General features: G+C 72.6%; 43 protein-coding genes (1 of these 43 running past the window's edge). 14 read left to right on the top strand and 29 right to left on the bottom strand.

The features are described from left to right. Window positions 1–148: 148 nt before the first annotated feature. The 4 genes from ACIHAA_RS13460 to ACIHAA_RS13445 form a co-directional block, all read right to left on the bottom strand. A complete protein-coding gene (locus ACIHAA_RS13460) occupies window positions 149–904 on the bottom strand; it encodes an AIM24 family protein (RefSeq protein ID WP_399816411.1) in 756 nt (251 codons plus the stop codon). 16 nt (window positions 905–920) lie between these two features. Continuing rightward, window positions 921–1,601, bottom strand: a complete 681-nt coding sequence (locus ACIHAA_RS13455) for an AIM24 family protein (RefSeq protein WP_399816409.1) — start codon at window positions 1,599–1,601, stop codon at window positions 921–923. A gap of 11 nt (window positions 1,602–1,612) precedes the next feature. Further along, the gene (locus tag ACIHAA_RS13450) at window positions 1,613–3,334 is read right to left on the bottom strand and encodes a TerD family protein (RefSeq protein ID WP_399816407.1); all 1,722 of its coding nucleotides are present in this window, start codon (window positions 3,332–3,334) and stop codon (window positions 1,613–1,615) included. A gap of 173 nt (window positions 3,335–3,507) precedes the next feature. Continuing rightward, window positions 3,508–4,104: a M48 family metallopeptidase gene (locus ACIHAA_RS13445; protein ID WP_399816405.1), complete on the bottom strand. Its 597-nt coding sequence runs from the start codon at window positions 4,102–4,104 to the stop codon at window positions 3,508–3,510. Between the two features lie 219 nt (window positions 4,105–4,323). Between ACIHAA_RS13445 and ACIHAA_RS13440 the strand changes: the two genes are divergently transcribed. Together ACIHAA_RS13440 and ACIHAA_RS13435 are read left to right on the top strand one after the other, a co-directional pair. Beyond that, window positions 4,324–5,562 (top strand): TOMM precursor leader peptide-binding protein, encoded by a 1,239-nt coding sequence (locus ACIHAA_RS13440; RefSeq protein ID WP_399816404.1) that lies wholly within the window; start codon window positions 4,324–4,326, stop codon window positions 5,560–5,562. Then, entirely contained in the window at window positions 5,555–6,982 is a 1,428-nt protein-coding gene (locus ACIHAA_RS13435) for an ABC1 kinase family protein (protein WP_399816402.1), read from the top strand. The genes ACIHAA_RS13440 and ACIHAA_RS13435 overlap by 8 nt, the downstream gene beginning before the upstream one ends. 220 nt (window positions 6,983–7,202) lie before the next feature. Here the strand turns inward: ACIHAA_RS13435 and ACIHAA_RS13430 are convergent, their stop codons facing one another. Then, entirely contained in the window at window positions 7,203–8,168 is a 966-nt protein-coding gene (locus tag ACIHAA_RS13430) for an alpha/beta hydrolase family protein (protein ID WP_399816400.1), read from the bottom strand. Between the two features lie 167 nt (window positions 8,169–8,335). Here ACIHAA_RS13430 and ACIHAA_RS13425 point away from each other — a divergent pair, with 167 nt between their 5' ends. Both ACIHAA_RS13425 and gcvH read left to right on the top strand, forming a co-directional pair. Next, window positions 8,336–8,932: a TetR/AcrR family transcriptional regulator gene (locus tag ACIHAA_RS13425; protein WP_399816398.1), complete on the top strand. Its 597-nt coding sequence runs from the start codon at window positions 8,336–8,338 to the stop codon at window positions 8,930–8,932. A gap of 196 nt (window positions 8,933–9,128) precedes the next feature. Further along, a complete protein-coding gene (gcvH, locus tag ACIHAA_RS13420; RefSeq protein WP_399816396.1) occupies window positions 9,129–9,509 on the top strand; it encodes a glycine cleavage system protein GcvH in 381 nt (126 codons plus the stop codon). A gap of 157 nt (window positions 9,510–9,666) precedes the next feature. Here gcvH and ACIHAA_RS13415 read toward each other — a convergent pair whose 3' ends face one another. From ACIHAA_RS13415 to ACIHAA_RS13400, 4 genes are all read right to left on the bottom strand, one after another. Beyond that, a complete protein-coding gene (locus tag ACIHAA_RS13415) occupies window positions 9,667–9,990 on the bottom strand; it encodes a hypothetical protein (protein WP_399816394.1) in 324 nt (107 codons plus the stop codon). After that, on the bottom strand, window positions 9,987–10,355 hold the full coding sequence (locus ACIHAA_RS13410) for a WhiB family transcriptional regulator (protein ID WP_399816392.1): 369 nt from the start codon (window positions 10,353–10,355) through the stop codon (window positions 9,987–9,989). The genes ACIHAA_RS13415 and ACIHAA_RS13410 overlap by 4 nt, the downstream gene beginning before the upstream one ends. 177 nt (window positions 10,356–10,532) lie before the next feature. Beyond that, window positions 10,533–10,853, bottom strand: coding sequence for a hypothetical protein (locus ACIHAA_RS13405; RefSeq protein WP_399816391.1), 321 nt, complete (start codon window positions 10,851–10,853; stop codon window positions 10,533–10,535). Between the two features lie 167 nt (window positions 10,854–11,020). Continuing rightward, window positions 11,021–13,225, bottom strand: coding sequence for an ATP-dependent DNA helicase UvrD2 (locus ACIHAA_RS13400; RefSeq protein WP_399816389.1), 2,205 nt, complete (start codon window positions 13,223–13,225; stop codon window positions 11,021–11,023). Between the two features lie 236 nt (window positions 13,226–13,461). On the opposite strand from ACIHAA_RS13400, the gene ACIHAA_RS13395 reads away from it, so the two are divergent. After that, window positions 13,462–13,704: a mycoredoxin gene (locus tag ACIHAA_RS13395; RefSeq protein WP_399816387.1), complete on the top strand. Its 243-nt coding sequence runs from the start codon at window positions 13,462–13,464 to the stop codon at window positions 13,702–13,704. A 128-nt stretch (window positions 13,705–13,832) separates the two neighbouring features. Here ACIHAA_RS13395 and nudC read toward each other — a convergent pair whose 3' ends face one another. From nudC to ACIHAA_RS13365, 6 genes are all read right to left on the bottom strand, one after another. After that, a complete protein-coding gene (nudC, locus tag ACIHAA_RS13390) occupies window positions 13,833–14,774 on the bottom strand; it encodes an NAD(+) diphosphatase (protein WP_399816385.1) in 942 nt (313 codons plus the stop codon). Window positions 14,775–14,957: 183 nt separating this feature from the next. After that, window positions 14,958–16,361, bottom strand: coding sequence for a dipeptidase (locus tag ACIHAA_RS13385; RefSeq protein ID WP_399816383.1), 1,404 nt, complete (start codon window positions 16,359–16,361; stop codon window positions 14,958–14,960). Window positions 16,362–16,371: 10 nt separating this feature from the next. After that, complete coding sequence (locus tag ACIHAA_RS13380) at window positions 16,372–19,890, bottom strand: UvrD-helicase domain-containing protein (protein WP_399816382.1); 3,519 nt, start codon at window positions 19,888–19,890, stop codon at window positions 16,372–16,374. 130 nt (window positions 19,891–20,020) lie between these two features. Then, on the bottom strand, window positions 20,021–23,503 hold the full coding sequence (locus ACIHAA_RS13375) for an ATP-dependent helicase (RefSeq protein ID WP_399816380.1): 3,483 nt from the start codon (window positions 23,501–23,503) through the stop codon (window positions 20,021–20,023). Further along, window positions 23,500–23,655: a hypothetical protein gene (locus ACIHAA_RS13370; protein ID WP_399816378.1), complete on the bottom strand. Its 156-nt coding sequence runs from the start codon at window positions 23,653–23,655 to the stop codon at window positions 23,500–23,502. Before ACIHAA_RS13370 ends, ACIHAA_RS13375 begins: the two co-directional genes overlap by 4 nt. A gap of 284 nt (window positions 23,656–23,939) precedes the next feature. Then, window positions 23,940–24,305, bottom strand: coding sequence for an MGMT family protein (locus tag ACIHAA_RS13365; protein WP_399816376.1), 366 nt, complete (start codon window positions 24,303–24,305; stop codon window positions 23,940–23,942). A gap of 186 nt (window positions 24,306–24,491) precedes the next feature. Between ACIHAA_RS13365 and ACIHAA_RS13360 the strand changes: the two genes are divergently transcribed. The 3 genes from ACIHAA_RS13360 to ACIHAA_RS13350 all read left to right on the top strand — a co-directional run bounded on the left by ACIHAA_RS13360 (window position 24,492) and on the right by ACIHAA_RS13350 (window position 31,155). After that, a complete protein-coding gene (locus ACIHAA_RS13360) occupies window positions 24,492–27,458 on the top strand; it encodes a lysylphosphatidylglycerol synthase domain-containing protein (protein WP_399816374.1) in 2,967 nt (988 codons plus the stop codon). 393 nt (window positions 27,459–27,851) lie between these two features. Then, complete coding sequence (locus ACIHAA_RS13355) at window positions 27,852–29,396, top strand: alpha/beta hydrolase (protein WP_399816373.1); 1,545 nt, start codon at window positions 27,852–27,854, stop codon at window positions 29,394–29,396. 214 nt (window positions 29,397–29,610) lie between these two features. Beyond that, on the top strand, window positions 29,611–31,155 hold the full coding sequence (locus ACIHAA_RS13350; RefSeq protein ID WP_399816371.1) for an alpha/beta hydrolase: 1,545 nt from the start codon (window positions 29,611–29,613) through the stop codon (window positions 31,153–31,155). Between the two features lie 101 nt (window positions 31,156–31,256). On the opposite strand, the gene ACIHAA_RS13345 is transcribed toward ACIHAA_RS13350, so the two are convergent. The 13 genes from ACIHAA_RS13345 to ACIHAA_RS13285 form a co-directional block, all read right to left on the bottom strand. Then, window positions 31,257–32,504: a M48 family metallopeptidase gene (locus ACIHAA_RS13345; protein WP_399816369.1), complete on the bottom strand. Its 1,248-nt coding sequence runs from the start codon at window positions 32,502–32,504 to the stop codon at window positions 31,257–31,259. Window positions 32,505–32,756: 252 nt separating this feature from the next. Continuing rightward, the gene (moeZ, locus tag ACIHAA_RS13340) at window positions 32,757–33,935 is read right to left on the bottom strand and encodes an adenylyltransferase/sulfurtransferase MoeZ (RefSeq protein ID WP_399816367.1); all 1,179 of its coding nucleotides are present in this window, start codon (window positions 33,933–33,935) and stop codon (window positions 32,757–32,759) included. A gap of 63 nt (window positions 33,936–33,998) precedes the next feature. Further along, entirely contained in the window at window positions 33,999–34,748 is a 750-nt protein-coding gene (locus ACIHAA_RS13335; protein WP_399816366.1) for a spherulation-specific family 4 protein, read from the bottom strand. Next, a complete protein-coding gene (locus ACIHAA_RS13330) occupies window positions 34,736–35,695 on the bottom strand; it encodes an NAD-dependent epimerase/dehydratase family protein (RefSeq protein WP_399816364.1) in 960 nt (319 codons plus the stop codon). The genes ACIHAA_RS13335 and ACIHAA_RS13330 overlap by 13 nt, the downstream gene beginning before the upstream one ends. A 147-nt stretch (window positions 35,696–35,842) precedes the next feature. Continuing rightward, window positions 35,843–37,072 (bottom strand): hypothetical protein, encoded by a 1,230-nt coding sequence (locus tag ACIHAA_RS13325; protein WP_399816363.1) that lies wholly within the window; start codon window positions 37,070–37,072, stop codon window positions 35,843–35,845. Beyond that, window positions 37,069–38,766 (bottom strand): DUF3492 domain-containing protein, encoded by a 1,698-nt coding sequence (locus tag ACIHAA_RS13320; protein WP_399816360.1) that lies wholly within the window; start codon window positions 38,764–38,766, stop codon window positions 37,069–37,071. Before ACIHAA_RS13320 ends, ACIHAA_RS13325 begins: the two co-directional genes overlap by 4 nt. 269 nt (window positions 38,767–39,035) lie before the next feature. Then, the gene (locus ACIHAA_RS13315; protein WP_399816358.1) at window positions 39,036–40,664 is read right to left on the bottom strand and encodes a dipeptide ABC transporter ATP-binding protein; all 1,629 of its coding nucleotides are present in this window, start codon (window positions 40,662–40,664) and stop codon (window positions 39,036–39,038) included. Beyond that, window positions 40,661–41,659: an ABC transporter permease gene (locus ACIHAA_RS13310; RefSeq protein WP_399816356.1), complete on the bottom strand. Its 999-nt coding sequence runs from the start codon at window positions 41,657–41,659 to the stop codon at window positions 40,661–40,663. The genes ACIHAA_RS13315 and ACIHAA_RS13310 overlap by 4 nt, the downstream gene beginning before the upstream one ends. Next, window positions 41,656–42,867, bottom strand: a complete 1,212-nt coding sequence (locus ACIHAA_RS13305; protein WP_399816354.1) for an ABC transporter permease — start codon at window positions 42,865–42,867, stop codon at window positions 41,656–41,658. The genes ACIHAA_RS13310 and ACIHAA_RS13305 overlap by 4 nt, the downstream gene beginning before the upstream one ends. Before the next feature lie 4 nt (window positions 42,868–42,871). Further along, a complete protein-coding gene (locus ACIHAA_RS13300; RefSeq protein ID WP_399816352.1) occupies window positions 42,872–44,590 on the bottom strand; it encodes an ABC transporter substrate-binding protein in 1,719 nt (572 codons plus the stop codon). Between the two features lie 217 nt (window positions 44,591–44,807). Continuing rightward, on the bottom strand, window positions 44,808–44,900 hold the full coding sequence (locus ACIHAA_RS13295) for an Ms4533A family Cys-rich leader peptide (RefSeq protein WP_311693007.1): 93 nt from the start codon (window positions 44,898–44,900) through the stop codon (window positions 44,808–44,810). A 56-nt stretch (window positions 44,901–44,956) separates the two neighbouring features. Further along, window positions 44,957–46,444 (bottom strand): DUF3152 domain-containing protein, encoded by a 1,488-nt coding sequence (locus ACIHAA_RS13290; RefSeq protein ID WP_399816351.1) that lies wholly within the window; start codon window positions 46,442–46,444, stop codon window positions 44,957–44,959. 8 nt (window positions 46,445–46,452) lie between these two features. Continuing rightward, complete coding sequence (locus ACIHAA_RS13285) at window positions 46,453–47,508, bottom strand: alpha/beta fold hydrolase (RefSeq protein ID WP_399816350.1); 1,056 nt, start codon at window positions 47,506–47,508, stop codon at window positions 46,453–46,455. Between the two features lie 186 nt (window positions 47,509–47,694). On the opposite strand from ACIHAA_RS13285, the gene ACIHAA_RS13280 reads away from it, so the two are divergent. From ACIHAA_RS13280 to ACIHAA_RS13265, 4 genes are all read left to right on the top strand, one after another. Then, complete coding sequence (locus ACIHAA_RS13280) at window positions 47,695–47,916, top strand: hypothetical protein (RefSeq protein ID WP_399816349.1); 222 nt, start codon at window positions 47,695–47,697, stop codon at window positions 47,914–47,916. A gap of 181 nt (window positions 47,917–48,097) precedes the next feature. After that, window positions 48,098–48,742, top strand: coding sequence for a TetR/AcrR family transcriptional regulator (locus ACIHAA_RS13275; RefSeq protein WP_399816347.1), 645 nt, complete (start codon window positions 48,098–48,100; stop codon window positions 48,740–48,742). Between the two features lie 227 nt (window positions 48,743–48,969). Beyond that, window positions 48,970–49,197, top strand: a complete 228-nt coding sequence (locus tag ACIHAA_RS13270; protein WP_399816345.1) for a DUF3107 domain-containing protein — start codon at window positions 48,970–48,972, stop codon at window positions 49,195–49,197. 220 nt (window positions 49,198–49,417) lie between these two features. Further along, a complete protein-coding gene (locus ACIHAA_RS13265; protein WP_399816344.1) occupies window positions 49,418–49,687 on the top strand; it encodes a hypothetical protein in 270 nt (89 codons plus the stop codon). Window positions 49,688–49,858: 171 nt separating this feature from the next. Here the strand turns inward: ACIHAA_RS13265 and ACIHAA_RS13260 are convergent, their stop codons facing one another. Next, complete coding sequence (locus ACIHAA_RS13260; RefSeq protein WP_399816342.1) at window positions 49,859–50,596, bottom strand: ferritin-like fold-containing protein; 738 nt, start codon at window positions 50,594–50,596, stop codon at window positions 49,859–49,861. A 474-nt stretch (window positions 50,597–51,070) separates the two neighbouring features. Here ACIHAA_RS13260 and ACIHAA_RS13255 point away from each other — a divergent pair, with 474 nt between their 5' ends. Beyond that, the gene (locus ACIHAA_RS13255; RefSeq protein ID WP_399816340.1) at window positions 51,071–53,350 is read left to right on the top strand and encodes a DEAD/DEAH box helicase; all 2,280 of its coding nucleotides are present in this window, start codon (window positions 51,071–51,073) and stop codon (window positions 53,348–53,350) included. A gap of 165 nt (window positions 53,351–53,515) precedes the next feature. Then, a protein-coding gene (locus ACIHAA_RS13250) for an alpha/beta fold hydrolase (protein WP_399816338.1) crosses the window boundary here: on the top strand, window positions 53,516–54,296 show its 5' portion. It continues 89 nt past the right edge of the window; only the first 781 of its 870 coding nucleotides appear in the window; its start codon is at window positions 53,516–53,518; the stop codon falls past the right edge of the window.

Below are 54,296 nucleotides of genomic sequence, written 5' to 3'. Positions count from 1 at the left end.
GGCCCGGGGGGCGCCGGGGGGGGGGGGGCGCGCGCGGGGGGGGGGGCGGCGGCGCGGGGCGCGGGGGGGGGGGGGGGGGGGGGGGCCCGGGGCCCCCCCGCCCCCCCCCCCCACCCGTAGCCCTCTCAGGTACTTCCTCGCCGGGCGGTCAGCTCCAGACGTTGCCCTGGTTCTGGCCGTGGGCCCCCTGCTGGCCCATGCCGTACTGGGCGCGCAGGCCCTGCCCGACCACCGCGTTCTGCGGCGGCAGCAGCTCGCTGGGCTGCACCAGGGCGAAACCGCTGCCCATGAAGCTCAGCTCCCAGCCCTCACCGGTGCTGCCACGGCGACGCCACACCCCGCTGGCGTGCGTCTGGGCCTGCATCTGCACCCGCAGACCGGTGGACCAGGCGACGATCGCGTCGGCGTCGCAGTTGACGTACGTGTCCGGCGTGACCTGCATCAGCAGGGGCGCGCCCGACGTCATCAGCGCCACCTTGCCGTGCCCGGTGATATTGAGCTGGTACTTGCCGGAACCGGAGATGCCGTACTGGCTGTCCACGGCGATGACCTCGTGGTGCAGCGAGGAGTCCATCGCCAGCACATAGCTGCTGTCGACGGTCAGCCCGTCCCGCTCGACCTCCATGATGTGCACGTACTGGGCGAGGTTGGCCAGATAGACCGTGCCCTGCCCGTGACAGCGCATCAGGTCCAGGCCCTCGCCCGTGTGCGCCCGCGCGCGCCGTTGGCCACCGCTCTGGTACTCGGCGTCGAACTCGATCAGCCCCTGGTAGGCGACCATGGTGCCCTTGCGCGCCAGGATGTCGTCGTGCCCCTCCAGCAGGACGCGCAGCAACTGCTGGTTCTGGAGGCTGAAGCGCTCCTGGGTCTGCTGCTCGTTGTAGCCGAAAAGCGTGCTCTGCATGGTGTGCGGTTCCCCCTCAGCCCCGGATCCGGAGGCGGTCGGTGCTGTCCTCGCTGGGCTGGACGACGACGATGCCCTGCCCGGAGAACGCCATCTGGTACGCCTCGCCGCTGCCGCGCCCGATGAGCGACTGCGCCTTGAAGCTGCGCTTGCCCTTCACCTTCAGGTTCGGGGACCAGGCGACGAGGGCGTCCGGGTCGACGTAGGTCTCGTCCTCTCCGCCACCGCAGTCGACGACGATGGGCGTACCGCGGGAGGTCAGGGCGACCCAGCCCTGCCCGGAGATCCTGGTGTTCCACAGGCCTTGCCCGGCGAACTTGGCCAGCCCCTTCACCCGTTCGACACCCCACTGGAGGTGGGCGTCGAAGGCGAGGAGGTTGGTGGCGTTGACGGAGATGCCCTCGCCGCCCAGGTTGATGACGACGACGTTCGCCCCGTAGTCGGCGAGGTAGAGCAGGCCGTCCCCGGAGCACTTCATCAGGGGCGCGCCCTCACCGGTGAGCCAGTCCCGCGCGATCTGGCGCACGGCGGGCGGGTTGGGCTCGTAGGTGACGAACCCTTCGTAGGCGACCATCGACCCCACGCGGGCGAAGAGGTCGTTCCCGGTCTGCATGGCGACCTTCAGCATATGACTGCCGTGGTTCTCCATGCGGGCGGAGACGGGTGCGGGGGCGAAGCCCGCGAGCGGCTGGTTCATGACGGGCTCCCTCAGACCTCAAAGGGCTGGACGACGACGAAATTGCCGGGTGCGGCGCGGAATTGCAGGTTGACGCCCTCCCCGGTGGCTCCCGGATAGGCGTTGCGGCGCATCCGCACCTGGCTGGAGACGATCACCTGGGCGGCCGCCGACCAGGCCACCACGGCGTTGGAGTCCACGAACGTGGTCGGGGTGACGGGCAGCACCACGGGCGCGCCGTGCGTCTTCACGACGATCGTGCCGGTCCCCTGGAACTGCATGGTGAACAGCGCGCCGCCGGGAATGCCGTGCCCCTCGATGCGCCGGACCTCGTGCTGGAGGGATTCGTCGAAGGCGAGGACGTTCTCCGCGGAGACGCAGATGGCGTCGCCCTGGAGTTCGATCGGGTGCAGATGGGTGGCGTTCTCGGCGAGGAACACCTGGCCCTGGCCCGTGCAGCGCATCAGCTGCATCTCCTGGCCGGTCGCGTTGCCCACGATGCGGCCGACGAAGCCGGCGCCCTTGTAGCCGAAGTCGACCTTGCCCTGGTAGAGCACCATGCTGCCCTGCCGGGCCAGTACCGGCTGGCCGCCGATGCCGAGGTCGACCCGGACGAGCTTCTTGTTCTGCTGCGTCCACCGCTGGCCGGTGGGCGTCTCCTTGAACGCCTGGAGCGCGGCCGCCACACCGGCGGCTCCGGCAACTCCCTGCGGGGCTCCCGGGGTGGCGCCGTGCGGGGCGGGCGGCCCTGCCTGGCCGGGCACCTGGCCGTAGCCGGGCGGCGGGGTCTGGGGCTGCTGTCCATAGCCGGGCGGCGGGGTCTGGGGCTGCTGTCCATAGCCGGGCGGCGGGGTCTGGGGCTGCTGTCCATAGCCGGGCGGCAGTGTGGCGGACGGCTGGGCGCCGTACCCCGGCGGCGGTCCGGGCGGGCCGGGCGGCGGGGAGTACGGCGCGGGGCCGGGCGGCGGCACCGTGCCCGCGGGCGGGGTGTGCAGCGGCGCGACGATGGTGGGCGCGGCGTGCACGGACGGCACGGGCGCGGGTGCGGGCGGGGCGGCCGCGGGGGGCGGCACTGCGCCCTGCGGCGCGGGCGCCGACGGCTGCGGCACCGGGGCGGGAGGCGCGGCCGGGGCGCCGAACGCGGGCGGCGCGGACTGCTGGGCGGGCGGGGCGAACCCGGGAGCCCCGCCGGTCGTCTGCTGCTGCGGCACGGACGGCTGCTCCTCCTCCAGCACCTCCCCGCCGAAGTTCTTCAGCAACGCCTCCAGGCCGCCGTCGAACCCCTGACCGACCGCGGCGAACCGCCAGACGTCCTTCAGATAGAGGTCGCCCAGCATGACCGCGCGTTCGGTGGTGAACTCCGCGCCGCTGAACGGATAGCGGGCGACCTCCTCGCCGCCCGCCACAATGCGCAGATAGCCGGGGGCGATCTGCGACATCTGCCCGGCGCCGTCGAGCGTCGCCGTGAAGGACAGCTTCTGGATCCCCGGCGGGATCCGGTCGAGCGTGACCCGGAAGGACTCCGTGTCGCCCGCCTGCGACCCCAGGAGCTGAATGGCCTCCTCCGGTGACTTCGGCTGATTGAAGAAGACGAAGTACCGGTCGTCCGAGAGCCGTTCCTCGGCATCCAGACCGAAGCAGCTGATGTCGAAGGTCAGTCCGGGCCCGCCGATCTGCACACCTACGTACAGATCCGTGCCCGCGGTGAGGTCACTGACCCTGGCCTTGTGGCCGCGCTGGAATTCCCTGGCCATGCGTTACGACCGTTCCCCGTCCCGAATGGTGAGTGCGTCGCGCCAGGCTAACCGCAAACACCGACAGCGACCGCAGCCGGTACAGACCCGGTACACAACCGCTTCCCGCCCGGGATTGCCGCAACGCCGCCGCACGCTCCGCGCCCGCACCTCAGCTCGCCGGCCCGCCCCGGCTACTCGCCGCCGGACACGGGCCGATACGGCAGCCGAGCGGCCGCCACCACCCCTTCCAGATACCCGCGCGCCCGCTCGGTGCGCGGATACGCCTCCAGCAGCCGCCAGAACTGCGCCCCGTGCCCCGGCACCAGCAGATGCGCCAGCTCGTGCAGCAGGACGTAATCCACGACGTACTCGGGCATGCCCTGCAACCGGTGCGACAGCCGGATACTGGCCTCGGACGGGGTGCACGAGCCCCAGCGCGTGTTCTGATTGGTGACCCAGCGCACCGAGGCGGGCCGCGCCCGGCCCTCCAGATACTGCGCCGACAGCCGCTCCGCGCGCTCGGCCAGCTCCACATCGCCGATCACCCGCTTGCTCTCCTGAGCGGCCAGCTTGTCGAGCATGACGCGCACCCAGCGCTGCTCCTCCGCCTCGGACATCCGGGCAGGGATCAGCACGACAGTGCGATCGCCCTCGCGGTACGCGGAGACCGTACGGCGGCGACGCGCGCTCCTGCGAACCTCGATGGCGCTCGCCCCGGAGCCGCTCGGCGGCAGGCTCGTCGTGCTGCGCTGTGGCTTTCCGGCGCGGTGCAGTGGATCGGCGGGCACGCCCCGACGTTACCCGCTGCACACACGGGAAGTCCTCCCCCGGGGACGCTTCCATGCCGACACACACCCCAAGCGCTTGATTAGTACGACCGATTCCCCTCCCTGTGGACAACCTCCCGCACACCCCCGCCCACCCCAGGCATCCTGACCCCGTCGGCACACAACCGCCGACACCAGCAACCAGCAACCAGCAACAACGAGAGCTAACGGGGGCCGCTCATGCATCCGATGGTGAAACCCGCGCTACGGCGCGGCTGGCGCGACCTGAACACCGTCCAGTTCGGGATGGCACCCGCACACGCCATGGTGCTGGGCCCCATGGACACGGCGACGGGCAGCTTCCTCGCCCTGCTCGACGGCACCCGCGGACTGCCCCTGCTGCGCGAGGAGGCCCGCCGCATGGGCCTGCCCGACGGCCATGCGGACGCCCTGGTCGGCAACCTCTCCGACTCCGGTCTCCTCGACGACGCCACCGGCGGCGGCCCCCAGGCCGACGCCCTGCGCGCGAAGTCCGCCGTCCTGGACCGCCTGCGGCCCGACCTGGCCTCCCTGTCACTCACCACCCGCCTGCCGGGCGAGCCCGCCCGAAGCCTCGCCGCCCGGCGCGACCACCGCGTCCAGGTCCGCGGCGCGGGCCGCGTGGGAGCCGTCCTCGCCTCCCTGCTCGCGGGCGCGGGCATCGGCGAGGTCGACGTCCGCGACACGGGCTGCGTCGAACCGTGGGACGTCGCACCGGGCGGACTGCCACCCGACGCGATCGGCGCACGCCGCGAGGAAGCCGCCCGCCGCGCCCTGCGAGCGGCCGCCCCGGACCGGCCGCCCCGTCGACAGCGCGCCTCCCGGCGCTCGCCCCACGACGAGCCCGGGCCCGGCTTCTCCCTGGTGATCCTCGCCCCACGCGACGGCCTCGACATCCACGCCCCCGACCCGTCCACCGCCGAACCCCTGATCGCCACCGGCACACCCCATCTGTATGCGGGGGTCGTGGAAGGGACGGGCGTCGTAGGCCCGTTCGTCCTGCCGGGCGACACGGCCTGCGCCGACTGCCTCCACCGGGCCCGCGCCGACCGGGACGAGACCTGGCCCCGGCTGGTCGCCCAGTGGCGCTCCGGACGGCCACGGCAGATCCAGGCCTGCGACCTCGCCCTGGCCACCGCCGTCGCCGGACTCGCCGCCGGACATGCGCTCGCGTTCCTCGACGGGGCCACCCCCTCCAGCGTCGGAGCACGCTGGGAGGCGGCCGTGCCCCGGCTCCACTGGCATCCGCGACCGGTCTGGGCGCACCCGTCATGCCCGTGCGGCGCGGCCGAGAAAGGTAAGGCGGAGAAAGGTAAGGCAGAACACACCCCGAGGGACCGGGGGTCGCACGAGACAATGGCGGAGCATCGACTGTCGAGGAACTCGTCCCGCAGGGCACACCCGGCGCGGCTGTCCGGTACCAGGAGGGCGCATGTCTGATCTTCCCCGGAAGGCGGTCACCCGTACCGCCAAGCTCGCCGCGCTCCCGCTCGGCTTCGCCGGGCGGGCCACATGGGGGCTCGGCAAACGCATCGTCGGGGAGTCCGCCGAGATCGTCGGCCGGGAGCTCCAGCAGCGCACCGCTGAGCAGCTGTTCAAGGTGCTCGGCGAGCTGAAGGGCGGTGCCATGAAATTCGGGCAGGCCCTGTCGGTGTTCGAGTCCGCGCTCCCCGAGGAGGTCGCCGGTCCCTACCGCGCCGCCCTGACCAAGCTTCAGGAGGCGGCCCCACCGATGCCGACGCGCACGGTGCACGCCGTCCTGGAGGAACACCTCGGGCAGGACTGGCAGGAACTGTTCACGGAGTTCGAGGACAAGCCGTCGGCGGCCGCGTCCATCGGCCAGGTCCACCGAGCGGTGTGGCACGACGGCCGTGAGGTCGCGGTCAAGGTGCAGTACCCGGGCGCCGGTGAGGCGCTCCTCTCCGACCTCAACCAGCTCAGCCGGTTCGCCCGCCTGCTCGGCCCGCTGATCCCCGGCATGGACGTCAAACCACTGATCACCGAACTCCGCGACCGGGTCTCCGAGGAACTGGACTACGGCCTGGAGGCGCAGGCCCAGCAGGCACACGCGGAGGAGTTCGCCGACGACCCGGATGTGATCGTGCCGGAAGTGGTGCACCAGTGTGAGCAGGTCCTGGTGACCGAATGGATCGACGGCATACCGCTGGCGGAGATCATCTCGGACGGCACCCAGGAGCAGCGGGACCGAGCCGGCCAGTTGCTGGCGCGCTTCCTCTTCTCCGGCCCCGCCCGCACGGGCCTGCTGCACGCCGACCCGCACCCGGGCAACTTCCGCCTGGTGCCCGACCCCGTCCGCGAGGAGCACTGGCGCCTTGGTGTCCTGGACTTCGGCACGGTCGACCGCCTTCCCGGTGGTCTGCCGTCCCCGATCGGGCCCTCCCTGCGCATGGCCATCGACGGCGACGCCCAGTCGGTCCACACCCTGCTCCGCGAGGAGGGCTTCATCAGGGAAGCCATCGACCTGGACCCGGACGCGGTGCTCGACTACCTCGTGCCGATCATCGAGCCCGCCCAGGCGGACGAGTTCACCTTCACCCGCAGCTGGATGCGCGGCCAGGCGACCCGAATCGCCGACCCGCGCTCCCCCGCCTACCAACTGGGCAAACGGCTCAACCTGCCCCCGGCGTACCTGCTCATACACCGGGTGACACTCAGCACGATCGGCGTCCTGTGCCAACTGGGCGCCACGGTCCGACTGCGGGACGAACTGGAGGAATGGCTCCCGGGCTTCCTGCCGGAGAAGCCGGAGCCAGAGCAGGGGCAGGGGCAGGGGCAGGGGCAGGGGCAGGGGCAGGGGCAGGGGCGAGAGCAGGAGGAGGAACCGGCAGCCGAGGCGTGACCGGGCTCTGAAGCGAGCCCTTGGGGGGTGGGGTGGGAGGGGGTGGGGGCGGGGGGGGGAGCCCCCTCCCGGAGAAGTGGAGTGCGGTCGGCTGTCCGGGCACCCTCGCCGAGTCCGCACCGCCAGTCCTCGCCGTGCCCCCCTCCCTCCTCCCACCTCCCCGCCTCGCCCATCAGAGTGCCGTCGGAGGCCGGGGCCGGGTCCCCGGGCCATGGAGGGCCTACTTGCTCTCCACTCGTCCGACCGGGTCGGAGCCACCGGTCAGTTCCTCGCATGCGGTCCGCCATGCGGGGGTGCCGGGGTGCAGCTGGGTGTGGAGGTAGGCGGCGGTGAGGCGGGCGAGGGCGGCGACGCGTTCGGGGTTCTCGTCGGTCGTCTCGGCGGCGTCGTATCCGGCGATGCCGCCGAGTCCGTGTTCCGCGTCGAACAGGGTGAGCAGGGTCTTGGGGCCGGGGGCGAGGGTGTAGGGGTCGGCATGCCAGTCCGGTCCCATGTCGGTGAAGTGCCGGGAGTCGTCCTTGTCGCCTGCGACGACCAGTGCGGGTGTGGTCATGGTGGAGAAGTCGACGGCTCCGATGACCGACCACTGCGCGGCCATGGGTCCGTTGAGGGTTTCGCCTCCCCTGCCGGGCGCGGCGAGCAGGACGCCTGCCTTGATCCGGGGTTCGAGGAGGTACTCCGTGTTTCCGGTACTGGTGTCGTTGAGCCCGGCGCCCAGCAGGAGGGCGGCGGTGAAGCCGCCGAGTGAGTGACCGGCGAGGGTGATCTTGGTGTGGTCGATTCGTCCGGCGAGTTGCGGCACGGTGCGTTCGATTACGTCGAGCCGGTCGAGGATGTGGGTCATGTCTTCGGCGCGGGAGCGCCAGAAGTGGGGTGCGCCGGGTGCGTCGGCGACGAGGTGGGCGAGTGTGCGGGAGGTGAGGTGGGTGGGCTGGAGGACGACGAATCCGTGGGCGGCCCAGGAGTTGGCGAGGGGTGCGTAGCCGTTGAGCGAGGAGAGGTTGTTCGAGGGGCCGTGGCCGTGGGAGAGGAGGATGACGGGGAGGTTGGTTCCGGTGGCGGGTGCGGAGACGCGCACCTGGAGGTCTACGGGGCGTCCCGGCACGGGGAGGACTACGGGGCTGTAGGAGAGGACCGGGACGGGCGTGCCCTGGTCGTTGGTTCCGGGGGTGGTGGGTGTGGTCACGGTGGTGGGTTCCCTTCGGTGGCGCCTGCCGTTTGCGGTCTTCGGCGACTGGCCGCGGGCAGGGAGGGCAGAAGCACCCCGCTTCGGATAACCTGAAGCGGAGCGGCGCTCCATTTAGTATCCGGAGCATTGCTCCGCTTTGTCAATCGACCTGGAAGGATCACGTGATGGGCAGCGCGAGTCCCGCCGAGGAGCCGCCATCCCGGGGCAAGCGGGCCGATGCCCAGCGCAACCGGCAGGCGGTGCTCACCGCCGCCGCCGAAGTGTTCGTCACCGCAGGGGTCGATGCGCCGATCCGCCAGATCTCCACCCGGGCGGGCGTCGGGATGGCCACGATCTATCGCCACTTCCCGACCCGGGCGGATCTGATCACCGCGGTCTACCGCCACCAGATCGAGGCATGCGCCGAGGCGGGTCCGCGCCTCCTGGCCAGTGCCGATTCCCCGTTCGATGCACTGTGCCAGTGGATCGACCTCTTTGTAGACTTCCTGGTCACCAAGCACGGACTCGCCGACGCCCTCCAGTCCGACAACGACCGCTTCGCCGCGCTGCACGCCTACTTCCTGGACCGCCTGTCGCCCGTCTGCACCCAACTGGTCGACGCCGCGGTCGAGGCCGGTGACATCACGCCCGGCATACAGCCGTACGAGTTGATGCGCGGCATCGGCAACCTCTGCATCGGACGCGACAAGGACCCCCGCTACGACCCCCGGCGCCTCATCGCCCTCCTCCTCCAGGGACTCCGGGGGTCTCAGACGCCCTGATGCCGGTGGGTCCTCCCGCACCCCGGCCCCTCCCCGGCTGCCACGATGCGAGCAACCGCCGCCTCACTCGCACACCAGGCCAATGACGCGTGGCGCCGCCCGAATCCGGGTCCGTGCGGGCCGTGATGCAGCAGACTGCGTGGTGATCATCTGCGACCAGTGGTCTACGCAGCGTCAGACGTGAAGGGAGAGCGGCATGTCGAATGTTCCGACCGACCTCAAGTACACCGACGAGCACGAGTGGATCCGCAAGGACGGCGACGGCACGGTGACCGTCGGCCTCACCGATCACGCGCAGAGGACACTCGGGGACATCGTCTTCCTTGAGCTGCCCAAGGTCGGCAGTCGGGTGCAGACCGGGGAGGCGGTGGGCGTCGTGGAGTCCGTGAAGGCGGCGTCCGACATCTTCAGCCCGGTCTCCGGCGAGGTCGTCGCGATCAATGCGGACGTGGTCGACGAGCCCGACGAGGTGAACAGCGACGCCTATGAATCCTGGCTCTTCAAGATCAAGCTGGCGAACGGCGCCCAGATCGACGGCCTTCTGGACGCCTCGGCCTACAGCAAGCTCATCGACTGAGAATCAAGGTCGCCGGAGGTGAGCCTTCGGGCGCTGTGCCCCGGCCTTTACTGACGATATTCCGGCCGGTGTGATGTGTGGCACAGAACGCACTGCGGGGGCCGATCCCTTGGGATCGGCCCCCTCGTGGTTGTCCCCCGTCGTCGACGGACGGCTGCTACTGCATGACGGCGATGGCGAGCGCGCGCCTGGCGCGCAGCGAGGCGCGTTCGGCCTTGCGCTGCATCCGGCGGGCCGTCGCCAGGTGCAGGGCCGGGCGTTCCCGCTCGGCTTCGTGCAGCCTGTCGCGCATATGCGCGCGTGCCAGGGCTTCTGGGATGAGTTGCATCTCACGGGTCCTGTTCTGGCGCGAGGCGTTCGCGCCGGTGGGGGTGGCGTCTGGGATCGCGGAACCTGCGGGCTCGCTGGTGGACGGCTTCATCGGGGCCTGCTTCTTGGGGTCGTGCGTGAGGGGGCGGTCGATTGTTCCGGTGGTGTTCATGCCATGACCGGGTTCTTGCGCGGGCGGCCGCGCGGACGCTTCCGGGCGACGACGACGCCCTGGACGAAGAGTTCGCCGCCCCAGACGCCCCAGGGCTCACGCCGTTCCTGGGCGCCGGCGAGGCAGGCCTCGATCAGCGGGCAGGTGCGGCAGAGGGACTTGGCGTACTCCACGTCGGCCGGGGACTCGGCGAAGAAGACTTCCGGGTCGTAGGAGCGGCAGGGGACGGGTACGCCGAGGTTCTCGATGGCGTCGTCGAGCGCGGTGAGCGCGGTGAGGGGGGTCAAGGTGGAGTCCTTCGTGAGGCCGGGCGGGGGGAGTGTTTCGGAAGGCGGTACGGACGGGGCGTGCGCTTCGAGTTGCACGGGTCGTTTTCCTCGTCTGGTCGTTCCGGCCCTGTGGGGCCGGGTGGCGGCTTGGTACCGGGTTCTTTTCTTGTCCCGAGGCCCCTTCGGCCTGTTGTGCCCCGTTGAGGGCAAACAGAAGGGCCGCGGATCCCGGATGGGGTTCCGCGGCCCTGAAGGCGCCGGCCTGATCGTCGATCAGGCTGGATCACTCCAGGGTTCTGGCCCGCGGAAGGCCCACATCTGGTGGTGCTGCGTCGTCTGCTTCCGGAATCCGGCACCGGCTGCCGCAAAGGCATAGGCATCTGCCTGTGCCACTACTGCTTCCAGTGCCTTGGTCGGTCGCTCATTGCGCTCGCGGACGGGAAGAACCGCGAGGGACAGGGAGGATTCCGGGCGACCGGCACGAATGCCGGACAGACCGGTGCCCAGGTCCAGGGCGCCGAGCATGCACGTGGAGACGACCGAGAGATCGGTCATTGTGGCGGTGCAGGTGGGGCTGGTCTTAATGCTGATCACTTCAATCGCCTCCTCTCGGCGTCTCGGTGGACCGGGGGTGAGCCCGGTCCGGCGGATACACAAGTACAGCACGGTTTCGCGGCCTCCGAGAAGGCCGCCGTCCCCGTGGCTAAGAACCTATGGGGATTGCTGGGGCATGCGCAAACTATTTTTTCGACGAGTTGGCATCAGTCGTCGTGGTGCTCTTCCTGTCCATCTCCACCTGCGCAGATGGCGAGAACGTCGGTGCCGTAGCGGTGGAGCTTGCGGACTCCGACGCCGGGGATGCGGGCGAGTTCTCCCTCGTCGTCTGGGGCGGTTTCGGCGATGGCGATCAGGGTTCTGTCGGTGAAGACGCAGAACGCGGGCTGGCCGCTGCGCCGGGCCTGCTCGGTCCGCCATGCGTGAAGCCTTTCGTAGAGGCCTTCGTCCATGTCGGAGGGGCAGTCGTCGCAGCGCATCAGTTTCATCTCGCCGGGGTCGGACAGGGTGCGTCCGCAGACCCGGCAGCGGGCGGGGGTTCTGCTGGTGCGGCGAGGGGTGCCGGTGGAAGCCGGGGCGCCGGGGCCTCGTTCGATGCCGCCGGTGCCGGTTCCGCCGGACGGGGTGCGGCCGACGGTGGCGGAGGAGCCGGGGCGCAGTCCGTCGAGGAAGCGGCTGGGGCGGCGGCCGGGGCGGCCGCCGGGGGTGCGGGACAGGGACCAGGAGAGGTGGAGGTGTTCCCGGGCGCGGGTGACGCCGACGTAGAGCAGGCGGCGTTCTTCTTCGATCTGCTCGTCGGTTCGGGCGTAGGTGATCGGCATCATGCCCTCGGTGAGGCCGACGAGGAAGACGGCGTCCCATTCCAGGCCCTTGGCGGAGTGCAGGGAGGCGAGGGTGATGCCCTGCACGGTGGGGGCGTGCTGGGCGCCGGCGCGTTCGTCGAGTTCCGCGACGAGGTCGGCGAGGGTGGCGTGGGGGTGGGCCGCGGCGAAGTCCCGGGCGAGGTTGACGAGGGCGGCGAGGGATTCCCATCGTTCTCTGACGGCGCCGGAGCCCGCGGGGGGTGTGGGGGTCCAGCCTTCTCCGGAGAGGACGGCGCGGACCTGGGAGGGCAGGTCGACGACGTCGTCGAGGAGGGAGTCGTTGGCTCCGAAGCGGGCGGCGCCGCGGAGGGCGATGCCTGCCTTGCGGACCTCGGGGCGGTCGAAGAAGCGTTCGGCGCCGCGGAGCTGGTAGGGGATTCCGGCGTCGGCGAGGGCCTGTTCGTAGATCTCGGACTGGGAGTTGGTGCGGAAGAGGATCGCGATGTCCGAGGCGGGTGTGCCGGCGGCGAGGAGGTCGCGGATGCGGCGGGTGGCGCCTTCGGCTTCGGCGGGCTCGTCGGTGTATTCGGTGTGGACGGGGTGGGGTCCGGGGTCGCGCTGGGAGACGAGTTCGAGGCGGTGGTCCGCGGCGCGGCCGTGTGCCTGGGCGAGGAGGCCGTTGGCGAGGTGGACGATCTGGGGGGTGGAGCGGTAGTCGCGGACGAGTTTGACGACGGTGGCCCGGGGGTGGCGGGTGCGGAAGTCGAGGAGGTGGTCGGGGGTGGCGCCGGTGAAGGAGTAGATGGTCTGGCTGGCGTCGCCGACGACGCACAGGCTGTCGCGGTTGCCGAGCCACAGTTCGAGCAGGCGCTGCTGGAGGGGGCTGACGTCCTGGTATTCGTCGACGACGAAGTGCTGGTACTGGGCGCGGATCTCGTCGGCGATGTCGTGGCGGTCCTGGAGGATGCCGACGGTGAGGAGGAGGACGTCCTCGAAGTCGATGACGGCGCGTTCGCGTTTGAGGTCCTCGTAGGCGGCGTAGAGCTGGGCGATCTCGGCGGGGTCGCGGGGGGCTTCGCGGCCGGCTGTGGCGGCTGCGGCGGCGTAGTCGGCGGGGACGGTCTGGGTGACCTTGGACCACTCGATTTCGGCGGTCGCGTCCCGTAGTTCGTTGCGGTCGAGGCGGATGCGGCAGGCGGCGGCCGCGTCGGCGACGATCTGGATCTTCCGGTCGACGATGCGGGGGAGGCCGCCACCGACGGCTTTCGGCCAGAAGTACTGGAGCTGGCGGAGGGCGGCGGAGTGGAAGGTGCGGGCCTGGACTCCGGTGGCGCCGAGCTGGCGGAGGCGGCCGCGCATCTCGCCGGCGGCGCGGTTGGTGAAGGTGACGGCGAGCACGCTGGACGGCTGGAGGATGCCGGCGCGGACTCCGTAGGCGATGCGGTGGGTGATGGCCCGGGTCTTGCCGGTGCCGGCTCCGGCCAGGACGCACACCGGGCCGTGCAGGGCGGTGGCCACGGCCCGCTGCTCGGGGTCGAGCCCTTCGAGCACCGCGTCGGCCGAGTCCGGAACCTGCGGGAAGAGGGTGGAGTGCGTTGCTGCTGTCACCCCGCCATGCTGCCAGGTCCGGGGAGGCGGGTGCGGTGGTTGTCCACAGGGGGGCGGCTGCGGTCGTACGAATGCGGGGCGGGCGGTCCGGGTGGTACGGCTGCGGGGCGGGCTGTCCCCGGCGCTCCCCGGCGGGGTGGGGAGTGGGCGGCGGGAATGGTGGAAAGTTCACGTACGTTCTTCGGTGAGCGAGCACGCAGAGCACGCATCCCGAGCCGAGAAGGAGCGCGACAGACATGCCGGGCACTGTGACGATGTACAGCACCACGTGGTGTGGCTACTGCCGTCGGCTGAAGAGCCAGATGGACCGTGAGGGCATCACGTACGAAGAGATCAACATCGAGCAGGACCCGCAGTCCGCGGCGTTCGTGGAGAAGGCGAATGGCGGAAACCAGACGGTGCCGACCGTGCTGTTCCCGGACGGTTCGACGCTGACGAACCCGTCGCTGGCGCAGGTGAAGCAGAAGATCGGCGTCTGAGGCAGGGCACTGTCCCGCACAGGAGCAGCAGAAGCCGCGCAGTAAGAGGGGCGGCCCCGGAAGATGATTCCGGGGCCGCCCCTCTCACTGTGCGGTGCTCTTCGAGCTGGGCCCGGGTGTGTGACGGCTCACACGCTCCGGGTGGGGAGGGGCTTGCCGTACCAGAGTTCGATGAGGCGGGCGGCGATGGAGATGCCGTAGGGGGGAAGTACCTCACCGGAGTCGAAGGCGGCGCGCAGTTCCTCGCGGGAGAACCAGCGGGCCTCGTGGATCTCGTCGCCGTCGACGGTGATGCCGGTGGTGGTGGCGTGGGCGAGGAAGCCGAGCATCAGACTGGAGGGGAACGGCCAGGGCTGGCTGGCGATGTACTGGACCTCGCCGACGGTGACGCCCACTTCTTCGGAGACCTCGCGGCGCACGGACTGTTCGATGGACTCGCCGGGTTCGACGAAACCGGCGAGGGTGGAGAAGCGGCCCTCGGGCCAGTGGACCTGGCGGCCGAGGAGGATGCGGTCCTGGTCGTCGATGACGGCCATGATCACCGCGGGGTCGGTGCGCGGGTAGTGCTCGGCGCCGCAGGCGGGGCAGCGGCGGATGTGTCCGGCGGCGGCGATGACGGTGCGTTCGCCGCAGCGGGAGCAGAAGCGGTGCAGGCGCTGCCAGTTCTCCAGGGCGACGGCGTGGACCATCAGTCCGGCGTCGCGGCGGGACAGCAGCAGTCCGGCCTCGCGCAGACCGGCCGGGCGGGCCGACTGGTCCATGCGGCCGGGGAGGGCGTCCTTCTGGAGTGCGAAGTAGCTGACGCCGTCCTCGTCGGTGCCGAGGAAGTAGCGGTGGGCCTCGGTGAGGGGTGCCTCGAAGGAGGGGGTCATGACGAGTTCGGTCCGGCCGTCGGGCGTCTCGTCGATGAGGACCTGGCCGCCGGAGACCACGAAGCATCGGGTGGTGGGGTGGCTCCATGCCGCGGCGAGCCATGCTTCGTCGAGCCGGTGGTGGGCGGCCCGGTCGATGCCGCTCGGGGCGGTGAGCGAGATGGGCCGGTCGGCGGTGTGGTCGGTCCAGGTGGTCACGGTTGCTTCCAACTCCCCCGGTGGAACGGTTGTCGAGGCGGGCGGTTCATGGGGACGGTCGGCCGGGGCGGGGCCGGATCCGGCGGGGACTGGGCGCGCGGGGCGGTCCTTCCAGTGTGCCGTGCCCCACGGGGGTGCCGTGCCTCGCCGGACGTGCGGCCGGAGGGGCGGGCCGCGGGGGCGTCAGCGGGCATCTCGCCAGTTCTCCCCGAGGTCGCCCCAGAGGTGTGCGGCGGTCTCCACGCCCTTGACGAGCAGGTCCAGCTCGACCTTCTCGTTGGGGGCGTGCCAGCCGTCGGAGGGGATGGAGATGCCGAGGAACAGGACGGGTGCGCCGAGGACGTCCTGGAGGTCGGCCGCCGGTCCCGAGCCGCCCTCGCGGGTGAAGCGGACGGGCTGCCCGAAGGCGCGGCCCATGGCGCGCGCGACGGATTGCAGGGCGGGGTGGTCGAGGGGCGTGAGGCAGGGGCGGGTGCCGGCGCTGAAGGTGATCTCGTGCCGGATCCCGGCGGGCAGCCGGTCGGCGGTCCAGGCGCGGACGGCCTTCTCGATGCCGTCGAGGTCCTGTCCGGCGACGAGCCGGAAGGAGAGCTTGACCATGGCCGAGGACGGGATGATCGTCTTGCTGCCGGGGCCCTGGTAGCCGCCGCCGATGCCGTTGACCTCGGCGGTGGGGCGCGCCCAGACCCGTTCCAGGGTGGTGTAGCCCGCCTCGCCGTGGGCGGCGGTGGACCGGGCGGTGCGCAGCCACTGGTCCTCGTCGAAGGGGAGTTCGGCGAAGAGGGCGCGTTCGCGGTCGGTGAGTTCGGTGATGCCGTCGTGGAAGCCGGGTATCGCCACGCGTCCCTGCTCGTCGTGGAGGTCGGCGACCAGGCGGGCGACGGCGGTGGCGGGGTTGGGGACGGCGCCGCCGAAGGAACCGGAGTGGATGTCCTGGTCGGGCCCGTGCAGGACGATCTCGCATTCGGCGAGGCCGCGCATGCCCGTGCACACGGTGGGGGTGTCGGCGGACCACATGCCGGTGTCGGAGACGATCACGGCGTCGGCGGCGAGCCGGTCGGCGTGCTGTTCGACGAGGGCGCGGAAGTGGGGGGAGCCGGATTCCTCCTCGCCCTCGACGAGGAGTTTGAGGTGGACGGCGGGCGCGGTGCGGCCGGTGGCGGCGAGGTGGGCGCGGACGCCGAGTGTGTGGAAGAACACCTGGCCCTTGTCGTCGGCGGCGCCGCGTGCGTAGAGGCGGCCGTCGCGGATCACCGGTTCGAAGGGGTCGCTGTCCCAGCCGTCCTCGCGGGCGGCGGGCTGCACGTCGTGGTGGCCGTAGACGAGGACGGTGGGTGCCTGCGGGTCGTCGGCGGGCCATGCGGCGTAGACGGCGGGGGCGCCGTCGGTGGGCCAGACCTCGACGGTGGGGAAGCCGGTGTCGCGGAGCTTGGCGGCGAGCCATTCGGCGCTGCGGTGCACGTCCGCCGTGTGTTCGGGCTGGGCGGACACCGACGGGATGCGCAGCCATTCCGTGAGGTCGTCGAGGAAGGCGGCGCGGTGGCTGTCGATGTACGTGCGGACGGCGCTGTCCGGGGTCTCGCTCATGCTCACGAGCCTATCGGCCCGCGCGGACATCCTGGTCGGCCGGTTCCTCGTGGGAGGTGCCGCCGAGCAGCAGCCGTTCCAGTGCGGCGCGGTCCGGGAGGTTCTCGGGGCGGACGACCTCGCCGCTGCGGACGTAGAGGAACACGGCGGTGACGTCTTCCACGGGTATGTTCCGCTGTTCGGCCCAGGCGAGCCGGTACAGGGCGAGCTGGAGGGGGTCGCCGCTGCGGGTGCGGCCGGTCTTCCAGTCGACGATCTCGTACGAGGTCCGGTCGCCGTCGGTGGTGCGGTAGACGGCGTCGATACGGCCGCGGATGACGCGTCCGGCGAGGGCGAGCTGGAAGGGCACCTCGGCGCGGTGGGGCGTGCGGTGGGCGTAGGGGGTGCGTTCGAAGGCGTCCTTGAGGGCTTCCAGGTCGGCTTCGTCGGTGATCTCGGCGATCGCGGCGGGGTCGGTCTCGCTGCCGGGCAGTTCTTCGGGTTCCAGCAGGGGCAGGCGCAGTTTCTCGAAGCGTGCTTCGACCCAGGCGTGGAAGCGGATGCCTCGGCGTGCCGCGGGTTGCGGGGGGCGCGGCATGGGGCGTGCGAGTTCCTGTGCGAGCCCGTCGGGGTCGGCGGCCAGCCGCAGCACCTGGGTGGCGGTCAGGGACGGCGGCAGGGGTACGTCGGTGACGGGGGTGCGGGCGCGCAGCAGTTCCCCGGTGAGCGCGTCCAGGTCGCGGTCCCAGGAGGCGGCGGCGCGGGCCTCTTCCGGGGTGAGTGCGGAAGCCTCGTCGGTGGGGGTGGCGGGGGCCGGTGCGTCGTGGCCCGGTGTGTCGTGGCCCGGTGTGGCGTCGGCTGGGGGGCGGCGGGGGTGGGGGACGGTTTCGGGGGGGCCGTCCCGGTCCGGTCCGTAGAGGTCGTCGTCCTCCGGTGCGTAGAGGTCGTCGTCCTCCGGTGGGGGCGGCCACTCCGGGTCGTCGTGGGCGAGGGGTCCTTGGGGGGCGGAGGGCCCGTGGAGGGTGGCAGTGGGGGTGCCGAGGGGTGGGACGGCCTGGTCCAGGTGGGCCAGGACGGTGCGGGCGGCGGCCCGTCGGCGGGTGAGGGCGGCCTCGTCGAGCGGCAGGGGCCAGGCGTGGTCGGCGGCGGCCTCGGCCAGGGCAGGGTTCTCCTCGTCCTCGGCGGGCTCGTCGGCCCAGGCCTCGATCTCGCCGTGTCCGGCGGCGCAGTGGTCGTGGAGGGCCTGAAGGAAGGGGGAGGGCCCGCGGGGGCGTTTCTGCGCGGGGCCCCACCAGTGGCCGGAGCCGAGCAGCAGGGAGCGGGGGCGGGTGAAGGTGACGTAGCCGAGGCGCAGCTCCTCGGTGTGCTGGTGCTCCTTCATGGCCTCGTGGAAGGCCTTGAGGCCCCGGGAGTCCCAGGAGGCGACGTCGGGCAGGGTGTCGGCGTCGCCGCGCAGGGCGTGGGGCAGGACCTTGCCCTGGGCGGTCCACTTCTCGCGGCCCTGGCCGCTGGGGAAGGTGCCGGTGACCAGTCCGGGGACGGCGACCACGTCCCACTCCAGGCCCTTGGACTTGTGTGCGGTGAGGACCTTGACGGTGTTCTCGCCGCCGGGCAGGGCGTTGTCGAGGCCTTTCTCGTACTGGGCGGCGGTGCGCAGAAAGCCGAGGAAGGCCAGCAGGGAGGCGTCCGGGTCGTTGGCGGCGAAGGACGCGGCGACGTCCAGGAAGTTCGACAGGGTCTCGCGGCGGCGGGCGGCCAGCGCGTGGGGGGAGGCGGACAGTTCGACCTCCAGGCCGGTGACGGCGAGCACCCGGTGCAGTACGTCCATCAGCGGGTCGGCGAGGGAGCGCCGCAGTTCGCGCAGTTCGGTGGCGAGGCGGGCGAACCGTACGCGCGCGTCGGGTGAGAACGGCAGCCCGTCGTGCTCGTGGGTCGCGTCGATCGGCAGTTCGAGGAAAGTGTCGAGGGCGTCGGCGAGCGAGATCACCTCGGCGGGGTCGACGCCTTCGACGGCGGCGGCGAGCCGCCGGTCCGGGTCGTCGTCGGCTCCCGCGCGCGCGGTGGCCACCAGCCGCCGGGCCCGGCGGCCCAGCAGGGCGAGGTCGCGGGGGCCGATGCGCCAGCGGGGGCCGGTGAGGAGGCGGACCAGGGAGGCGTTGGCGCCGGGGTCCTGGAGGACTTCGCAGACCGCGACGAGGTCGGCGACCTCGGGCAGGTGCAGCAGCCCTGACAGGCCCACGACCTCGACCGGGATGTCGCGGGAGACCAGGGCGCCCTGGAGGGTGGCGAAGTCGGTCGCGGTGCGGCACAGGACCGCGATCTCGCCGGGCGGGGTGCCGGTGCGTACCAGGTGGGCGAGGGAGTCGGCGAGCCAGTCGATCTCCTCGGCGTGGGTGCGCAGCAGGGCGCAGCGGACCTGCCCGTCGCGTTCGGCGCCGGGTGCGGGGCGGAGGGCCTCCACGCCCGCGTGCATGGCGCGCAGCGGCTCGGCGAGGCCGTTGGCGAGGTCGAGAAGGCGGCCGCCGCTGCGGCGGTTCTCGCTGAGGGCCTGGCGGGTGGCGGGGCGGCCGTCGGCGGCCGGGAAGTGTTCGGGGAAGTCGTCGAGGTTGGCGACCGATGCGCCGCGCCAGCCGTAGATCGCCTGGCAGGGGTCGCCGACGGCGGTCACGGGGTGGCCGGTGCCGCCGCCGAAGAGTCCGGCGAGCAGGACGCGCTGCGCCACCGAGGTGTCCTGGTACTCGTCGAGCAGGACGACACGGTAGGTGTCGCGCAGGGCGCGGCCGACCTCGGGGAGTCGGGCGAGGGCCGCCGACAGGCCGATCTGGTCGCCGAAGTCGAGGAGGTCGCGCTCGCGTTTGGCCGCGCGGTAGCGCCCGACCAGCTCGGCCAGGTCCCGGCGGGCGGCGGCGGTCTCGGGGACCTTGCGCAGGTCGGCGTTGGTGAGCCGGACGGTCTTCAGGGTGTCGAGCAGCTCGGCGTCGTGGGCGCGCAGCTCCTCCGGTCCGACGAGATGCTCGGACAGCTCGGAGTCGAGGGTGAGGAGGTCGCTGACGAGGTCGGGGAAGGAGCGGGTGAGGGCCGGGTAGGGGCCGGGGGCCTCGCGCAGCACCCGTGCGGCGAGCTGGTAGCGGGTGGCGTCGGCGAGCAGCCGGGACGTCGGTTCGAGGCCGATGCGCAGGCCGTGGTCGGTCAGCAGGCGGCCCGCGAAGGCGTGGTAGGTGGAGATCACCGGTTCGCCGGGCGGATTGTCGGGGTCGATCACGTCCGGGTCGGTGACGCCCGCCCTGATCAGGGCGGTGCGGACGCGCTCGGCGAGTTCGCCGGCCGCCTTGTTGGTGAAGGTCAGGCCGAGGACCTGTTCGGGTGCGACCTGCCCGGTGCCGACCAGCCAGACCACCCGGGCCGCCATGACGGTGGTCTTGCCCGATCCGGCTCCGGCCACGATCACCTGCGGGGCGGGCGGCGCGGTGATGCAGGCCGTCTGCTCCGGGGTGAAGGGGATGCCGAGCAGCTCCTTGAGCTGCTCGGGGTCACTGATACGGGCGGGCATGTCGGAGAGGCTAGCGGGGGGCACTGACAACGGGTGCGGGGCGGGGCTGCCGGGCCGGTGGCACGCGGGGAGGCCGGTGGCACATGGGGGCCGGTGGGGGCAGGTGCCCACCGCCATGGTGCTGTCGCGCTCACTCCACGACGGGGCGGCCCTCGGGGCGGGCGCTGCACGAGGCGCGGAAGGCGCAGTGCGTGCAGTGCTGGCCGGTGGCCGGGGAGAACCGTTCGTCGAGGACCTTGCCCGCAGCGGTGGCCAGCAGTTCGCCGATCCACTGCCCGTCCGGGGGCTCCTGGGCCTGCACCTTGGGCAGGGTGTCGCCGCCGTCCTTCTTGACGGCGCCGTGCCTCAGCTGGACGAGTTCGGCGCCGCCCGGTTCGGGCCGGTCCCCGTCGAAGGCGTCGTCCACGGCGCCCTCGCGCACGGCCAGCTGGTAGACGGCGAGCTGCGGGTGGCGGGCCACCTCGGCGGCGCTGGGCACCTGTTTGCCGGTCTTGAAGTCGACGACGTAGGCGCGGCCCTCGCCGTCCCGCTCCACCCGGTCCATGGAGCCGCGGATGCGCACCTGGTAGTCGCCTGCCCCGAGGGTGACGTCGAAGTCGTGCTCGCTGGCCACCGGAGTGCGCCCGGCGCGTGCGCCGCCCGAGTCGACATGCCAGGCCAGAAAGCGTTCGAGGGCGGCGCGCGCGTTGTCCTTCTCCTGGGCGGACTTCCAGGGTGCGTCGAAGGCGAGCGCGTTCCACACCGAGTCCAGGCGCTCCATCAGGACGTCCAGGTCGGCGGGGGTGCGTCCGGAGGCGACCTCGTCGGCGAGGACATGCACCACATTGCCGAAGCCCTGGGCGGCGGTCGCGGGCGTGTCGGCCTTCACCTCCCGCCCCAGGAACCATTGCAGGGCACAGGTGTTCGCGAGCTGGTCGAGTGCGCTGCCGGAGAGCACCACGGGCTGGTCGCGGTCGCGCAGCGGCACCGTGCTCTCGGTCCGGTCCCACATGCCCCACCAGCGGTAGGGGTGCGCGGCGGGTACCAGGGGGCGGCCGTCGTCGTCGGTGAGCGCGGCGAGCCGGGCCAGCCGACGGGCGGCGGCCTCTCTGAGGGCGTCGGAGGCCTGGGGGTCCACGGTGGTGGCGCGCAGTTCGGCGACGAGCGCGGCGACGGACAGGGGGCGGCGCGGGCGGCCGGTGACATCCCTGGGTTCGACGCCGAGTTCGGTGAGGAAACGGGAGGGCTGGTCCCCGTCCTCGGCGGGGGCCTTCACCGCGGTGACGATCAGGCGTTCGCGGGCGCGGGTGCAGGCGACGTAGAAGAGGCGGCGTTCCTCCGCCAGCAGTGCGCCGGGAGTGAGGGGTTCGGCGAGTCCGTCGCGGCCGATGCGGTCGGCCTCCAGCAGGGAGCCACGGCGGCGCAGGTCGGGCCAGAGCCCCTCCTGGACCCCGGCGACGACCACCAGACGCCACTGGAGGCCCTTGGACCGGTGCGCGGTCATCAGGCGTACGGCGTCGGGGCGCACGGCACGGCGGGTCAGTGTGTCGGCGGCGATGTCCTGGGCCTCTATCTCCTCCAGGAAGTTGAGGGCGCCCCGGCCGCCGGTGCGCTCCTCGGCGCGCGCCGCGGTCGCGAACAGGGCGCATACGGCGTCCAGGTCGCGGTCGGCGTTGCGGCCCGCGGCGCCGCCGCGCCGGGAGGCGTTCTCCAGCCGCTTGGGCCAGGGGGTGCCGTCCCACAGGTCCCACAGGGCTTCCTCGGCCGTGCCGCCGCCCGCGAGGCGTTCCCGCGCCTTTCGGAGCAGCGCGCCCAGGCGCTGGGCGCCCCGCGCGTACGCCGGGTCGTGCGCCACCAGGCGCTCCGGTTCGGCCAGGGCCTGGGCGAGGAGTTGGCCGGAGGGCGGGGGCAGGGGGTTGCCGGCGGCCCGCTCCTCCTCGCGCAGGGCACGGCCCAGTCGGCGCAGATCGGCGGCGTCCATCCCGGCGAGCGGGGAGGCGAGGAGGTCGAGCGCGGTCTCGGTGCCGAGCCAGGAGGCGAGGGGCGCGGTGCTGCGCGTGGCCTCCTCATCGGCTTCGAGGGGCGCGGTGCTGCTCGCGGCCACCTCGGCTTCGGAGGGCGCCTCGCCGTGCTCGACTTCCGGTGATTCCGGTGATTCGAGCGATTCGGGGTTCGGCTCGCCCTGCGGTGCTTCCTCGGCTTCGGGGGGCGCCTCGCCGTGCGTACCGCGCGGGTACGCGGCTTCTGCGCGGGCCACCGCGCGCAGTGCTGTCAGCAGGGGTGCCACGGCGGGTTCGTGGCGCAGCGGCAGGTCGTCGCCGTCGATGTCGAGGGGGACCCCGGCGGCCGTGAGGGTGCGGCGGACGGCGGGGATGGTGCGGCCTCCGGCGCGTACCAGGACGGCCATCTCGCTCCAGGGGACGCCGTCCTCCAGGTGCGCCCGGCGCAGGATGTCGGCGATGTTGTCCAGTTCCGTGCCGGGGGTGGGGTAGGTGGTGACCTCGACGCGGCCGCCGTCCCGTACGGCGGTGAGTTCCCGGTGGGCGCGCACCTCGTCCGCGGGGAGGCGGCTGAGCGGCATGCGCCGGGTGAGCAGCCGGGTGGCGGCGAGAAGGGTCTCGCCGGAGCGGCGGGAGGTGGTGAGGACACGCACGGGTGCCCGGGTGCCGTCCCGACGGGGGAACGTGTCCGGGAACTCCAGGATGCCGCCGACGTCCGCGCCCCGGAAGGCGTAGATCGACTGGTCGGGGTCGCCGAGGGCCACCAGGGTCCGTCCCCCGCCCGCGAGCGCCCGCAGCAGCCGGACCTGGGCCGGGTCGGTGTCCTGGTACTCGTCGACGTAGACCGCGTCGTACCGGGCGGCCAGCCGCTCGGCGACCTCGGGGCGGCGGGCGAGCAAAACCGCCCGGTGGACCAGCTCCGCGTAGTCGATGACCCCTTGGAGGTCGAGGACGTCGAGGTACTCGGCGAGGAACGCGGAGGCCGCCTCCCAGTCGGGGCGGCCGAGGCGACGGGCGAAGCGCCGCAGGGCCTGCGGGCCGAGGCCCAGCTCGCGGCTGCGGGCCAGCACGGCGCGCACCTCGTCGGCGAAGCCGCGGGTGGTGAGGCAGGCACGCAGTTCGTCGGGCCAGCGCACATGGGCGAGGCCCAGTCGCTCCAGGTCGGGCTGTCCGGCGAGCAGCTCCCGTACGGCCACGTCCTGCTCGGGGCCGGACAGCAGTCGCAGCGGCTCGACGAAGAGGTCGCTGTCCTGGTGGGCGCGGACCAGGGCGTAGCAGAACGAGTGGAAGGTGGTGGCCTGCGGGGCGTGCGCCGCTCCGGTGCGCAGCGCCATCCGGTCGCGCAGGTCGACGGCGGCCCGGCGGCTGAACGTCAGCACCAGGATGCGTTCCGGGTCGGTGCCCTGGGCCGTGCGGGCGGCGACGGACTCCACCAAGGTGGTGGTCTTGCCGGTTCCGGGACCCGCGAGGACGAGCAGGGGGCCGTCCCGGTGGTCAACCACCGCGCGCTGCGTTGCGTCCAGTCGAGGGGGATCCGCCTGGACGGGCGGGGTATGCACCAGCCGGTAAGCGCCACGGCTCCCCTGCCGCACCGGAGGGTGCGGCAGGCGCCTGGTGGAGGAAGAGGAGCTCACGTGGTTCGCCGGTCCTGGTGGTCGTGCTCGTCGTGCTCGGGCTTGCCGTGCTCGGGCTGGTCGCTGTCGGCACCGCGGGGCGCCGTCGTCGCGCGGTGGCGTTCGGGCGTCGCGGGTAGGTGTTCGGGCGTCGGGGGTGGTCGTCGGTCCACGGGCGGGAGGCCCGCCGGGCGGGGGCGACGGTGGCCGCCGTATGAGAGGGGTGCGCGTGGTTGACGCCGTCCCCGGGAAGGTCCCGGAAGCGGAGCTTCCCCTTGTTCCCGGGAGGCCCGTGGGCCATGTGAGTCCCGGAACCCACATGCGACCCGAAATCGCCGGGCCCCCCTCCCCTCACGTCTGTCCCGCACTGCACGAACGTACGGCATGTCGCGGACGTGCCGGGGTTCGCCCGATCGGACCACTGCGTCCCGCCCTGGGGCCCCGATGCCGGAAGCTGTCAGATGTGACCTTTCGCGCATTCACCGCCGTCCCACCGCGCCCGCCGCATGTCCAGGCGCGGCAGATGGCCCTCGGACGCGCGGCCCGCCTCCCGCAAGGGGGTGCCCTCCTCCCGGTAGTGGGCGAGGGCGTCGAGTTCATGCCCCGCGAGGAGTACTCCGTCGGCGCGGACCACCCGCCACCAGGGGACCGCTCCCCCGTAGTGGGCCATGACCCGGCCCACCTGGCGCGGGCCGCCCTCCTCCAGCCACTCGGCCACGTCCCCGTAGGTCATGACATGCCCCGGCGGGATGCGTTCGGCCAGGTCAAGGACCCGTTCCGCGTACTCCGGCAGGGCATCCGCCGGAAGGCTCCGCTCACTCATCCGCCCCATCCTGCCCCACGCCACCGACAATGTGAGGAGAGGGCGACCGGGCACGGCCCTCGCTCCCGCGCGGCGCTTCGGGCAGACTGTGCGCCCCCGCATTTGCACCCTGATGCCCCCGTGTGTCGGGTGAGCATGCCACCATCGTGCGGGCGGTGACCGGTGATACGAGACCAAGAAGAGACGATGAAACAGCAGGGTGTGCATCCCGACGGAGCGGAGGGCACCTCTGCGGGTTCGGCACGCCCGGACACCGCCACCGCGGGCCGCAGTACTGACGAGGACGCACAAGCGAAGCAGAGCGGACAGGGGCAGGACCCGGCGCAGGAAGCAAGCGACCAGCGCGCGGACACCCCGCAGACGCCCCCCACGGACGCGGAGCACGCCGCGGACCCGGACCACACCGAAGACGCGGACCGCACCGCGGACCCGGACCACGCCGAGGCCGAAGACACGGACCCGGACCACGCCAAGGCCGAAGACGCGGACCACGTCGAGGACGCCGACGACGACGCCGAGGACAGCCCCGCCACCCCCGAGGACGAGGCCGACGCCCCCAACGACGAGGTGGAGGGTGACGAACCCCTCCTCCCCGCCCGCGTGCACCGTCCCTCCGACCTGATGCGCCTTCTGGTGGGCATCCTCGCGATCGCGGTGCTGCTGGCCATCGCCGCGTTCGCGCACGGCACCACCTCGGGGCTCGAACAGGACATCAATAAGGGCACCGGACAGGCCCCCGACCTGCTGATCAAGATCGCGGGCCTGGCGTCGAGCATCGCGATCCTGCTGGTGCCGGTCGCGTTCGCGATCGAACGGCTGATCAAACGGGACGGTCTGCGCATCGCCGACGGTGTCCTCGCGGCGGTGCTCGCCCACGGGGTGACGCTCGCCACGGACCTGTGGGTCGCCCGGGCCGCGCCGCCCTCGATCCAGGACGCGCTGACCCAGCCCTCCCCCGGCGACATCCATGCCCTGACCGACCCGGTCCACGGCTATCTCGCGCCGGTCATCGCCTATATGACCGCGGTGGGCATGTCCCGCAGACCGCGCTGGCGCGCCGTGCTGTGGGTGGTGCTGCTGCTGGACGCGTTCTCCATGCTGGTCACCGGCTACACGACACCGTTCTCGATCGTCCTGACGGTGCTGATCGGCTGGAGTGTCGCCGCGGGGACGCTCTACGCGGTCGGCTCGCCGAACGTCCAGCCGACCGGGCGGACCCTGATGGCGGGACTGCGGACCGTGGGCTTCCGCCCGGTGAGCGCGGCACGCGAGGAGATGCCCGACTCGGCGGAGAACGGCGACCGCGGCCGACGCTACTTCGTCACCCTGGAGGACGGCCCGCCCCTCGATGTCACCGTCGTCGACCGCGAACAGCAGGCACAGGGCTTCTTCTACCGGGTGTGGCGGCGCCTGACGCTGCGCGGGATCACCACCCGCCGCAGCCTCCAGTCGCTGCGCCAGGCCCTGGAGCAGGAAGCGCTCCTCGCCTACGCGGCCATCGCGGCCGGTGCCAACGCGCCCAAGCTGATCGCGACGTCCGAGCTGGGCCCCGACGCGGTGATGCTCGTCTACGAGCACACCGGCGGCCGCACCCTGGACCAGCTGGCCGACGAGGAGATCACCGACGGGCTGCTGCACGAGACCTGGCAGCAGGTGCGGGCGCTCCAGTCGCGGCGCATCGCGCACCGCAGGCTCGCCGGGGACGCCGTAGTGGTGGATCGTTCCGGCACCGTCGTCCTCACCGATCTGCGCAGCGGTGAGATCGCGGCCGGTGATCTGGTACTTCGGATGGACATCGCGCAACTGCTCGCCACGCTCGGTCTGCGGGTCGGCGCCGAGCGGGCGGTGGCCTCCGCGGTCGCCGTGCTCGGCCCGGACGCCGTCGCCGACTGCCTGCCCCTGTTGCAACCGATCGCGTTGACCCGCTCCACCCGCGCGACCCTGCGGAAACTGGCCAGGGAGCGGGCCGAGCGGGAGCGGGAAGCGGTCCTGGAGGCCTCCCGGCAGGCGAAGCTGGCCCGCGCGGCGGAGGCGGGCGACACCGCCGGTGCCGCCCCAGGGAAGCCCGACAAGAAGTCCGTACGGGCCGAGCAGCGGGCCGAGAAGCGGGCGATCGACGAGGCGCTGGACGAGGCACGCGAGGAGGATCTCCTCACCCAGATCCGCCATCAGGTGCTCCGGATCAGGCCCCAGGCGCCGGTCGAGCCGGCCCGTCTGGAGCGGGTGCGGCCGCGCACCCTGATCAGTTTCATGGCGGGCGCCATCGGCGCGTACTTCCTGCTGACCCAGCTCACCCACATCGAGTTCGGCACGCTCTTCGCCCACGCCGAGTGGGGCTGGGTGGCGGCCGCCGTGTTCTTCTCCGCGCTGAGCTATGTCGCGGCCGCGATGGCGCTGCTGGGCTTCGTGCCCGAGCGGGTGCCGTTCTGGCGCACCACGGCGGCGCAGGTCGCCGGGTCGTTCGTGAAGATCGTGGCGCCCGCGGCGGTCGGCGGTGTCGCGCTCAACACGCGCTTTCTGCAACGGGCGGGGGTGCGGCCGGGGCTGGCGGTGGCGAGCGTCGGTGCCTCCCAGCTGTTCGGGCTCGGCTGCCATGTGCTGATGCTGCTTTCGTTCGGTTATCTGACCGGCACCGAGAAGACCCCCTCCCTGTCGCCGTCCCGCACGGTCATCGCGGGTCTGCTGACGGTGGCGGTGCTCGTGCTCGTGGTGACGTCCGTGCCGTTCCTGCGGAAGTTCGTGGTCACCCGCGTCCGGTCGCTGTTCGCCGGTGTCGTGCCGCGCATGCTGGACGTGCTCCAGCGGCCGCAGAAGCTGATCACCGGCATCGGCGGCATGCTGCTGCTGACCGCCTGCTTCGTGATGTGCCTGGACGCCTCGATCCGGGCCTTCGGGCACGAGGAGCCCACGACGCTGAGCCTGGCCAGCGTGGCGGTCGTGTTCCTGGCGGGCAACGCGCTCGGTTCGGCCGCCCCGACGCCCGGCGGTGTGGGCGCGGTCGAGGCCACCCTCACGGTGGGTCTGATCGCCGTCGGCCTGCCGAAGGAGGTCGCGGCGCCCGCGGTGCTGCTGTACCGGCTGCTGACGCTGTGGCTGCCGGTGCTGCCGGGCTGGCTGTTCTTCAACCACCTGACCCGCAAGCAGGCCCTGTAGCGCAGGCGCTAGGGACGGGGCGACGCGGGCCGCCCCACCCACCGGGCATCTGTGGAGTTACCCGCCGGACGGCGCGGAATCAAGGGCGGCCCGCCCCAACCGGCGTCCAGGTGAGGGCAGTCGGGGCGACCGCCCGGCGCACGGACCCTACGTCTCCCGGCCGCACGGCCCCCGTCCCCACCGGCGGCGCCCACGGGCGCACGGCCCCCGCCCCCACCGGCGCACGGCCCCACCAGTGGCCCCCACCGGCGTACGGACCGGCCCCGCCGGGCGCACGCGCTCGTGCCCGCGCCCCCGCACCGGCCGTGCGAACGACCGAGGTGGGAACAGGCCGCTCACCCGCACGGGCCCACGCCCCGAGCGCTCCGCCGCGCCCAGCCGCACGATGGGAACATGCCCAACCGACTCCGCATCCGGACCGCTGCCGTCACCGTCGCCGCCGTCGTCCTGCCCTCCCTGATGGCGGGCTGTGCGGGGCGCTTCGCCGACGGGGAGCTGTCGAGTCAGAAGCTGATCTGGAAGGACTGCCCCGCGCCGTCCGAGGCGGAGGGCGGCGGCCCGGCCCCCGCTCCCCTGCCCAACGGCGGCCGGTGGCAGTGTGCGACCATGCAGGCGCCCCTGAACTGGAACAACCCGGGCGGAGCCAGCATCGGTATCGCGCTGATCCGGGTGAAGGCCAGCGGTCCCCCGAGCAAGCGGATCGGATCGCTCGTCTTCAACTTCGGCGGCCCGGGCGGCTCGGGCGTCAGCACCCTGCCCGCCTTCGCACAGGACTACGAGACCCTGCGCACCCGCTACGACCTGGTGAGCTTCGACCCGCGCGGGGTCGGCCGCAGCGCGCCCGTCACGTGCGAGGACGACCAGCAGCTCGACGCGTACTTCCAGCAGGACATGACGCCCGAGAACGCGGCCGAGCAGCAGGCCTTCCTGAAGAACACCCGGCAGTTCAACCAGGCCTGCCGGGCCAACTCGGGCCGCCTCCTGCCCTATGTGCGCACCACCGACGCCGCCCGGGACATGGATCTGATGCGCCGGGTGCTCGGCGACTCCAAGCTGTACTACTTCGGCATCTCCTACGGCACCGAACTGGGCGCGGTCTACGCTCACCTCTTCCCAAGGAACGTGGGCCGGGCCGTCCTCGACGCCGTGGTCGACCCGACGGAGGACCCGGTGCAGTCCTCGCTCGGGCAGGCCAAGGGGTTCCAGCTCGCACTGGACAACTACGCACGGGACTGCACCTCCAAGAGCACGGGCTGCCCGGTCGGCACCACCCCGAAGGACGTCGAGAACCGGATCGCGAAACTGCTGAAAGACCTGGACAAGAAGCCGCTGCCCGGCATCTTCCCCCGCCGTCTGACCCAGACCGCGGCCACCAACGGCATCGCGCAGGCCCTGTACTCCAAGGACTTCTGGAGCTACCTCACCCAAGGTCTGCAACAGGCGTACGCGGGCGACGGCAGGGTGCTGATGGCGCTGTCGGACGCAATGAACGGACGCAATGAGAACGGCCAGTACAGCAATCTGGTTCCCGCGAATTTGGCGATCAACTGCGCCGACGAGAAACCCCGTTACACCGTCGCCGAGGTGAAGGCGAAGCTGCCGCAGTTCCGGGCCGCCTCGCCGTTGTTCGGGGACTTCCTGGCCTGGGGCATGCTCAGCTGCACGGGCTGGCCGGTGGCCGGAGCGGCCAGCCACCCGGATGTGAGCGCCCCCGGCGCCCCGCCGATCCTGGTGGTCGGCAACACCGGTGACCCGGCGACCCCGTACGAGGGTGCGATGAAGATGGTGAAGGCGCTCGGCCCCGGGGTCGGCGTGGAACTGACCTACAAGGGCCAGGGTCACGGCTCCTACGACAGCAAGAACGCGTGTGTGCAGGCCAAGGTGAACAACTACCTGCTGAACGGCAGGGTCCCCGCGGCCGGAACCGTCTGCTCCTGATCCCGGGCGGGCTCCCCCATGACGGGGAGCCCGCCTCCACCGGGTCCCACCGGGTCCCCACGCGTAGGTCCCGGCCCCCGGCCGACCCGGAGTTCGGAGGAAAAGTGCAGGTCAGACCGTTTTCCACAGGCGGCTACGGGGTTCGCGCCCTCCCCCTACGATGGCCTGACTGCTCTTCGCCGCTCCGGGCGGAGAGCTGGTGAGGGGGGTGCACATGTCACGTGTCGTACGGTGGACGGCCGCGGTCGCGGCCGCTCTGCTGATCACCGGCTGCGGGAGCGGTTCGTCCTCCGCGGGCACGGACGACGCCAAGGGCCACACGGACGCGACGACGGCGTCACCGCCCAGAAGCGAGCCCCCTCCCCCGGTCCTGCCCGCGTCTCTGACCGCGCAGAAGCTCACCTGGACCGGCTGCAAGAGCGCCGCGGCCGCGGACGGCGACTGGCAGTGCGCGACGATGAAGGCACCCCTGGACTGGTCCAGGCCGGACGGCGAGACGATCGGCATCGCGCTGATCCGGTCCAGGGCGACCGGCGGAAACCGCCAGGGCTCGCTCCTGTTCAACTTCGGCGGGCCGGGCGGCTCCGGGATCGCGACGATGCCCTCGTACGCGAGCCTGGTGTCCGCGCTCCACCAGCGCTACGACCTGGTGAGCTGGGACCCGCGCGGAGTGGGCGCGAGCGAGGGCGTCCGCTGCCGCGGCGACAAGGAGATCCAGGCGGCCGAGAGCATCGACGCCACCCCGGACGACGCCGCCGAGGAGAAGGCGTATCTCGACGACGCCACCGACTTCGGCCAGGGCTGCGCGAAGGCGGCGGGCACGCTCCTCACCCATGTGTCGACGACCGACACGGCGCGGGACATGGACCTGATGCGCCAGGTCCTCGGCGACCGTTCACTGCACTACTTCGGCATCTCCTACGGCACCGAACTGGGCGGTGTGTACGCCCACTTGTTCCCGGAGCACGTGGGACGCATGGTGCTGGACGCCGTGGTGGACCCGACCGCCGACAGCGTGGGCCATGCGATGAACCAGACCCGCGGGTTCCAGCGCGCCCTCGACGACTACCTCGCCTCGACGGGCCAGGACCCGGCCCAGGGCACCCGGAAGATCGCGGAGCTGCTCAAGCGGATCGACACCAAGCCGCTGCCGACGTCGTCCGGCCGCAAGCTCACCCAGACCCTGGCCCTCACCGGCATCATCCTCCCGCTCTACAGCAAGGAGAGCTGGCCCGTCCTCACCGGTGCCCTCACCGCGGCACAGAGCGGGAACGGCTCGGAGCTGCTGCGGCTCGCGGACGAGTACAACGACCGGGACGGCGCGGGGCACTACGGCACGACGACGCACTCACAACGGGTCATATCGTGCCTGGACGACCGGCAGCGGCCGACGCCCGGGGAAGTGAGGACGCTGCTGCCCGAGTTCGAGAAGATCTCGCCCGTGTTCGGCGACTACATGGGCTGGGACACGGCGGGCTGGTGCTACGACTGGCCGGTGGCCGGGGAGTTCGACCATCCGGAGGTCGGCGCACCGGGAGCCGCACCGATCCTGCTGGTGGGCAACACCGGCGACCCGGCGACACCCTACGAGGGCGCCCGCAGGATGGCCGACGAACTCGGCAGGGGTGTCGGCGTCGAACTGACCTGGAAGGGCGAGGGCCACGGCGCCTACGGCAGCGGCAGCACCTGCGTGGACACCACCGTGAACGCCTATCTCCTCAACGGCACGGTCCCGAGGGACGGCACGACCTGCCCCTGACCCCGGCCGACCACGCACCGGGGACGCTCCACGACGAAGGCCGTCCGCCCGCGGGGTACCCGGCCCGGCCGGATACGGCGGTGGGGCGCCGGGTCGGCCGGTCAGGCTCCGCCGGTCTCCCGGGCGCGGTCCCGGAGTTCCTCGGCGATCGAGGTCCGGAGGGGAAGCAGTTCCCTCTCGATCGCCCGCGCCTCGGCGTCGGTGACCGTCACGGCGGGTTCGGCGTGGAGGAGTTTCTCGGCGAACCGGATCCGCAGAGAGATCGGAGGGCAGCCGTCCCCGCTCGCGCCCCGCACCTCGGACAGGCGCAGCCGTCGCTCCCGCTCCAACTCGGGCACCGACGCCAGATGGGTGCGCAGGGCCTCCCCCATGTCGCCGCTGCCGCCGTCCTCCCGGGCGAAGCGGGCGAGCGCGAAGGTGGCGGTGTCACGCAGCAGCAGCGTCCGCAGCAAGCCCAGGACGGAGCGGGTGGAGGCCACACGGGCAGCGGCCTCGTCGGCGCGGTACTCCGCCTTTCCCCCGGCCTGTCCGCTGAGCCTGCTCAAGCTCTGGTGGAGCAGGCGCGCGCCGTGCGCCAGCAGATCCTGGAGCGGCCGCGCCAGCGCCGCGCCCAGGGTGGCGAGACCGGCACTGGACCGGCGGCTGCCGGAGAGCGCGGTACCGTCCAGCGTGTGCGCGTCGACCCGGTCCTGCCGGTCGGGGTCGGGGCGGACCACGTCCGCCCAGACGGTGAGCGCGTCCAGGGCGGCCTGGATCCAGCGGGCGCTGCGCCGTCCGCCGCCGGAGGCATGGGCCAGTCCGTTTGCGAGCAGGGCCAGTCGCTGGTCCGCCGTCAGCACTTCCCACAGCGGAAGGCCCAGCACCAGGACCCGTCGTCGGCGCAGCCCTACGGTCAGCCGGCCGGAGCCGTAGCGGGAGTCCACGGCGATGAAGTCCACCGGCCGGGTGCCGAGCCCGGCGGCGGTCCGCTCCGCGACCGTGTACAGGGTGGGGGCGGCGGCGCGGTCCACTGTGTGTTCGGGCATCCGCCCGGGACGGGGGCGCGCCGCTACGGCGAGCAGCAGTGCGACGGCTCCGAGAACCTTCTCCGGCACGGTGCCGGTCGCCAGCAGCCAGACCCCCGAGCCGAGGAGGGCGATGGTCAGCAGGTTGACAGCGGTGGCGAGAGCGAGAGCGCCGTACAGGGCGGCATTGCCCGGTGCGTCCCCGGGCCCGGCCGCCGGTGCTCGCTCGAGAAGTCGTTCCTGCCGGTCCCGCGCGCGGGCCGTGCCCTTCCGTGGGCCGTCTCCGCCGCTGGGATCGAGGTTCCAGTTGCAGGCCGGGCACCAGGCACTGAACCGCGGGTCCAAGTCCGGCAGCGGTGTGCGGCATTGGGGACAGGTCGAATCCGTATGCTGATACACAAAGGACGATCTTGGCTCGGCGAACAGTGCGGCAACCCGCCCGTGCCGAAGGCTTGGCCCACCCTTTGCCCGCTCCCGGGGCACAGGGAGACCGGGCACCCGAGGGTTCGGGGGCGCCGGAAACGGGACAGGCCCACGGTCTGCGAGCGGGTCGGAGCCGTGGGCCTGTTCCGGTGCGGCGTTGGGTGGGAGGGGCCTCTAGTAGACCGGCTTGTGGGGCTCGATCTGGTTGACCCAGCCGATGACGCCGCCGCCGACATGGACGGCGTCCGCGAAGCCGGCCGACTTCAGGACGGCGAGGACCTCCGCGCTGCGGACACCCGTCTTGCAGTGCAGAACGATCTTCTTGTCCTGCGGGAGGCTCCCCAGGGCCGTGCCGAGGAGGAACTCGTTCTTCGGGATCAGCCGGGCGCCGGGGATGGAGACGATCTCGTACTCGTTCGGCTCCCGGACGTCGATGATCTCGATGTTCTCGCCGTCGTCGATCCACTCCTTGAGCTGCTTGGGAGTGATCGTGGAGTCGGCGGCCGCCGCCTGGGCCTCCTCGGAGACGACGCCGCAGAAGGCCTCGTAGTCGATGAGTTCGGTGACGGTCGGGTTCTCGCCGCAGACCGCGCAGTCGGGGTCCTTGCGGACCTTGACCTGGCGGTACTGCATCTCCAGGGCGTCGTAGATCATCAGGCGGCCGACAAGCGGGTCGCCGGTGCCGGTGAGGACCTTGATCGCCTCGGTGACCTGGATGGAGCCGATGGACGCGCACAGCACGCCGAGGACGCCGCCCTCGGCGCAGGAGGGCACCATGCCGGGCGGCGGGGGCTCCGGGTAGAGGCAGCGGTAGCAGGGGCCGTGCTCCGACCAGAAGACGGAGGCCTGGCCGTCGAAGCGGTAGATCGAGCCCCAGACGTAGGGCTTGTTCAGCAGGACGCAGGCGTCGTTGACCAGGTAGCGGGTCGCGAAGTTGTCCGTGCCGTCGACGATCAGGTCGTACTGGCTGAAGATGTCCATCACGTTGTCGGCCTCGAGCCGCTCCTGGTGAAGGATCACATTCACATAGGGGTTGATGCCCTTGACGGTGTCCCGCGCGGACTCGGCCTTGGAGCGGCCGATGTCGGCCTGGCTGTGGATGATCTGCCGTTGCAGGTTGGACTCGTCGACCTCGTCGAACTCCACGATGCCGAGCGTGCCCACCCCCGCCGCGGCCAGGTACATCAGCGCGGGCGAACCCAGACCGCCGGCACCCACACAGAGCACCTTCGCGTTCTTCAGCCGCTTCTGCCCGTCCATCCCGACATCGGGAATGATCAGGTGGCGGGAGTACCTGCGGACCTCGTCTACGGTGAGCTCGGCGGCGGGCTCGACCAGGGGTGGCAGCGACACGGGGACTCCGTTGGTCGGTCGATCACTACGGTTGTTCTCCCCGTAACACTGCCACGCCCTTCTTCATTCCGAGACACCCGTCCCGAGACGCGAGACGATGTCGTCCCAGTAGCCGGGCATGGCCTCCCAGGGGTCGGTGCGGCCGCCGCGGGTGGTGCGGTCGGTGAACCAGATCGTCCCGGCGCCCTGCCAGCGCGCGATGCGGAGCGCCTCGTCGAGGTGGCCGTGCGGGATGCCGTGCACAAAGTGGCAGAACCGCTCGGGCGGGTAGTCGGCGGTCCACTCGGCCACCTGCGACCAGCGGTAGTCGTTCCAGGTGCCGGAGAAGGTGACCAGCTGGTCACCGTTCTCGGCATAGCCGGGGTGGGGATGGGTGCCGTGTCCCAGGACGATGTGCCCGTGGCCGAGGAGGGTGCGGAGCGTGGTGATCAGGCGGCGTATCTCGGGGAGCGCGTCGCGTTCGCCCGGGCAGCGGGCCAGGAGGAAGCCGCCGACCCGGTACCAGTCGAGATAGCGGTGCGCCTCGGAGATCAGTGTGCCGAAGGGCCGGGTGCCCCGGGCCAGGTCCAGGTGGCCGAGGACACGGACACCGGCGGTGTGCAGGCGCCCGGTGGCCTCCAGGCAGTGCGGGTCGGGCAGGGCGCCGGGGCCGCCGTTCACATTGAGGGCGACCCAGTGCACCGGGGTGCCCGGGAGGGTGAGCGCGTCCCACTCGGCAGGGGCGACGAGGGGATGCGCATAGCCGGGGATGCCGAGGCGGACGCCCAGACCGGTGCTGGCGGTGTCCGGCGTGACGCTGGTCAGATGCGACATGCCGCCTCCATCCAGATGTCGGCGAGGGACTCCTCCAGGTTGATCCGGGGCCGCCAGCCGAGCCGGTCGCGGGCGGTGCGCACATCGGCCTGCTGCCAGCTGCCGCAGCCGTCCGGATAGGGGTAGGCGACCGGGGTGGGGTGCTCGGCCTCGCTGCGGGGGTGGCCGATGGAGGTCCGCAGCGGTCCGGGCGGGCCGTCGAGTTCGTGCAGGGTGCCGCCGTATCCCGCGACCCGGGCGAGGACGGCGGCCGCGTCGCGCAGGCGCACGGCGCGGCCCGAGCCGATGTTGATCACGCCCTGGGCGGCGGAGAGGGAGGCGGCGTGCACGGCGCGGGCGACATCGCGGACGTCGATGAAGTCGCGTTGCACACCGAGGCCGCCGAGTTTGAGTTCACCGTCGCCCGACTGCATGGCGCGGCGCAGTGCTTCGGCGAGGCGGCCGAGCGGGGACCCGGCGGGGGTGCCGGGTCCGGCGGGTGAGAACACGCGGAGCACGACGGCGTCCAGTCCGGAGCCGAGGACGAGTTCGGTGGCGGCGAGCTTGCTGACGCCGTAGGGGCCGCCGGGGCGGGGGACGGCGTCCTCCGCGGTGGAGGAGCCGGGCTGGCTGGGTCCGTATTCGGCGCCGCAGCCGATCTGCACCAGGCGGGCGCCGCAGCCGCTGCGGCGCAGGGCCTCGCAGACGGTGGCGACGGCGACGGTGTTGTGCCGGGTGAGTTCGCGGGCGCCGCCGCGGATGGCTCCGGCGCAGTTGATGACGACCCCGGGGTGGACGGCGTCCAGGAAGCGGGTGAGCGCGCCGGGGCTGCCGGACGCGAGGTCGAACCGTACGTCGGCGTCGTCGCCGCGGCCCAGCGCGGTGAGCTGCACGGCCGGGTCGGCGAGCAGGCGGTCGGCGACGAAGCGGCCGAGATATCCGTTGGCTCCGATCAGCAGGACCCTCATCGGGCGGCTCCCGGGGCGGATTCTCCGGTTCGGGAGGTGATCATCTGGTGTTCTCCTTCAAGGGTGGTGCCGTGTGATGAGAGGGCCCGCGGTGTCGGCCCCGCGGGAGTGGGTGGGCGGGACCGGGTCCCGGGCGGCGGTCGCGGCTCATGGCGTCGGCGGCGGGCCGCCGCGGGGGCGGCCCTCGCGGTGCCGGGGGCCCGGCCCGGTGGGGGCCGGGGGCCGGGCGTGGGCGGAGGCCCGGGTCAGGGCGCGGCTCGCGTGGATCAGCAGGGCGAGGGCGGCCGGGGCGCAGGCCAGGGCCGGGACGGCGTTCGTGCCGAGCGCGTCGGTCAGAGCGCGTACCGGGGCGGCCAGGGATCCGCAGCCGGGGAGCCGGGCGGCGAAGACGGAGGCCAGGGCGGTCGCCTCGAAGGCGGCCGCGGTGGCGAGGGCGGCGGCGGGCGCCCGGCGGACGCCGTGGACGGTCAGCAGCCGGGCGAGCAGGAGGAGCATCCCCAGGGCCCCGGCTCCGGCACCGGCGGCGGGCTTCTGGAGGAGGGCGGCGCACAGGGCGAGCAGGGCGGTCAGTGCGCCGCCGTAGAGGGCGAGAGCACCGAGGAGGAGCGGGGTGACCGCCGAGGTGAACTCCTTCAGGCCCCGGCTGGCGGCGAGACGGCGGCGGGCCTGCCCGGCGAAGAGGCCCGCACACCAGGCGGCCGGCCCGCAGGCCAGGGCAAGGGCGAGGGCGGGGGCGGTGGCCGCGGGGACCGGGCCCCCGGGGCCGCCGTCCAGGGCGGCGCGCAGCAGGCCGTCACCGCACAGGGCGTAGGCGAGGAGCCAGCATGTCGCCGTGCGCAGGGCGGCCGAGCCGCGGTGGGCGGGTGCGCTCAGGGGGCCCCGGCGAAGGGCCGCGCCGAGTCCGAGCACGACGGTGAGAGCGCCGAGCACGGCGACGGCGAGGCGGGAGTCCCCGGCGGTGGACCGCACCCCGAGGAGGGTGGCGGCGCACAACGCGCCCGGGAGCAGGGCCACCACGGCCCACGCCCGGGGCCGACGGGGGCCGTCTACCGGGCCGGGAGGCGAGGGGGGACGGTCGGCGTCGCGGGGGGCGCGGGCGTACATCTCCTCGGCGAGCGAGAACACATCACGGTGCCGGAAGCGTGCGGCGGCCCGGTCGGTCAGGCCCTGGGCTTCGAGACCGGCCGCGATCTCAAGGGGATCCACGGCCCGCTCGCACAACTCATGATGGCGCCGCATCAGCGCCTTGACGGGGTCTACGGCACCGGGGCGGACGGCGGGCGGCGTACGCTCCGGGTCCGTACTCTCGGCGGCCGTCGCGACAGCCGCTGTGACGGGGGGCTCGGAGACGGTCCAGGTCTCTCCCGCGGTGCTCATCGGGCGGCCTCCGTCGCCGGGGCGGGGTCCCTTGCCGGGTCCCAGGCCCAGTGGGGGCGGCCGTGCGGGAGGCGGGGGGCGGTCCAGTGGCCGGGGACACGGGCCTCGGCCGGGGCGCCGAAGGGGAGGGGTTCGCCGGTGCCGTCGAGGAGTACGCGCCGGACGGGCGCGTGGGAGACGATCTCCAGATAGAGGTCGTGGAACGCCGTCACGTTCTGCTCCACGGTGAAAAGTTCGAGGGCGCGGGCGCGGGCGGCCGCGCCGAGGCGCGCACGGCGCTCGGGGTCGCGCAGCAGCGCCAGGCACGCCGCGGCGAGGGCGTGCGGGTCGCGGGGCGGGACGACCAGGCCCGTGCCGCCGATGACCTCGGCCACGGCACCGGCGTCCGTGGACACCGTGGCCCGGCCGCAGAGCATGGCCTCCACCAGGCCGACCGGGAAGCCTTCGACGACGCTCGACAGGACGACGACCGCTCCGGCCGCGTAGGCGTCGGCCGGGCCGGGCAGTTCCGGGCCGCCGATGTCCTCGAAGGACACCGGGTTCTCCTCGGCGGTGTGCGCGCCCCCGGACTCGTCGGGGAAGAGCCGGGCGGCCAGCGCCTTGCAGTGCTCCAGGTAACCGGTGCCCTCGGGGCCCGCCGGGGCTCCGACGATCCTCAGCCGGGCGCCCGGCTCCTGCTCGCGGATCTCGGCGAAGGCGTGGAGCAGGGAGGTCAGGTCCTTCGCCGGTTCGACGCGGCCCGCCCAGACCAGGGTGCGGGGGTCCGCGCCGTCGGGTGCCTCGCCCACCTCGGTGAAGCGGGCCGTGTCCATGCCGGGGTGGACGGTGCGGAGCTTGTCCCGGTCGGCGCCGAGGCGTTCCTGCCAGCGGCGGGTGTGGGTGTTGCCTGAGGTGATCCGGGCGGCCCTGCGGTAGGTCTCGGCGGCCAGCCGACGGTGGAAGGAGGCGATGAGGGCGCGCACCGCGGGGGGTGTCCCGTGCGCGGTTCCCAGGTAGTGCGCTCGCAGTTGGAGACCGTACTCGGTGACGAGCAGCGGGACACCGGCGAAGCGGTGGGCGAGCAGCCCGGTCAGGGCCGCGGTGCCGCCGGAGGCGGCGTGGCAGAGGTCGGCCGCGCCGAGGGTGTCGTCCCCGTACCAGTCGAGTGAGAGGGGGCGCAGGGCGCGTTCGAGCTGCTCGGCCGTCCGGAGCAGTTCGGGGACGCGCGCCGTGCGCGCCGCCCGTTGGGCGCCCGGGGCGCGACAGGCCTGTTCGAGGGCCCGCAAGGCGGTCTCGGAGCGCAGGGCACCGGTCAGTCCGCCCTGCTCGCGGGCGAGTTCTGCGAGGGCGTACAGGGCGCTGCCGAAACGGTCCGCCTCCGCGGGGTCCGCTTCAGCGGCCTCGTCCGCGGCTGCCGCGTCCGGTGCGGAGCAGAGGACGGCGGCCAGTTCCGCATAGGCCTCGGTGAACCGGCGCCGGGCGTGGCGCCCCTGGGCGGGGCCGGGATCGGGGGCGCTCCACAGGGCGGCCGTGCGCACCCGGGAGACGTGCGGCGGTACCGGGAGCCGGCCCTCGCGCTCCTGCCGCTCGGTGCGGCTGAGGGCGTAGAGGTCGAACTCGTGCTGCCCGAGTCCGCGTACGAGGCGGTCGCACCAGAGCCTGGCGTCACCGCTCACATACGGGTAACCACCCTCCGTAAGCAGTCCGATGCGCACGTGTGCACCCCCGATCTCCCGTGTGAGGGGCCCTCGTTGCGCCGAGGTCCCGCAGCGGGAAGAACGTAAGGGGACAAGGCGGTGGTGCGACGGACGGTTGTCCATCGCACCACCAAAAGGGGTGAACGCTCGTAACTTTCACGTGCGGATCGCGTTCGCTCGTGTCAGTGGAATCCGCGGCGGAATCCGCGGCGGAATCCGGGGTGGAATCCGCGGCGGAATCCGTGCTGGATTTCGGCGGCGGGTGCGGCCCGGATCCGGGCGGCGGTTCAGACCGTCGCCAGTGCCGTGCGGGTGGCGCGCCGTTCGGCCGCGACGGCGGGGTCGAGTGCGGGGACGGCGGCCAGCAGCTGCCGGGTGTAGGGGTCGCGCGGGGAGTCGTAGACCTCGTCGGCGGGCCCGTACTCGACGATCCTCCCGTGGCGCATCACCGCGACCCGGTCGCTGACCTGGCGGACGACGGCGAGGTCGTGCGCCACGAAGACCAGTGCGAGGCCGAGTTCGCGTTGCAGCTCCCCCAGCAGGGCCACGACCTGCGCCTGGGTGGTGACGTCGAGCGCCGAGACCGGCTCGTCGCAGACGATGACGCGCGGTTCGGCGGCGAGTGCCCGGGCGATGCCCACCCGCTGGCGCTGCCCGCCACTGAACTCGTGCGGATAGCGGTCGTAGTGCTCCTCGTCGAGCCCCACGCGGCGCAGCAGCTCGCATACGCGCCCCCGGATGCGCTGCTCGTCCCACCGTTCGCCACTTTGCGCCCCCGGGGAGGCCCGTCTGTCGCGGGCCCGCAGCGGGTCGGCGATCGACTCGCCCACGCTGCGCCGGGGGTTGAGGGAGGAGACGGGGTCCTGGAAGACCATCTGCACGGCCGGGTCCGTCCCGGAACGCACCGTTCCGCCGTGCCGGACCTCCCCGGCCGTGGGCTCCAGCAGCCCGACCAGCATGCGGCCCAGCGTGGTCTTGCCGCTGCCGCTCTCCCCGACGATGCCGAGGGTCTCGCCGCGCCGCACGGTGAGTGACACCCCGTCCACCGCGGCGAACGTCCGCCTGCCGCGGCCGAATTCGCGCCGCAGCCCCGATGCCTCGATGACGGTCTCCTCCGACGGGACCCCGGGGCGCAGCCGGGGCGCGTCCACCCGCGGGACCGCGCCCAGGAGCTGCCGGGTGTAGGCCTCGCGGGGCTCCCCCAGGACCTCGGCGACCGGGCCGTGTTCGACGGCCCTGCCGTGACGCATCACCAGCACCTCGTCGACGCTCTCGGCGGCGACCCCGACATCGTGGGTGACCAGCAGCAGGCCCGTTCCGGTGTCCTGCCGCAGGGTGTGCAGCAGGTCGAGGATCTGAGCCTGGACGGTCACGTCCAGCGCGGTGGTCGGCTCGTCCGCGATGAGCAGTTCGGGCTCGCAGGCGAGGGCCATGGCGATCAGGGCGCGCTGGCGCATCCCGCCGCTGAACTCGTGCGGGCGCGAGCGGGAGCGCCGCGCCGCGTCCGGGATGCCGACCCGGTCCAGGACCTCCACGGCACGGGTGCGGGCGGCGCGCCGGGAGGCTCGGGTGTGCGCCCGGTACACCTCGGCGATCTGGTCGCCGATCGCGTAGTACGGGTCCAGGGAGGACAGCGGGTCCTGGAAGACCATGGCGGCCGTCCCTCCGCGCAGCCCGCGCAGTTCGTCCTCGGAGGCCCGCTGCACATCGGTCCCGGCGACCCGTACCGAGCCGCCGAGCCGGGCGCCCGTGCCGCGGTGCAGCCCCAGCAGGGCGGCCGCGACGGTGGACTTGCCCGAGCCGGACTCGCCGACCAGGGCCAGGGCGGCGCCCCGCTCCAGCCGGAAGGAGAGTCCGCCGACGGCACGCAGACCGCCGAAGTCGACGGTCAGATCGGTCACTTCCACAAGGCTCATGCGAGTACCACCCGTCGGTCGGCCGCCGCGTAGAGCACGTCCGCGACGGCGTTGGCGACGACCACGAAGAAGCCGATGACCAGGACCATGCCGACGACCACCGGCAGGTCGACGACCTTCACCGCCTGGACCAGTGCCTGCCCGATGCCCGGCAGTCCGAAAAGCGTCTCGGTGAGGACGGCGCCGCCCACGGCGGAGCCGACGTTGTTGGCGTTGAGCGCGATCACGGGCGCGAGGGCGCCGCGCAGCGCGTGCCGTCCGACCACCGAGCGTTCGCCCACGCCGTAGGCGCGGAAGGTGCGGATGTGGTCCTCCGCCAGCGTCTCCAGCATCGACGCCCGGGTCAGACGGGCGAAGGTGGCGGCCTCGATCAGGGCGAGGGAGAGCCAGGGCAGCAGCAGGTTCCACGCCCACTGCTCGGGGTCGTCGGTGAGGGCGACGTACTGCGGGAAGGGCAGCAGGCGCAGTTCGCCGCAGACCACGATCATCAGGACCAGGCCGATCACGAAGACGGGCGTGGCGGTGCCCGCGAGGGTGATGGCGGTCAGCACCCGCTCGGTGGGCCTGCCGCGCCGCCATGCGGAGAGCATGCCGGTGCCGACGCCGAGGAGCAGCCACAGCACCATCGCGCCGAGCACCAGGGAGAGGCTCACCGGGAGCTTGGCCAGGATGAGGGCGGTGACCTGCTGGTCGCTCTGGTAGGAGAGGCCGAGACAGGGCGCGGAGCAGTGCTCCACCGAGGTGCCCGTGGAGTAGTCCTGGCCGACCAGGAGGCCCTGGAGGAAGTGTCCGTAGCGTACGTACAGCGGCTCGTCGAGGTGGAGTTGCTGGGCGACCTGGTGCACCTGTTCCGGGGAGCAGCGCGGGCCGCAGGTGATCTGGGCGACGTTGCCGGGGGTGACGTAGAAGACGACGTAGACGATCACCGAGATGGCGAACAGGGTGATCAGGGCGCCGGCGGTGCGGCGCAGGACGAAGCCGCCGAAGCCGCTCATGCGTCCGCTCCCTTCTCAGGCTCGGGTTTGCCGCGTGCGGCGGTCGGCCCGGCCGCCACTGTCGTCAGACCGGTCGCCCCGGCCGCGGCGGTTGAAGCGGCAGTCCCGGCCGCGGAGGTCGTGGCGTCCGTGGCGGCCGTTGCGTCCGTTCCCGTCGTAGCGTCCGTTCCCGTCGTAGCGTCCGGTCCCGTCGTAGCGTCCGGTCCTGCCGTACCGTCCGCCCGGGCCTCGCGGGTGCGGCCGGTGCCGACGCGCAGGCGGGAGGCGGCGCGCGGGTCGAGGGCCGTGCGGACGCCGTCACCGAGGACGGTCAGGGCGAGGACGGTGACGAAGAGGGCGCCCGCCGGAAGCAGCAGATACTGCGGTGCCGCCTGATACCAGACGTCGGCGGCGGTGAGCATCTGGCCCCAGGAGGGGGTGGGCGGCTTCACGCCGACGCCGAGGAAGGACAGGGCGGCCTCGACGGTGATGTTGATGGGGACGAGCAGGGCCGCGTAGGTGATGACGGGCGCGGCCAGGCCGGGCAGCAGTTCACGGCGGGCGATGTGCCAGGTGTTCCAGCCGCTGAGCCGCGCGGCCGAGACATGGTCGAGGCTCTTCAGGGCGAGCGTCTGGGCGCGCACGATCTTGGCGGTGTTCCCCCAGGCGATCAGGCCGATGACCAGGGTGACCAGGACGGGCCGGGGGAAGCTGTCCGGGACGATCGCCAGCAGCGCCAGCGACATGATCATCAGCGGCATGCCAACGATGATGTCGGTGGCCCGGCCGAGCAGTTGGTCGACCCAGCGATTGCCGAGGGCGGAGGCGACTCCGACCGCGACCCCGATGAGGACCTGGAGGGCGGTCGCCGCGAGGGCGACCCCGAGGGAGACCCGGGCGCCGTACACCAGCCGGGCGAACAGGTCGCGTCCGGTCTGCGGTTCGACGCCGAGCCAGTGGTCCGCGCCGATGCCGCCGAGGGACCCGACGGGGACGCCGCCGCGTGCGGAGTCGACGAGCGACGGGTGGTAGGTGGTCGGGTCCTGGCCCTCGATCGCGGTGAGCAGCGGCGCGGCGAGCGCGACCAGGACGAGCAGCGCGACGACGGCCGCCGCGACGAGGGCGGCGCGCTGCGTCCGCAGCCGCCGCCAGAACTGTAGGGCCCCCGAGGCGCCCGGGACGGGGGTGTCCGTCCCGGGCGCCTGGGCGGCGACATGTGCTTCGCTCACGGTGCTACTTGACCGCGACCTGCGAGATGTCCAGCACGCCGGTCCAGTCGCTGATCACGATGTTCTTGACGTCCTTGCCGTACAGGCGCTTGTAGACGGGATGGAACAGCGGCACGACAAGGGCCTGTTCGCCGATCTTCTTGTCCAGGGCGCCCCAGCGTGCGGCGGCCGCGTTCAGGTCGGTCAGCTTGTTGATGGCGTCGATCTCGTGGTTGACCGAGGCGTCGTCGAGGAGACCGGTGTTGAAGTTCGCGCCGTCCCTGACAATCTGCCGGCCGTCGAAGATCGGGGCGAGGAACGGTCCGCCGGAGGGCCAGTCGGCGCCCCAGTGGGCGAGGAAGAGCCCGGGCTCCGTGCGGACGCTGTGGATCTTGTCCTTGTAGTCGTTGTCCTCCAGGCCCTGGAGCCTGACCGTGATTCCGGCCTTCTTGAGCGCGTCCTGGACCGCGGTCGCGATCTCCGGGCTGGTCTCGAAGTCCTTGCTGTTGGAGTGGGTCAGGGTGATGGTCAGCCCATTGGGGTGACCGGCCTGCTTGAGCAGCTCCCTGGCCTTCGCCGGGTCGCCCGTCGGGCCCGCGGGGAAGAGGTCGTACGGCGTGTGGCCGAAGGACTTCTGGTCGGGCAGGAAGGTGGTCGCGGGCTCGGCCAGCGAGGAGCCGCCCGCCGCGTTGACCACCGAGGAGCGGTCGACGGCGTACGAGATCGCCTGCCGCACCCGGGCGTCGTCGAAGGGCTTCACCGTGGGGTTGAAGGCCAGGTAGTTCGTGTAGCCGAAGTGGCCGGTGCCGACGCGCGAGGCGAGGTCCTTGTCCCCGGTCACCTTGGCCAGTTCGGCGGGGCCGAGGTTGGTGTCCGTGGTGACCGCGGCGGCGTCCGCCCCTTGGGACGCGGACAGCCGCTGGTTGATCACCGAGGAGTCCAGTCCGGAGCGTACGTCGATGCGGTCCGGGTAGGCCTTGCGCTCGGAGTCCGTCACCGCGGACCAGTGCGGGTTGCGCTCCAGGACGAGCCGCTCGCCGTCGTTCTCGTTGGAGACGACCCGGTAGGGGCCGGAGGAGACAGGGTGCTCCTCGTACTTGGTGCCGGTGTCCTTGGCCTTGGGCACCGGGGCGAACTGCGTCTGCGTCGCCAGGTACGGGAACTCGCCCTCGGGCTTGTTCAGATGGAAGACGAGGGTGCGGCTGTCCGGCGTCCCGATGGCGTCGAGACCCTTCTTGTCCTTGTAGGGGCCCTGGTAGTCGGCCGCCCCGGCCAGCCAGTCCCGCAGATAGGGGGCGCCGCCGGACAGCTCGGGGGCGAAGGAGCGCTCGATGCCGTACTTGATGTCGGCCGAGGTGATCGGGGTGCCGTCCTCGTAGGTGAGCCCCTTCTTCAGGGTGTACGTCCAGACGGTCGCGTCCTTGTTCGGGCGCCCGGTGTCGGTGGCGAGGTCCGGGACGACCTTGGCACCGGCGGCGCCGTTCTCGCGGTTGCGGGTGGTGAGGGTGCGGAACACCAGGGAGGGCACGTTGCCGCCGCCGGAGGTGTACAGGCGCGCCGGGTCGAAGTCCTGCTGCGGCTGGGAGTTCAGCACGGTCAGGGTGCCGCCCCGGTGCGGCGCGGAGCCGCTCCCGGCGCCCTTGGCATCGCTGTCCTCCGGCCCGCAGGCGGCGGCGCCCGCTGCCACGACCAGGCCCACGGATGCCGCTGCCACGCGGCGCGCTATGACGGACGGTTGACGCATCGGAAGGTACGACCTCTCGGAGGTGTCTCGCCATACGAGACAGATTGACGAGGAGTGAGACGAAATGAGGCAGACGTCGGCCCCGGCGTCAGGTCGTCGGAAACGGTGAAGCCCCGCGGCTACGGAAGCCGCAGGGGTTCCCGGGATGCACAGCGCAGGGGTTCCCGGGGATTCACAGCAGGGTGAGGAAGGCGACGCTCACGCCGGAGGCGGGGCGTCAGCGACAGAGGATGTCGGCCACGCACAGCGGGGTCACGCCGATGAGCGCCAGCTCGATGGCGGCGCGAACGGGGGCGTGACGGTGCGACATGGGAAGCAATATGGAGGAACTTTTCCCGTGTGTCAATGTGACGATAGCTACCGCCGTCAACTCCTGGGGAAGGGCCAGGCGTTGGGCAGGCAGTGGATTCCGTCGTGGTCGAGGAACTTGGTCTGCTGTTGCATGACCGGGGCCAGCTCGCCGCTCTTGTCGCAGGTGACATGGCCGTAGCCGAGGCGGTGGCCGACCTCGTGGTTGATCAGCATCTGGCGGTAGGGGTGGATCTGCTTGCCGTACCCGTAGGTGACGGAGCCCTCGGCCCAGCGGTAGGCGTTGATCATCACGCGCTCGGTGGAGGCCGAGTCGCAGGAGACGTTGTCCTCCGTGGTGTCCAGACCGGACTTCGCGCACCAGGTGGCGGTGGTACCCGGACTGGCGAGCGTGATCACGAAGTCGGGCTTCCCGGAGGAGACCCGCTCGAAGGTGCGGGCGCCGTGGTGGGCCCAGCTGCGGTCGTCGTTGAGGGTCTTCTGCACGGCGTCGGCGAACAGCCGCCCGTCGAGGCCGAGCCCCTTCTCCACGTCCACGCGGTAGGTGTACTTCTTCCCCGTGCCGGGCGCCTTGGCGAAGCCGGGGACCGCGGTGAAGGTGCCCGGGCCCTTCAGCGTGGCGCCGAGCGGGTAGGTCCGGTCCATGGCCTGCTCGAAGGTCAGCGGCGCGGCGCTCGGCGGGGCGGCCGGTGCCGTGCCGGAGCCGTGGAGGTCGCGGGCCTGGCCGGTGGCGGGCCGCGCGCTCGCGGAGGTGCCGCCGTGCCCGCCGGTGACCTGGCCCGCGACGACGATGGCGAGCGCGGTGGTCACGGCGGCCGCCGCGATCCCGGCGAAGGTACGCCCGCGGCCGGAGCGGGTCCGGCCGCCCTCTCCGGCGGTGGGTGAACCGTCGGCCGGGGCCTCCTCGGAGGCGGGGGCGGGGGCGGAACCGGGGCCGGGGTCGCGGGTGACGGCGTCGCGGGCCGCGGCGCCCTTGCGGCGGGGCGCGACGACGTCGTTCTTCTCGTCCTGGCCGGAGGCGTCCCGGCGGGGAGCGTCCTGCTCGGGCGCGCCCCCCTCCGGCCTCTCCCGGTCGAAGGCGTCGAGATACTCCTGGCGGGGGCCGCGCGCGGTGCGCTGCCGCGGAACCCGGGGCGGCGCGGGCCGTCCGGCCGACGCGTCCCGGTCCCCGGCTCCACTCCCGAACTCGCCCCAGCCGCCCCCGGCTTCACGCTGCGGGGGATGGTCGCCACGGGCGGCCCGGGCGGCGTCCACGGGGACGCGGGGGGTGCCGTGGGCAGGGGTGCCGTCGGCACGGACGCGGGAGGTGCCGCGCGCGGGGGTGCCGTCGGCGAAGCGGGGGACGCCCCCTGCTGGCGTGTGCGCTGCCGGAGTGTGCGCGGCCGGTGCCTGCGCAGGCGGGGTTTGCGCCGCCGGGTTGTGCGCGGCCGGGTTGTGCGCGCCCGCGGTATCCGAAAAGGACGAGGTCGGGGCCGGTATACCCGGCACCGCGCCCGTGTCCGTGCTGCTGTTGTCGCCCCGCCCCTTGCGGCTGTGCCGTCCCACGCCGCGCCTCAGCTCCCCGCCCCGGTCCTGCCGGACTCGTCCTCGTCCCGAACCCCGTCACGCTCCCGCATCCCGGCGCCGTCGGGGTCGCCCTCGCCCCGCGGCAACTCTCCCGAGTCCGCGAGCAGTTCGTGGAAGGCCGTGGCCACCAGATCCGGATATTCCATCATGGCCACATGACCCGCCTCCGGCAGGGTCAGCAGCCGGGAGTCACGGAAGGCACGCGCCGCGCGCCGGGCCATCCGGAACGCCACCAGCTGGTCCCGGCCGCCGTAGACCAGCAGGGTCGGGGCGAGGACGCGCTCCGCCTGGCGCCACAGATTGTGCTGCCCGCCCAGGGTGTACGCGTTCACGATCCCGCGCGCCGAACGCGCCATCGCGTCCCAGAAGTACGGCAGCCGAAGCCGCCGCTCCATCTCCTCCACCGCGTTCTGGAAGCCCTCCGGGGTGACGCGCCCCGGGTCGCCGTAGCAGAGCGCCGTGACCCCGCGGACGCGCTGCTCGGCCGTCCACTGGCTGGTGTAGCGGGTGTACAGGGAGGCGATCCCGGGCAGCGCCAGCAGGGCCGTCGGGACCGCGCCGCGCTGCACCCGGATCTCCGGGAGCGCGGGCGAGACCAGGGTGAGCGTACGGACGAGGTCGGGCCGTACGGCCGCCACCCGGGTGGCGACGGCCCCGCCCAGCGAGTTGCCGAACAGGTGCACGGGTCCGCGTCCGGCCGCGTCGAGATGGCGGATGACGGCCCGCGCATGACCGGTCACGGAGTAGTCGCCGTCGTCGGGCGGCGGGGAGTCGCCGAAGCCCGGCAGATCGACGGCCTCGCCGTCGACGAGGTGGTCCAGCCGCACCATCAGGGCCGACCAGTTCTGTGAGGAGCCGCCCAGCCCGTGGACGTACAGCGCGGGCGGCAGTCCCTCGGTCCGCGGCGGCCTCGACCGCACCGTCAGCGTGATCCCGGGCAGTCTCACCGACCTGAGCCCCTCGCCCTCCTCGACCCGGACGGGAGCCACCCGTGGGAGGACGTTGGCTGCCGGGGCGGCGGTCGGCGACTCGGTCGAAGACATGCGGCAATGTTACGAGACGATCACGCAGTGGCTCCTGTGTTCGCCGTCACACGCCTGTTCCCGTCACGGGCCGCCGCACCACGCATAGCGTCCGTATCGGGTGTCTCCTAGGCTCAGAACAGGGCACCCGCATGTGGACCCTGCCTCTTCAGGAACGTGCCAGGAGTTCTGGGAAGGGAGCCCACCATGGCCGTAGACCCCACTGATCCCGAGACGTTCGAGGGCGACGAGACCGACGTCGGCGAACTCGACGTGGAGGCCCCCGAGAACGACGCCGCCGAGCAGCACCAGGACCTCGCTCCCGAGAGCGACGAACCGCTGACCGCGGAGGAGATCCTGCGCGCCAACGAGGCCGACCTCGTGGAGCAGAAACGCGTCGTCTCCATCGATGAGGACGACTATCGGTGACTGCCCGCGGACCGCGTGACCGGTGCCGGAGCCCGCGGGGCGGGGAGACGACCGCGCCCGCACGGGTTTCGCCGGCGTCCGGTCCGTGAAATTCTGCGCTCGCACCGCGCACAGCACGGTTACCGAAAAGTACGATGGCGGCGCGGCGCACACCGCAATGTGGACGATTTTGGGAGGCGGCGTGACAGCCATCGAGCAGACAGAGGCGGCGCGCCCGCGGGGCACCCGCCTGCCGCGCCGTGCCCGACGCAACCAGCTGCTGGGCGCCGCGCAGGAAGTCTTCGTGGCGCAGGGGTACCACGCGGCCGCGATGGACGACATCGCCGAGCGCGCGGGCGTCAGCAAGCCGGTGCTCTACCAGCACTTCCCGGGCAAGCTCGACCTCTATCTGGCCCTGCTGGACCAGCACTGCGAGGCCCTGCTCCAGGCGGTGCGGAACGCGCTGGCCTCGACGACGGACAACAAGCACCGCGTCCGGGCCACCATGGACGCCTACTTCGCGTACGTGGAGGACGACGGCGGCGCCTTCCGACTGGTGTTCGAGTCGGACCTGACGAACGAGCCCGCCGTGCGCGAGCGCGTCGACCGGGTCACGCTCCAGTGCGCGGAGGCGATCTGCGAGGTCATTGCCGAGGACACCGGCCTGTCCCGGGCGGAGTCGATGCTGCTGGCCTCCGGGCTCGGCGGTCTCGCCCAGGTCGTGGCGCGCTCCTGGCTGAACAGTGACCGCAGCGTGCCGCGCGACCAGGCGGTGCAGCTGCTGGCGTCGCTGGCGTGGCGGGGCATCGCGGGCTTCCCGCTGCACGGCACCGATCAGCACCACTGAACCGCAGGAACCACAGGAACCACAGGCGCCGAGGGTGCCGGGGGCGTCGCAGGCAGGCCCCGACGACGTGGGGGACGTGTGTTCCCGCAGGGTGTGGTCGTCTGTTCCCGCCGGGTGTTCGCTCCTGGCGTTCCGGGGCGGGGCATGCACGTCCCCTCACCGGGCTAATGTGTGCTGGTACGGCGCGGACGGCCGCGCACTTCACTGACCGTCGGAGGGACAAAGCCGTGGAGGTCAAGATCGGCGTGCAGCACGCACCCCGCGAGATCGTTCTGGAGAGCGGTCAGACTGCCGAGGAGGTGGAGCACGTCGTGGCCGAGGCCCTGTCCGGCAAGTCGGCCCTGCTGAGCCTCATGGACGAGCACGGCCGCAAGCTTCTCGTCCCGGCCGACCGTCTCGCCTACGTGGAGATCGGCGAGCCCGCTCCCCGCAAGGTGGGCTTCGGCACGCTGTAGCTCCGCACGGAGCGGCACGGGGTCCGGTGGCGAGCGCCACCGGGCCCTTTCGCGTTTCTGCCGCCCTGCCTCCGGGAGCGTCCGGGAGTGCTGCGTCCGGGTGCGGTGCGCACAGACGGAGCACATCCCGCGCACAGATGATGATTGTGATCCACGCCCCACGGGTAGGACCGGCTAAGACCGATTTGCCCTGGCAGACGCCGTGTGGGAGGGAACATTCATGCTCTTGGAAGCGTTCGGCTCCGCCGTTCTCGGGCTCGCCCTGGCCTGGGTTGCCGCACACCGACTGCCCCACCGTTTCCCGGACCGCACCCTGGTGCTGGCGACCGGCGTGGCGGGGGCCCTGTTCGGCGCGTTCGTCACGCACAGCGCCCTGGGCGCCGTGAGTCTTCTGGTGATCCTTATGGGCGCGCTCGTCGTCTCCGCGGCCTCGCTGTCGCTGCTGCTCCGCCCTGCGGAGCGGTTTCGGCGCCACTCGGCGACGGCCTGAGGCCGAGCCCCGGCGCCACCGGCCCCCGGGCCGTCCCGGCCTCTGGGACCACCTGCGCCACCGGCCGCACCGACACACTCGGGCGGCCCGGTGACCCATCACCACACCGACACAGACACCCGGGCGGCCCGGTGACACCTCACCGGGCCGCCCGTGGAGTCACCGCATCCGTCAGGCCGCGAGGCCCAGCGCCGCCATCCGCTTGGTGTGCGCCTCGGTGATCCGCGAGAACATCCGGCCGACCTCGGCGAGGTCGAAGCCGTCCGCGACACCGCCCACCAGCATGGTCGACAGCGCGTCCCGCTCCGCGACCACGCGCTGGGACTGCGACAGGGCCTCACCCATCAGCCGCCGCGCCCACAGCGCGAGCCGCCCGCCGACCCGCGGATCGGCGTCGATCGCGGCGCGCACCTTCTCCACGGCGAAGCTGGCGTGCCCGGTGTCGTCCAGCACGGCGAGCACCAGACCGCGCGTGTCGGCGTCGAGCCGCGCCGCGACCTCCCGGTAGAAGTCACTGGCGATCGAGTCGCCGACGTACGCCTTGACGAGCCCCTCCAGCCAGTCCGAGGGCGCCGTCTGCTTGTGGAAGCTGTCGTAGGCCGCGACGAACGGCTCCATCGCCTCGGTGGGCCCGACGCCGATCCCGGTCAGCCGGTCCCTGATCTGCTCGAAATGGTGGAACTCGGCGGACGCCATCTTGGCCAGTTCCGCCTTGTCCGAGAGCGTGGGCGCGAGCTTCGCGTCCTCCGCGAGCCGTTCGAACGCCGCCAGCTCTCCGTACGCCAGGGCGCCGAGCAGATCGACGACCGCGGCGCGGTACTGGGGGTCGACGGAGGCCGTCGCCCAGTCCTGGGCTGCGACTCCGGTGGGTTCGGCGGGTGCCTCGGGGGCGTTGTCAGGCGTGGTCATGGAGCGCACAATAGTCCGCTCTCCGTGGCTGGGAAGTCCCTGGTCAGTCACTGTGATGACGACTACGTGACCGAATCGGCCATCGCCTGTGCGCGATTCCGGGGTATGGTGGTAATGCGCCTGCTGAGTACGTTGACGTATCTCGACGGGCCGCATGTATGAGGATGCCCGGTCGGTGGCCCGATCGGCTCCGACCCGACAGCTCTCCCGTCCGTACGGCACCGTGCGTACGGCGTCCGGAGAGACCCTCAGCGGTACGAGCGCTGGAGCGTCGGCGTGGTCCCGTGCCACAGGCCGTCCCCAGAGAGCGGCCGACGTCTTCCGACACGGTCACGACCCCCCGCGCTCGCCTCGCACCGCACACACAGAAGAGGCAGCACCCTGACTACGACTTTTCGAGAACTCGGAATCCTTCCCGAGACCGCCGAGGCCCTGGAAGCCGTCGGCATCGTCCATCCCTTCCCCATCCAGGAGATGACGCTCCCCGTGGCCCTCTCGGGCTCGGACGTCATCGGCCAGGCCAAGACCGGCACCGGAAAGACCCTCGGCTTCGGTCTTCCGATCCTGGAGCGTGTGACCGTTCCGGCGGACGTCGAGGCGGGCCGCGCCACGCCCGACGCCCTCACCGACGCCCCGCAGGCGCTCGTCGTCGTCCCCACCCGCGAGCTGTGCACCCAGGTCACCAATGACCTGCTCACCGCGGGCAAGGTGCGCAATGTGCGCGTCACCGCGATCTACGGCGGCCGGGCCTACGAGCCCCAGGTCGAGGCCCTGAAGAAGGGCGTCGACGTGATCGTCGGCACCCCGGGCCGTCTGCTGGACCTGGCGGGACAGAAGAAGCTGAACCTCAAGCATGTGAAGTGTCTCGTGCTCGACGAGGCCGACGAGATGCTCGACCTGGGCTTCCTGCCCGACGTCGAGAAGATCATCAACATGCTGCCGGCGAAGCGCCAGACCATGCTGTTCTCGGCCACCATGCCGGGCGCTGTCATCGGCCTCGCCCGCCGCTACATGTCCCAGCCCACGCACATCCGCGCCACGGCGCCGGACGACCAGGGCGCGACGGTCGCGAACATCGCGCAGCACGTCTACCGCGCACACTCCATGGACAAGCCGGAGATGGTGGCGCGCATCCTCCAGGCCGACGGCCGCGGACTGGCGATGATCTTCTGCCGTACCAAGCGCACGGCGGCCGACATCGCCGAGCAGCTCCAGCGGCGCGGCTTCGCCTCGGGCGCGGTCCACGGCGACCTGGGCCAGGGCGCGCGCGAGCAGGCCCTGCGGGCCTTCCGCAACGGCAAGGTCGATGTGCTCGTGTGCACCGACGTGGCCGCGCGGGGCATCGATGTCGAGGGCGTCACCCACGTCATCAACTACCAGTCCCCCGAGGACGAGAAGACCTATCTGCACCGCATCGGCCGTACGGGCCGGGCGGGCGCCTCGGGTACGGCGATCACGCTGGTCGACTGGGACGACATCCCGCGCTGGCAGCTGATCAACAAGGCGCTGGAGCTGAACTTCGGCGACCCGGTGGAGACCTACTCCACCTCTCCGCACCTCTTCGCCGAGCTGAGCATCCCGGCCGGCACCAAGGGCGTGCTGCCGCGCTCCGAGCGCACCCGCGCGGGGCTCGGGGCGGAGCAGCTGGAGGACCTCGGTGAGACCGGCGGCCGGGGGCCGCGCGGCCGTCGCGGCGCGCCTGCGGCTGCCCCGGCCGAGGAGCGCGAGCGCCCGGCACGCACGCCGCGCCGTCGCCGTCGTACCCGCGGCGGAGCGGCCCTCGACGGCCCCGACGCCACGGTTGCTCCGGAGACCACCGGCACGCCGGAGGCCACGGCCGAGGCCGTGGAGCCGCGTAACCCGCGCCGCCGTCGCCGTACGCGCGGCGGGGTGACCTCGGAGGCCGTCGCGGTGACCGAGACGGCGCAGCCCGCGGTGGCGGAGCCGGCCGAGGCCCTGGTGGACACCGCCGAGCCGGTGAAGCCGCGCCGTCGGCGCAGCCGCCGGTCCGCGGAGCCCGTGGCCGAGACGGTCATCGCGGCACCGGTGACCGAGCCGGTCGCCGCCGAGCCCGCGACGGCGGCTCCCGCCGCGGCCGAGACGGTCGTGGACACCGCGGAGGCCGTGGAGACCAAGCCGCGCCGCCGCACCCGCAAGGCCGCCGAGGCCGTCGTCGAGACGGTCGCCGCCGACACCGCGGAGACCACGGAGGCTGTGGAGGCCAAGCCGCGTCGCCGCACCCGCAAGGCTGCCGAAGCCGTCGTGGAGACGGTCGAGGGCGAAGCCCCGGCCAAGCCCCGCCGCACGCGCAAGACCGCCGAGGCGGCCGTCGAGGTCGCGGAGACCGCCGAGGCCAAGCCGCGGCGCACCCGCAAGGCCGCCGAAGCCGCCGTCGACACCGCGGAGGGTGAGGCCCCGGCCAAGCCCCGCCGTACGCGCAAGGCCGCCGAGGCTCCCGCCGAGACGGTCGCCGCCGAGGCCGCGGAAGCCGTGGAGGCCAAGCCGCGTCGCCGTACCCGTAAGGCTGCCGAGGCCGTCGTGGAGACGGTCGAGGGCGAAGCCCCGGCCAAGCCCCGCCGCACGCGCAAGACCGCCGAGGCCGCGATTCCCGCGCAGCCGGGTGAGGAGGCCGAGGCCAAGCCGCGCCGCCGCACCCGCAAGGCCGCCGAAGCCGTCGTGGAGACGGTCGAGGGCGAAGCCCCGGCCAAGCCCCGCCGCACGCGCAAGACCGCAGCACAGCCCGCCGAGGGCTGAGCCTCGGCCCGCGGGCCGAAGCCGAGTGAACGCCGAGGGCCCGCCCCCACACCGGGGGCGGGCCCTCGGCGTTCCTGGCCCCAGCACCGGTAGGGGCGCCGCCGTACACCGGAGGTCGCCCGCCCTCGCCTCCCCGTGCACCCGACCGGCCGGTAACCTCCCCCCATGAGCCGTCCCCCCAGCTTCGTCCCGCCTCCCGGTGTCCGGGCGCACATGCTCGCCACGGAGCGCGGGGAGTTCGCCGCGCTGACCGCGGAGGCGACGGCGTCGCAGGTGAGGGGGACCGCCCTCCTGCTCCCCGGTTTCACCGGGAGCAAGGAGGACTTCATCGTGGTGCAGCCCCTGCTCGCGGCGGCCGGGTACCGCACGGTCGCGGTCGACGGGCGGGGCCAGTACGAGTCCCCCGGCCCCCGGGACGACGAAGCACCGTACGCACAGCAGGAGCTGGCCCGGGACGTGCTCGCGCAGGCACGTGCCCTCGGTGCGCCCGTCCATCTGCTCGGGCACTCCCTCGGCGGTCAGATCGCCCGGGCCGCCGTCCTCCTCGACGCCTCCCCGTTCGTCTCCCTCACCCTCATGGCATCCGGCCCGGCGCAGATCTCCGAGCCGCAGCAGCAGCGGGTGAAGCTGTTGCGGGACGCCCTCGTCCTCATGGACATGGCCCAGGTCTGGGACGCCATCCAGGCCATGGAGCCGCCCGGCGAGGCCGACGGCGGGGACATCGACGAGGGGCTCGCCGACGGAGAGGACCTGCGCCGCCGCTGGCTCGCGAACAGCCCCGCCCAGCTGCGGGCGACGGGCCGCCAGTTGTGCGGGGAACCCGACCGGGTGGCCGAACTCGCCGCCGCGGGACTGCCCCTGCATGTGCTGTCCGGTGATCGCGACGACACCTGGCCGATTCCCCTGCTGGACGACATGGCCGCCCGGCTGGGCGCCCGCCGCACGG

Origin of the sequence: Streptomyces sp. NPDC052040 (genome assembly GCF_044548405.1) — a bacterium.
In the GTDB taxonomy this organism is placed as follows: domain Bacteria; phylum Actinomycetota; class Actinomycetes; order Streptomycetales; family Streptomycetaceae; genus Streptomyces.
The sequence above is the reverse complement of the archived record's forward strand: the minus strand, read 5'-3'. Positions and strand labels throughout refer to the sequence as shown.

Bases quoted from the DNA above. Each gene is read 5' to 3' on its own strand.
- ACIHAA_RS13460 (WP_399816411.1), bottom strand. From the start codon at position 904: ATGCAGAGCACGCTTTTCGGCTACAACGAGCAGCAGACCCAGGAGCGC.
- ACIHAA_RS13455 (WP_399816409.1), bottom strand. From the start codon at position 1,601: ATGAACCAGCCGCTCGCGGGCTTCGCCCCCGCACCCGTCTCCGCCCGC.
- ACIHAA_RS13450 (WP_399816407.1), bottom strand. From the start codon at position 3,334: ATGGCCAGGGAATTCCAGCGCGGCCACAAGGCCAGGGTCAGTGACCTC.
- ACIHAA_RS13440 (WP_399816404.1), top strand. From the start codon at position 4,324: ATGCATCCGATGGTGAAACCCGCGCTACGGCGCGGCTGGCGCGACCTG.
- ACIHAA_RS13435 (WP_399816402.1), top strand. From the start codon at position 5,555: ATGTCTGATCTTCCCCGGAAGGCGGTCACCCGTACCGCCAAGCTCGCC.
- ACIHAA_RS13425 (WP_399816398.1), top strand. From the start codon at position 8,336: ATGGGCAGCGCGAGTCCCGCCGAGGAGCCGCCATCCCGGGGCAAGCGG.
- gcvH (WP_399816396.1), top strand. From the start codon at position 9,129: ATGTCGAATGTTCCGACCGACCTCAAGTACACCGACGAGCACGAGTGG.
- ACIHAA_RS13415 (WP_399816394.1), bottom strand. From the start codon at position 9,990: ATGAACACCACCGGAACAATCGACCGCCCCCTCACGCACGACCCCAAG.
- ACIHAA_RS13395 (WP_399816387.1), top strand. From the start codon at position 13,462: ATGCCGGGCACTGTGACGATGTACAGCACCACGTGGTGTGGCTACTGC.
- ACIHAA_RS13385 (WP_399816383.1), bottom strand. From the start codon at position 16,361: ATGAGCGAGACCCCGGACAGCGCCGTCCGCACGTACATCGACAGCCAC.
- ACIHAA_RS13380 (WP_399816382.1), bottom strand. From the start codon at position 19,890: ATGCCCGCCCGTATCAGTGACCCCGAGCAGCTCAAGGAGCTGCTCGGC.
- ACIHAA_RS13365 (WP_399816376.1), bottom strand. From the start codon at position 24,305: ATGAGTGAGCGGAGCCTTCCGGCGGATGCCCTGCCGGAGTACGCGGAA.
- ACIHAA_RS13360 (WP_399816374.1), top strand. From the start codon at position 24,492: ATGAAACAGCAGGGTGTGCATCCCGACGGAGCGGAGGGCACCTCTGCG.
- ACIHAA_RS13355 (WP_399816373.1), top strand. From the start codon at position 27,852: ATGCCCAACCGACTCCGCATCCGGACCGCTGCCGTCACCGTCGCCGCC.
- ACIHAA_RS13350 (WP_399816371.1), top strand. From the start codon at position 29,611: ATGTCACGTGTCGTACGGTGGACGGCCGCGGTCGCGGCCGCTCTGCTG.
- ACIHAA_RS13335 (WP_399816366.1), bottom strand. From the start codon at position 34,748: ATGTCGCATCTGACCAGCGTCACGCCGGACACCGCCAGCACCGGTCTG.
- ACIHAA_RS13330 (WP_399816364.1), bottom strand. From the start codon at position 35,695: ATGAGGGTCCTGCTGATCGGAGCCAACGGATATCTCGGCCGCTTCGTC.
- ACIHAA_RS13325 (WP_399816363.1), bottom strand. From the start codon at position 37,072: ATGAGCACCGCGGGAGAGACCTGGACCGTCTCCGAGCCCCCCGTCACA.
- ACIHAA_RS13315 (WP_399816358.1), bottom strand. From the start codon at position 40,664: ATGAGCCTTGTGGAAGTGACCGATCTGACCGTCGACTTCGGCGGTCTG.
- ACIHAA_RS13310 (WP_399816356.1), bottom strand. From the start codon at position 41,659: ATGAGCGGCTTCGGCGGCTTCGTCCTGCGCCGCACCGCCGGCGCCCTG.
- ACIHAA_RS13300 (WP_399816352.1), bottom strand. From the start codon at position 44,590: ATGCGTCAACCGTCCGTCATAGCGCGCCGCGTGGCAGCGGCATCCGTG.
- ACIHAA_RS13295 (WP_311693007.1), bottom strand. From the start codon at position 44,900: ATGTCGCACCGTCACGCCCCCGTTCGCGCCGCCATCGAGCTGGCGCTC.
- ACIHAA_RS13285 (WP_399816350.1), bottom strand. From the start codon at position 47,508: ATGTCTTCGACCGAGTCGCCGACCGCCGCCCCGGCAGCCAACGTCCTC.
- ACIHAA_RS13280 (WP_399816349.1), top strand. From the start codon at position 47,695: ATGGCCGTAGACCCCACTGATCCCGAGACGTTCGAGGGCGACGAGACC.
- ACIHAA_RS13265 (WP_399816344.1), top strand. From the start codon at position 49,418: ATGCTCTTGGAAGCGTTCGGCTCCGCCGTTCTCGGGCTCGCCCTGGCC.
- ACIHAA_RS13260 (WP_399816342.1), bottom strand. From the start codon at position 50,596: ATGACCACGCCTGACAACGCCCCCGAGGCACCCGCCGAACCCACCGGA.
- ACIHAA_RS13255 (WP_399816340.1), top strand. From the start codon at position 51,071: ATGACGCTCCCCGTGGCCCTCTCGGGCTCGGACGTCATCGGCCAGGCC.